The organism is Kitasatospora sp. NPDC001225 (genome assembly GCF_053597855.1).
The window spans coordinates 1-56,366 of the sequence record NZ_JBSFJC010000049.1; the positions used below are offsets into that span (position 1 = coordinate 1).

A 56,366-nucleotide genomic window follows, 5' to 3' on the forward strand; every position below is an offset into this window, starting at 1 on the left:
GCAAGGCGGAGGAGGGAGCCACTGCGGAGCATTGGCGACCGACGACAACGCGGCGAGGTGCGTGCCCCGGCGTCGCCCCGCAGACGCGAGTTTGAAGACACGCCCTAGGACGCGGCCCGGTACACCTCCGCCGCGACGGCCAGGTCCTGCCAGGCCATCCCGACGCTCTTGAAGAACCGCGGCCGCCCGTCGGGCACCAGCGCGTCGCCGCGCACCAGTTCGGCGAGGTTCCACAGCTGCCGCCCGGCCACGCCCGCCATCAGCAGGTCCCCGGCCTCGCGCTCCGCGACGGTACGCGCCTCGACGTACAACTCGGCGCGCTGGACGAGCAGTTCGTCCACCTCCCGGGCGTCCGGCTCGTGCGAGCCGACCGCCGCCACCGCCGCGTGGGCGGGCACCAGGGCGCCGTCGAACAGCGGGGTGCGCGCGGTGGTGCAGCAGACCACCAGGTCCGCCTCGCGGACCGCGCGCGGGTCGCCGACCTCGGCCGCCAGCCCGAGCTTCCGCCCGTAATCGGCCAGCGCCCCGGCCCGTTCGGCGTTGCGCGCCACCACGGTGAGCCGGCGCAGCGGCCGGACGGCGAGCAGGGCGTCCAGGTGCCCGTACGCCTGCGGCCCGGAGCCGAACAACACCAGGTGCTCGGCCTCCGGCACGGCCAGCCGCCGCAGCGCGGCCGCGGTGACGGCGGGCGTGCGCAGCGCGGTGAGCGCGGCGCCGTCCAGCAGGGCGAGCGGCTGGAGGGTGGGCCCGTCCAGCAGCAGGTAGCTGCCGGTGATCCGGGGCAGTCCGGCCGACGGGTTGGCGGGCGCGACCCCGGCGATCTTCACGCCGGCGTACGGCCCGGCGGCGGCCGGCATCATCAGCAGTTCGCCGGCGGGCACCGGTACGGCCGACCGGGCGGGTGCCGCCTCCGGGTCGAACCCGTCCAGCAGCACCCGCTCGATCGCCCCCACCGCCCCGGCGGGCCCGACCCCGCCGGTGCCCGGCACGGCGTACTGGAGCGGCACAACCGCCGCGCCGGGCACTTCGGTTGGCTTCACGGCTTCGGTCGCACGCACGGTGGTCACAGCAGGAACCCCGCTCCCAGGTCGTCGTCCGGCTCCAGCACGAAGCCGTGCTCGCCGGTGCGGAAGGCCGTCCCGCCGACCTCGGTGACCACGCCCTCGCCCTGCGGGTCGCCGCCCGGGAGGACCTGCCCGCTGAAGACCGTCCCGATGATCGACTCGTGCCGCAGCGGCTCGCCCGGGGCCAGCCGCCCCTCGGCGGCGAGCACCGCGAGCCGGGCGGAGGTGCCGGAGCCGCAGGGCGAACGGTCGATCTGGCCGTCCGCGAAGACGGTGACGTTGCGCTGGTTCAGCACCCCGTCCACCGGGGGGAGTTCGTCGTGGAGGATGACCCCGTAGACGCCCGACAGCCGGGCGTCCGTCGGGTGCGCGACCGCCTCCGAGCCGGCCAGCGCGGCCCTGATCTCCCGCCCCACGGCGGTGAGTTCGGGCAGCTGCTGCTTCTCCACGGCGAGCCCGAGGGCGGCCGCGGGCACCGAGGCGTAGCAGGCGCCGGAGTGCGCCACGGCGACCTCCACGGTGCCGCGCGAGGTCTCCACCGGGAGCTTCAGCGCGGTGACCCGGCTGGGCACGTTGCGGAAGGTCACCCCGGTGGTCCGCCCGCCGGAGCGGTGCACCAGGGCGGTGACCCGGCCGGACGGCACGTCGATCCGCACCCGCGCCACGCCGTCCGCGGGGGCGGCCACCAGTCCGGAGTCCACCGCCCAGGCGCCGAGCGCGATGGTGCCGTGTCCGCAGGCGGTGGAGTAGCCGTCCTTGTGCCAGAACAGCACACCCAGGTGCGCCTCGTCATCGTCCGGCGGGACCAGGAAGCCGCCGTACATCCCGGCGTGGCCGCGCGGTTCCCGGCTGAGCAGCTGCCGGACCTCGTCCAGCGCGCTGGGCCGGGGCGCGGTCGCGCTGCCGCCCGCGCCGAGCGCGATGGCCCGGCGCTCGGCGACGGTGTCGCCGGGGATCGGGGGCACGCCGTCCAGCACGATCCGGAACGGCTCGCCGGCCGTGTGGTAGTCGACCGTCCGTACGAACATCAGAGCGCACCTCCGCCCGGCAGCACGCTGACGGTCCGGCTGACGGTGTAGAAGTCCAGGGCGGCCTGGCCCTGTTCGCGGTCGCCGTGGCTCGCGCCCTTGGCCCCGCCGAAGGGCAGGTGGAAGTCGACGCCGCTGGACGGGGCGTTGACCCGGATCATGCCCGCGTCCAGCCGGTCGGCGGCGGCCAGCGCCACGTCCAGGCTGCGGGTGTGCACCGAGGTGGAGAGGCTGTGCGGGGTGTCGTTGGCGAGCGCGATGGCCTCGTCCAGGTCGGCCGCGGCGTGCAGCACCGCGATCGGGCCGAAGAACTCCTCGCGGGCCAGCGGGTGTTCGGCCGGCACCTCGGCGAGCAGGGTCGGCTCGACGTACCAGCCGGTCCGCTCGGGCACCCCGCCGCCGGTGAGCACGCTCGCCCCGGCCTCGACGGCCGAGGAGACGGCCCCGGTCAGCCGCTCCCGCGCACCGGCGTTGATCACCGGCCCGCAGACCGCGTCGTCGACCGCCGCCAGCGCCTTGACCAGCGCCTCGCGCAGCGGCTCGTACGCGGCGCCGACCGCGATCACCCGGCTGGTGGCGGTGCACTTCTGCCCGGCGTACCCGGCGATGGCCGCGGCGATGTGCCCGGCGGCCTGCGCGATGTCGGCGTCCGGCAGCACCAGCGCGGCGTTCAGCCCGCCGAGTTCGGCCTGCACCGGCACCCCGCGGTCGGTCGCGGCCCGCACCACGGCCCGGCCGACGCCGGTCGAGCCGGTGAAGGAGACCACGTCCGCGGCGTCGACCAGCGCCGCGCCCTCCTCCGCCCCGCCGGGCAGCACCGTGAACACGTCCTCGGGCAGCCCGGCCAGCTCCGCCAGCCGCAGCGCGCAGGCCGTCGCCTCGGGGGCCGGCTTGAGCACCACCGCGTTGCCGACGGCGAGGGCCGGCGCGGCCTTCCAGGTCGGGATCGCCAGCGGGAAGTTCCACGGCGCGATCAGCCCGGCGACCCCGTACGGGCGGCGGCGGGTGAACAGCAGCCCGGGGCCGGCGGCGGTCTCGTGCACCGCCCCGGAGGGCGTGTACGGCGCCTGCGCGTAGTAGCGCCAGATCGCCGCCGTGCGGGCGACCTCGCCGAGCGCCTCGGCCAGCGGCTTGCCGACCTCGCGCACGATCAGCGCGGCCAGCTCGTGGGCGTGCGCCTCCACGGCGTCCGCGATCCGGCCGAGCGCCGCCGACCGGGCGCCCGCCCCGGCGGCGAGCCAGTCGCCCTGCGCCGCCCGGGCCCGCCCGACGGCGGCCCGCACGGCCTCGGCGCCGGGCTCCTCGACGGCGACCACGAGGTCGTCGGGGTCGGCGGGGTTGTACGAGGTGATGGTCACGGCCAGCAGCCCTTCGGGGGGAGGTACGGGGACGAAGGAGGAAGGAGGGGTCAGAGCAGGAAGCCCGCCGGGAACGGGTCGCTCGGGTCGAGGAAGTACTGGGCGGTGCCGGTGACCCAGGCCCGCCCGGTGACGGTGGGCACCACCGCGGGCAGCCCGGCCACCTCGGTCTCCTCGACCAGCCGCCCGGTGAAGGTGGTCCCGATGAAGGAGTCGTTGCGGAAGTCCCGCCCGAGCGGCAGTTCGCCGCGCGCGTGCAGCTGGGCCATCCGCGCCGAGGTGCCGGTGCCGCAGGGCGAGCGGTCGAACCAGCCGGGGTGGATGGCCATCGCGTGCCGGGAGTGCTCGGCGGTGGAGCCGGGGGCGAGCAGCTGGACGTGGTGGCAGCTGTGGATGGACGGGTTCTCCGGGTGCACCGGCCGGTCCGGGCCCGCGTTGATCGCGTCCATCATGGCCAGGCCGGCGTCCAGGATCTCCTGCTTGCGCTCGCGCTCGAAGGGCAGCCCGAACTCGGCGAGCGGCAGGATGGCGTAGTAGTTGCCGCCGTACGCGAGGTCGTAGGTCACCGTGCCGTAGCCGGGCACCTCGACCTTGCGGTCCAGGGCGACGGAGTAGGAGGGCACGTTGCGGATGGTCACCGCCTTGGCGGCGCCGTCCTCGACCTTCACCTCGGCGACCACGAGTCCGGCCGGGGTGTCCAGCCGTACGGTGGTGACCGGCTCGACCACCGGGACCATCCCGGTCTCGACCAGTACGGTGGCGACCCCGATGGTGCCGTGCCCGCACATCGGCAGCAGTCCGGAGACCTCGATGTAGAGCACGCCGAAGTCGGCGTCCGGCCGGGTCGGCGGCTGGAGGATCGCGCCGCTCATCGCGGCGTGGCCGCGGGGCTCGTACATCAGCAGGGTGCGGAAGTGGTCCAGGTGCTCCTGGAAGTGCACCCGGCGCTCGGCCATGGTGGCGCCGGGGATGACGCCGAAGCCGCCGGTGATCACCCGGGTCGGCATGCCCTCGGTGTGCGAGTCGACGGCGTGGAACACGTGACGGCTGCGCATGGGTCACAACTCCCGTACAGGTTCGGATGGTTGGTGGGTAGGCCGGGCCGACTGCCGCCGCAGCCGGCCCGGAGGCCCGGGATCGCGCCGGTGTCAGACCAGGCCGTCGGCCAGCGCCTTCTCGGTGGCCGCGCGGACGGCCTCCTCGATCTCCGGGACGAGCGGCAGGCGCGGGGCGCGCACCGGGCCGCCGGGGCGCCCGGCGATGTCCATGGAGAGCTTGATGGCCTGGACGAACTCGGTCTTGGAGTCCCAGCGCAGCAGCGAGTGCAGCGACTTGTACAGCGGCAGCGCGTTCTCCAGGTCCTTGGAGACGGCGGCGTCGTAGAGCGCGACCGAGGCGGCCGGCAGGGCGTTCGGGTAGCCGGCGATCCAGCCGACCGCGCCCGCGAGCGCCAGCTCCAGCAGCACGTCGTCGGCGCCGATCAGCAGGTCCAGCCCGGGGGCCAGCTCGGCGATCTCGTACGCCCGGCGGACGTCGCCGCTGAACTCCTTGACCGCGACGATCGAGCCCTCGGCGTGCAGCTGGGCGAGCAGCGCGGGGACGAGGTCGACCTTGGTGTCGATGGGGTTGTTGTACGCCACGATCGGCAGCCCGGCCTTGGCGACCTCGGCGTAGTGGGCGCGCACCGAGGCGTGGTCGGCCCGGTAGGCGTTCGGCGGCAGCAGCAGGACGGAGCCGGCGCCGGCCTCGGCGGCCTGCTCGGCCCAGCGGCGGGACTCGGCGCTGCCGTAGGCGGCCACGCCGGGCATCACCCGGGAGCCGTCGCCGGCCGCCTCGATGGCGACCTCGACGACCTTGGCGCGCTCCTCGGCGGTGAGCGTCTGGTACTCGCCCAGCGAGCCGTTGGGGACGACGCCCTCGCAGCCCGAGTCGATCAGCCAGCGGACGTGCTCGGCGTAGGCGTCGTAGTCGACGGAGTGGTCCGGGCGCAGCGGAAGCGTGGTGGCGACCATGATGCCGCGCCAGGGACGGGTGCTGTCGTGCTGGGTGATGGACACATGAGCTCCTTGATGAGGTGTGACATTTTACTAGAGTGGACGGGCCGGAGACAAGGTCCCCGGCCCGTCCTTCGACGACGGACCCCGGGGGCGTGCCCGACCGTTCCCGCCCGACGCGAGCGGTCGGGCACGCCCTACGCCTCCGGGTTCGGCCCCGCCGCCAGCTGGGAGAGCGGCACCGGGCAGCCCAGCGGCCGCCGGTCCGGCCCCGGCTCACCCGGGCCGGCCAGGCAGGCCACGGCCGGACCGCACATCCGGCCCTGGCACCAGCCCATTCCGGCCCGGGTGAGCAGCTTCACGGTGCGCGGATCGCCCGCGCCCAGGTCCTCGACGGCCTCCCGGATCGCCGCCACCGGCACCTCCTCGCACCGGCAGACGTCGGTGTCCGGACGCAGCCAGCCGGTCCAGCCGGGGCCCGGCCGGTGCGCGGCGGCCATCAGGTCGGCGAAGGCCCGCAGCCGGGAGCGGCGGCGCAGCAGCGCGGCCGCGGGCCGCTCCCCGGCCACCGCGTGCGCGGCCAGCTCGCCCTCGGCGAGCGCGAGGTCCGCGCCGCCGACGCCGTTGGTCTCCCCCGCCGACCAGAGGCCGGGCACGCTGGTGCGCAGCCGGGCGTCGACCTCCAGCGCGACCGCGCCGTCCGGCCCGGTCACGGTCCGCGCGCCGAGCTCGGTGGCCAGGTCGATCTGCGGCAGCAGGCCGTGGCCGACGGCGAGCGCGTCGCAGTCGATCCGCCGCCCGGTGCCGGGCACCGGCCGCCAGTCGGCGTCCAGCCGGGCCACCGTGACGCCGGTGACCCGGTCCGTCCCGTGCGCCTCGACCACCGCGCTGCGCGGGCGCAGCCGTACGCCGTGCCGCAGCAGCGCACCGCCGTGCCCGGCGCCCTCGACCAGCTTGCCGGGGACGGCCGCCAGCACGCCGGGGCGCCGCGCGTACCCGAGGTAGGCGGTGGCCTCGACCACGGCGGGCACCTCGGCCCCGGCGGTGACCAGCGAGGAGGCCGCCGCGAGCAGCAGCGGGCCGCTGCCGGCCACCACGATCCGCTTCCCGGGCAGCACCAGGCCGGCCTTGAGCATGGCCTGGGCGCCGCCCGCGGTGACCACCCCGGGCAGGGTCCAGCCGGGGAACGGCAGCTGCCGCTCGTACGCGCCGGTGGCGAGCAGCACCGACCGGGTCCGGACGGTGGCCCGGTCGGTGCTCTCCGGTCCGCGGGTGACGTGCACCGCGAAGCCGTCCCCGGTGCGCTCCAGCGCCCAGACCTGGTGCCCGGCCAGGAAGGCTGCCCGCCCGGCGCGCCCGTGCGCGTCGAGCCGGTCGGCCAGCCCGGTGTAGGCGGACCAGTGGTGGTGCAGCCGGTCCGGCCGGGCCGCGCCGAGGCCGGGCGCCGGGTGGCGGTAGTACTGCCCGCCGGTGCTCTGCCCGCCGTCCAGCAGGGCGCAGCGCAGCCCGAGGTCGGCGGCGGTGACGGCGGCGGCCAGCCCGGCCGGGCCGGCGCCGACCACCACGAGGTCGTACGGCGGGGCGTCGAGGGGTTCAGACGGCGAGGTCGGCACGGCCGTGGCCCTCCTGGGTGGTGACGGTGGTGCCGGGCTCGGCGGGGAGCAGGCAGGTGCGCTGGTTGGGGCGGCCGTCCACGGTGGCCAGGCAGTCGAAGCAGGCGCCGATCCCGCAGAACGCCCCGCGCGGCTTCCCGCCGACCCGGGTGGTGCGCCAGGCGAGCACGCCGTCGGCCCAGAGCGCGGCGGCGATCGACTGCCCGGGCAGCGCGGGGACGGGCCGCCCGTCGAACTCGATGTGGTGGGCGGGCCCGGGCTCGGCCTCGACCAGCCCGGCGGGGGTGCGGCGGCGCATCGGCGGCCTCTCCAATCTCACGGGTCCAGGAAGGAATCTCACACAGGCCTCGGTCGCAGGCGTCCGGGCCGTCACGCCGTCACTCGGCCGGGAAGCGGTCCGCCCGGAACGGCGCGAGGTCCAGCTCCGGCTGCTTGCCGGTGAGCTGCTCGCTGATCAGCAGCCCGGTCGCCGGGGCCAGCCCGATGCCGGCCCCCTCGTGCCCGCAGGCGTGGTACAGCCCGGGCACCCGGGGGTCCGCGCCGATGGCCGGCAGGTGGTCCGGCAGGTACGGGCGGAAGCCCCGGTAGGCGCGCAGCACGGTGACGTCGGCGAGCACCGGGAAGAGGGCGGCGGCCTGGGCGGCGAGCCGGCTCAGCACCTCCTGGGAGAGCGTGCGGTCGAAGCCGACCCGCTCACGGCTGGCGCCGATCAGCACCGGCCCGCCCGGGGTGCCCTCGATCACGGCGGAGGTCTCCAGCCCGGCCGACCCGCTGGCCACGTTGGCCACGTAGTCGGCGGCGTAGACCTTGTGCCGCACGACCCGCGGCAGCGGCTCGGTGACCAGCACGAAGCCGCGCCGGGGCAGCACCGGCAGGTGCACCCCGGCCAGCGCGGCCACCTCGCCGCCCCAGGTGCCGGCCGCGTTCACCACGGCGGGGGCGGCCAGGTGCCGCCGGTCGGTCCGTACGCCGCGCACGGCGCCGTCCGGGCCCCGGTCGACGGCGGTGACGCTCTCCCCGGTGATCAGCTCGGCGCCCATCCGGCGGGCCTCGCGCAGCAGGTGGGCGGCGGCGAGGGCGGGCTGGACCTGGGCGTCCTGCGGGTAGTGGAAGCCGCCGGCCAGGCCCTCGGCCAGGTGCGGCTCCAGTTCGCGCAGCCGCTCGCCGGGCACCTCCTCGGCCTCGACCCCGACGGCCCGCTGCCCGTCGGCGAAGGCCCGCAGCGCGTCCTGCCCGGCGGCGGTGGAAGCCACCACCACGCCGCCCTTGGGCTCGTACTCGATCGCCGGGCCGAGCCGCTCGGCGAGGTCGCGCCAGAGCCGGGTGCTGAGCAGGGCGAGGTCGAGTTCGGGGCCGGGCTCCTTGTCGGAGACCAGCAGGTTGCCCTCGCCCGCGCCGGTGGTGCCGCCGGCCACGGGCCCGCGGTCCACGACGGCGACGGCGAGCCCGGCGCGGGCGGCGTAGTAGGCGCAGGCGGCGCCGACCACACCGGCGCCGACCACGACCACGTCCAGGGGAGGTGTCTCGGTCTTCAGCACGCCAGTAATATGTCACATGCCATGCGAGCTGCCAAGACCACCCGCCGAAACCCGGAACCGCCCCGACCAGCGGAAAGCCCCGGCCCACCGCTCGGCAGCGGCGGACCGGGGCTCCCTCAGGCCCTACCGACTCACGTGATGTCGTCCATCTCCTCGCGGCGGGACGCCGGCACCGAGGCACCGGCCGCCGGAGCCGCCGAGGCCTGGACGGACTCCGCACCGGCCACCGGCTGCACCGAGAGGTCCAGGTGCGAGGCCTCCTCGTCGTCCAGCCCGGAGTCCGGGTTGCGGCGCGCCTTGCGCTTGTCGTTGAAGATCGCGATCGCCACCGCGATGAAGTACAGCGCCCAGATCGGCGCGGCCAGCGCCAGCATGCTCAGCGGGTCGGCGCTCGGCGTGGCGAAGGCCGCGAACACCGTGATGCCCATGACCATGCCGCGCCACCAGCCCAGCAGCCGCTTGCCGCCGACCACGCCGACCATGTTCAGCATCACCAGCAGCAGCGGGAACTCGAAGGCCAGGCCGAAGACCAGCACCATCCGGGTGGCGATGTCGAAGTAGTCCTCGGGCGGCAGGATCGGCGTGGTGTCGTTCGGGGTGAACGAGAGCAGCACGTCGACCGTGGTCGGCAGCACCAGGATGGCCACGGCCACACCGGCCAGGAACAGCGGCGTCCCGCAGATCAGGAAGACGACCGTGTACTTCTTCTCGTGCCTGTGCAGGCCCGGCGCCACGAAGGCCCAGACCTGGTAGAGCCAGATCGGCACGGTCCCGACCACGCCCGCCGTCAGGGCCACCTTCAGCATCCAGGTGAAACCGGCGGTCAGACCGATGTTCGAGACCTGGGCGCACTTGCCGTGGTAGTGCTTGGCCAGCTCCAGGGTTTCGCACCGCGGCAGCGGCTGCAGCAGGAAGTCCTCGATCTGCTTGTGGTAGACCGCCGCCACGATGGTGATCAGCACGATCGCCAGGACCGACTTGACCACGCGGTTGCGCAGTTCCCTCAGGTGGTCGGCGAGGGCCATCCGCCCCTCAGGATCCTTTGACGCCTTCGGCGCCTTGGAGAGCTTGCTCAACCCCGGTCCTCAACTCGTGCGTCGGGGCCCGCCGGTCGGCGGGCCTCCGTGGTCGCGAACGCCGCGCACACGGTGTGCGCGGCGGGCGTCAGGTGCCTCACGTGCGCCGCGCTCAGTGCGGGCGGTCGCCGTCGGGCGCGGAGGCCCCGGCGGCGGGCCCGGTCACCGGACGGGCCGTGGCCGACGCGCCCGGAGCGGCCTGGACGGTCCCGACCGCGGCACCGTCGACCGGGGCCGGAGCGGGAGCGGGCCGGGCCGGCTGCTCGGACTCGCCGTCCGAGCGCATCGCCTGCGCCTCGCTCTTCAGGATCCGCATCGACTTGCCCAGCGAGCGCGCCAGGTCCGGCAGCCGCTTGGCTCCGAACAGCACGATGGCGAGGATCACGATCACCACGATCGCGGTCATCGAGATGCGCATGCGCGACCACCTTCAGTCATGGCGGCCCGACGGGCCGTCCGCTGCGGATGGTAACCGCTGCGGATGACGCCACGACGACGGCCGCCCGAACAGGACAGCGGCCCCCGGTACACGGTTCAGGAGCCAACTGAGAGCGTAACCCGCCCCCGCCCGCGCGCAGCAGCCCCCGTACCACCGCGGTCCCGACCGTGCTATGCGGCGGGGACGCTCCGCTCCCCCGCCGGGGCGCCCTGGGCGGGCACCGCGTCCGCCAGGTCCCCGGCCGCCGCGGCCAGCGCCCGCGAGGCCGCGTCCACGCCCTTGGCCAGCGCCCGCACGTCCAGCCAGAGCCGGATCGCGAGGACCCCGAGGACCAGCAGGCCCGCGGTGGCGAGCAGGACGGCGGCGACGAGCATCCAGGACATGCGCCCCAGCCTATACGCGTGCTACCCCTCGGCCGGGACGAGCCGCATGGTGCGCACCCCGGCCCCGGTGAGCGCCTCGACGATCTTCTCCCCGGCCGGCTTGCGCACCGCCGCCCCGCACCGCGGGCAGCCGAAGCTGTAGTGCGCCTGGGCCGGGGTGCGACCGAGGGTCAGGCGGAAGTCCTCGGCCGGGAGCTCCACCTTCTCCCGGCACTCGGAGCAGTACACCTTGAATCTGGTCCCGGGTTCCACCGCTCAGACCCGCCCCTCCCCGTAGGCGGCCAGCGCCTCCCGCGCGGCCGAGCGCGCCTGCTCGGCGAGCTCGGGCGGCGAGACGATCCGGCCGTCCCGGCCCAGCCGCAGCGCCAGCGGGCGCAGCTGGGAGGGGTCGGCGCTGCGCAGGGTGATCCGCAGCCCGCCGTCGGGCAGTTCCTCGGCCCGGTCGTGGGTGTAGTACTCGGCCACCCAGCGGCCGCCGGAGGAGACCTCGACGACCACCTCGGGGTCGTCCGCCGCCGGGTTGACCAGCCCGCCGCTCAGGTCCCGCGGCTCGCGCCGGGGCGGGTCGGCCGGGACGTCCAGGACGCGGATCTCGGCGACCCGGTCGAGCCGGAACATCCGGTGGTCCTCGGAGGTACGGCACCAGGCCTCGAGGTAGGTGTGGCCCTCGGTGAGCAGCCGGATCGGGTCGACCTCGCGCTCGGTCATCCCGCCGCGCCCGTGCGAGTAGTAGCGCAGCCAGAGCCGGCGGCCCTCGCTGAGCGCGCGGTCGATGTCGGCGAAGACGTGGCTCTCCGCCTCGAAGGTCACACCGACCCGGGCGCTGCCCTCGGCGCTCTCCCCCGCCGCGTTCTCGATCTTGGCGACGGCCCGGGTGAGCGCCTCCCGGTCCCCGGCCCGCAGGCCCGGCAGTCCGGCCACCGCGCGGGCGGCCACCAGCAGCGCGGTCGCCTCGTCGGCGGCCAGCCGCAGCGGCTGGGCGACGTCGTCGACGTTGTGCCACCAGATCCGCTCGCCGTCGGTGTCGATGTCGAGCAGGTCGCCGCCGCGGAAGCTGGTGCCGCACATCGGCAGCACGTTGAGGTCCGCGATCAGCTCGCGCTCGCTGATCCCGAACGCCCGGGCCACCTCGGCGACCTCGGCCCCGGGCCGCTCGCGCAGGTAGGTGACCAGCGACAGCATCCGTCGCGTCTGGTCGATGGCGTTGCTCACGCGCCCACTCCTTCGAAACCCGCGACCGCCCGCAGCCGGTCGACCACATCCGCCCGCAGCTCCTCCGGCCCGAGCACCAGCACGTCCGGCCCGAACTCGGCCAGGTCCGCGCCGAGCCCGTTGCCGTACGGGATCTCCAGCTCGTCCCACAGCTCGTCCACCCGGGTGCTGCCCAGCGCCTTGGTCCGCAGCGGGAAGCCGGCGCCCCGGCGGACCCGGACGGTCGCGGTGGCGGTCGCCCCCTCGCCCGCGAACTTCGCCACGGTGGCCCGGACGTCCACGTGCTCGGGCACGGCGCCGAGGAACGCCCCGGACTTCGCCTTCACCCGGCCGGTGATCCGGCTGAGCCGGAACACCCGGGCGTCGCCCCGGTCGCGGTCGTACCCGGCCAGGTACCAGTGCCCGCGCCAGCACTCCAGCGCCCACGGCTCGACGCTGCGCTGCTCGACGGCGGCGGCGCCGGCCTTGCGGTACTCGAAGGTGACCGGACGGCGGTCCCGGGCGGCGGTGAGCAGCGGCTCGAACGCGGCCTCCCGGGCGGGGATGCGCGGCTCCAGGGCGGTCCGGCCCTCGGCCTCGGCGAACGGCACCCCGGCCGCGCGCAGCTTCTGCAGGGCGCCACTGGCCGCACCGGACATCTTGGCCTGCTGCCAGACCCGGGCCGCCAGGGTCAGCGCGGCCGCCTCCTCGGCGTCCAGGGCGATCTCGGGCAGCCGGTTGCGGTCGGCGCGGGCCAGGTAGCCGAGCTCGCCGTCCAGGGTGCTCTCGTCCACGTCGATCACCAGGCCGAGCTCGCGCAGGTCGTCCTTGTCCCGCTCGAACATCCGGTTGAAGGCGTCCTCGCTGCTGTTCTGCCAGGCCTCGCGGTACGCCTCGATGGATTCCCGCAGCTCCTTCTTGGAGAGCGGACGTCTGGTGTTCATCAGGCACAGGGCGAGATTCATCAGCCGCTCTGCCTTCGCGATCGCCATCGCTGACCCTTCCGGTGTGCCGCGCCGCGCGCGGGGTGCGCCAACCGGGCGATCACCACCCGGCGGGACCGACCGTACCGGTAGCGGTACGCACGGCAAAAGCGGCCTCCCCGAACGCCCCCGGACACGCCCGTGGGCCGGGCCCCCGGAGGGGTCCGGCCCACGGCACGAGCGGGCTCAGACGGCCAGCAGGTCGACCACGAAGATCAGGGTCGAGTGCGGCGGGATCGCCGAGGTCGGCGACTGGGCGCCGTACGCCAGACGCGACGGGATGGTCAGCTCGCGGCGGCCGCCGACCTTCATGCCGACGACGCCCTGGTCCCAGCCCTTGATGACCCGGCCGCCGCCCAGCGGGAAGCGGAACTCGTTGGGGCTCCGGTTCCAGCTGGCGTCGAACTCCTCGCCGGTCTCGAAGGTCACACCGACGTACCGGACGCTGACGTTCTGGCCCGGCTTGGCCTCCGCGCCGTCGCCCACGACGATGTCGCGGATCTGCAGCTCCGTCGGGGCGTCGCCGATCGGGAAGTCGATCTCGGGCTTCTCGTTGAGGTTGACGCTCACAGTCCCTCTTCTCACATTCGCTCTGCTGTCACGACCAAGCGGCGGACGCCCGCACCCGGTCCGTTCGTCCCGGACCACGGTACGGGCGCCCGCCGCCCGTTGGGGACCGGCCACGCGGCCGGACCCGAAGGTCACACGTGCACCATTGTCACCCGAAAGTGGATCAGCCCTGACCGGCGTCCAGGATGTCCACCACGAAGACCAGCGTCGCACCGGGCGGGATGTCGCCCTGGCCCTTGTCGCCGTAGCCCAGCGAGGCGGGGATCACCAGCTCGACCCGGCTGCCGACGGTCTGGCCCTCCAGGCCCTGGTCCCAGCCCTGGATGACCTGGCCGCCGCCGACCGGGAAGGTGAACGCCTGGCCCTTGCTGAGCGAGGAGTCGAACACCTTGCCGCTGGAGAACAGCGCGCCGGTGTACTGGACGACGACCTTCTCGCCCTTCTCCACCTTCGGCCCGGTGCCCTTGATCAGGACGTGCGACTTCAGCTCGGTCGGGTCCTTCGCCCCGGCGACCGGGGTGATCTCGGCCGGCTTCTTGCCGTTGTCCTTGACCTGCGGGAAGTCCGCGGGCGGCGGGGTGACGGTACCGCTCACCACGGCGTCGGGCGCGTTGGCGTTGCGGATGTCGATCACGAAGACCAGGTCGTCCTTGGGCCCGATCGACATGTCGGCCTTGCCCTGGGCGCCGAACGCGGCGGCCGGCGGGGCCACCACCAGCAGCCGGCTGCCGGCCTTCTTGCCGATCACGGCCTGGTCCAGCGCCGGGATCAGCGAGTCGGTCCCGGCCTGGAAGATCTGCGGCTTCCCGTTGGCGTCGTACGAGCTCGGGATGTCCTTGCCGGTGTTCCAGTCCTTGGCGGTGTAGTCCACCGAGGCCCAGGAGTTCTTCTCCACCTTGGCGCCGGTGCCCTCGGTGAGCACCTTCACCACGAAGGAGCCGTCGGAGGCCTCGCCCGGGATCTGGATGTCGGCCTTCTTGCCGAAGTCGCCGGCGACCGTCGGCAGCACCTTGGCGCTGTCCTTGATCGGCGGCACCGGGTCGGCGGTCGGCGTGGGCGGCGCGCTCTTGGCCGCGTCCGGCTTGGCCGCGGCGCTGTCCTTGGAGCCGTCCTTGTTCACCATGTACAGCGTGACGCCGCTGCCGACCAGCAGCAGGGCGATCACCGTGCCGAGGATCACGCCCAGCTTGCCGACGCCGGGCGGGTTCTCGTCGTACCCGGCCTCCGACGTGTCGGACTTGCGCACGTTGGAGGCGAAGATCTGCGGGGCGTCGTCCGTCTTGGTCCCGCCCGCGGCGCGCGGCGCCTCGCCGGGCTGCGCCCAGCCCGCCTGCTGCGCCAGGATCGCCGGGGGGACGACGATCGACTCGCGGTCCCCGCCAACCGGACCGCCGGGACGAGAGGCGGCCGGGTCACCCGCGGAGCTGTCGTTCGCCGCGGTGCCGGCCCCGCCCGGGCTCGGCGTCTTCTCAGTCATGACTCCCCATCCATCTCGCCACGAGGTCTTCCAGGTCTGCGCCCGGCGTGGGCACGCCGGCCTGCCGTCGCACCGCCCGCCCCGGACCTCGGCGCCGGGCGGCGCCTGCCACAGTGCGTGGGCAGTATGACAGCTCAGGATGAGGGCGGACGCTTCGTTGTACGAGCGTCCGCCCAAGCGTACGGAATCCCCCCGGTGACTTCCTAGACCGCTTCGAGAATGTCGATCACGAAGACCAGGGTCGAGTTCGCCGGAACCGAGCCCTGCGCCTTGTCCTGGTAGCCGAGCGCCGGAGGCACCACCAGCAGGACCCGGCTGCCGACGTTCTGCCCGACCAGGCCCTTGTCCCAGCCCTCGATCACGCTGCCGGTGCCGATCTGCACCGCCTGCGCGCCGCCGTGCGTCCAGGAGGCGTCGAACTGCTGGCCGTTGGCCCAGAGCACCCCGGTGTACTGCACCACCAGGGTCTGCCCGCTCTTGACCTGCTTGCCCTCGCCCTTGATCAGCACCGCCTGCTGGAGGTCGGCGGGCGCGGCCTGCCCGGTCGGGATCGTGATCGTGGCCGGCGCCTTGCCGTTGTCCTTGACCTGCGGCATCGTCGCGGCCGGCTCGGCCATCGCCCCGGTCAGCGTGGAGTCCGGCGGCAGGCTCTCCATGATGTCCAGCACGAACACCACGGTGTCGCCCTTGTTGACGCCCAGCTGGGTGGAGCCCTGCTCGCCGAAGGCCGCCGCCGGCGGGGCGACCACCAGCAGCCGGCTGCCCACCTTCTTGCCGATCACGCTCTGGTCCAGCGCCGGCACCAGCTGCCCGCTGCCGGCCTGGTAGAGCTGCGGCTTGCCGTTGGCGTCGTACGAACTGGGCAGGTCCTTGGCGGTGGTCCAGTCCCTGGCGGTGTAGTTGACCGTCACCCAGTCGCCCTTGTTGACGGTCGCCCGGTCGCCCTCGCTGACCGTGTTCACCACGAACTGGCCGCCGGGCTGCTGGCCCTCGGGGATGGTGATGGTGGCCTTGCTGCCGAACCCGCCACCCGAAAGAGTGGGCATCGGTGACGCCTCGCCGACCGGCGCGGGCACCGTCGGGGCGGCGCTCGCCGCGGACGGCGTCACCGGGCCCGCCGCCTTGGGCGAGCTGCTGCAGGCGACCGCGAGCAGCAACGGCAGGGTGAGAAGCAAACCGGCGGTGCGGCGCACGGTGGTCCTAACTGTCGGTCGAAGTCGGCTCTCCTGACTCGACGGACAGCGTATGCCCGGCACGCGTCCGGCCCCGGTAGACACCACCGGGGCCGGTCGCCGCCTTGATCACACGGCCGGGGGCTACATCCCCGCGATCAGCTTCTCCACCCGCTCGTCCACCGAACGGAACGGGTCCTTGCACAGCACCGTGCGCTGCGCCTGGTCGTTCAGCTTCAGGTGCACCCAGTCGACCGTGAAGTCCCGGCGCTGCTCCTGGGCCCGCCGGATGAAGTCCCCGCGCAGCCGGGCCCGGGTGGTCTGCGGCGGGATCGACTTGGCCTCGAAGGTCTTGAGGTCGGTGGTCACCCGCTGCGCCTGGCCCTTGCCCTGGAGCAGGTAGAACAGGCCGCGGCGGCGGTGGATGTCGTGGTACGCGAGGTCGATCTGCGCCACCCGCGGGTTGGACATGCTCATCTGGTGCTTCTCGCGGTAGCGCTCGATGAGCTTGTACTTCATGATCCAGTCGATCTCCTGGGCGACCCCGTCCAGCCGCTCGCTGCGGACGGCCTCCAGGGTGCGGCCCCACAGGTCGAGGACCCGGGCGACGGTGCCGGTGTTGATGCCCTTGCGGTCCGCGAACTCCAGGGCCTTGGTGTAGTACTCCTCCTGGATGTCCAGCGCGCTGGCCTCCCGGCCGTTGGCGAGCCGCACCTGGTGGGTGCCGGTGAGGTCGTGGCTGACCTCGCGGATCGCCCGGATCGGGTTCTCCAGGGTGAGGTCGCGCATCACCACGCCGGCCTCGATCATCCGCAGCACCAGGTCGGTGGAGCCGACCTTGAGCAGCGTCGTGGTCTCCGACATGTTGGAGTCGCCGACGATCACGTGCAGCCGGCGGTAGCGCTCGGCGTCCGCGTGCGGCTCGTCCCGGGTGTTGATGATCGGGCGCGAGCGGGTGGTGGCGGAGCTGACGCCCTCCCAGATGTGCTCGGCCCGCTGGCTGACGCAGAACACCGCGCCACGCGGGGTCTGGAGCACCTTGCCCGCGCCGCAGATCAGCTGCCGGGTGACCAGGAACGGGATCAGCACGTCGGCCAGCCGGGAGAACTCCCCGTGCCGGGCCACGCAGTAGTTCTCGTGGCAGCCGTAGGAGTTCCCGGCCGAGTCGGTGTTGTTCTTGAAGAGGTAGACGTCCCCGGCGATGCCCTCCTCGTGCAGCCGGCGCTCGGCGTCCACCAGGAGCCCTTCGAGGATGCGCTCACCGGCCTTGTCGTGCGTCACCAGCTCGACGACGTCGTCGCACTCGGGGGTGGCGTACTCGGGGTGGGAGCCGACGTCGAGGTAGAGGCGGGCGCCGTTGCGCAGGAAGACGTTGCTGCTGCGGCCCCAGGAGACGACCCGGCGGAACAGGTACCGCGCCACCTCGTCCGGGGACAGCCGTCGCTGCCCGCGGAACGTGCAGGTCACGCCGTACTCGTTCTCCAGCCCGAAAATCCGGCGGTCCATGAGCACTCCATTCTCTGTCGGAGCTGTCCGAAACCGCCTCCACGACGACTGGGCCGCCGCAGGGGCACCGGAGTCCCGAACGACGGCGGCGGGGCCGCCGTCCGGGACTCCACAGGCACTGCTACACCGGCGTGCCGTCCGCCGGGTTGTCCTCGTCGTCCGCTTCCGCGGACTGGTCCCCGTCGAGCAGCCGGCCCAGCTGGTTGCCCAGGATCCGCTTGAACTTGCGCTGCTGGAACCGCTGGCGGTCGAGGACCGCCACCTCCAGCTGCTCCGGCGTGAGGCCGCGCGGGCTGCCGCCGTTGGGGTCGCGGGCGAGCGAGTCCACGGCGAGCTTCACCGCCTCGGTGAGGCCGATGCCGGCGCGGTGGCGCTGGCCCAGGTAGTTGCCGATCGAGTCGGCGTTGCCGCCGACCACCACGTAGTTCTTCTCGTCCACGACCGAACCGTCCGGCGTGAGCCGGTAGATCTGGTCGTTGTCGGGGGTGCGGCCGACCTCGGCCACGATCAGCTCGACCTCGTACGGCTTCTCGCCGACCGAGGAGAAGATGGTGCCCAGGGTCTGGGCGTACACGTTGGCCAGGCCGCGGGCCGTGACGTCGGCCCGGTCGTAGGAGTAGCCGCGCAGGTCGGCGTAGCGGACGCCGCCGATGCGCAGGTTCTCGAACTCGTTGTAGCGGCCGACCGCCGCGAAGGCGATCTTGTCGTAGATCTCGGAGACCTTGTGGAGCGCCCTGGAGGTGTTCTCCGCGACGAAGACGATGCCGTCGGCGTAGGTGAGCACGACCACGCTGCGGCCGCGCGCGATGCCCTTGCGGGCGTACTCCGCGCGGTCCGCCATGGCCTGCTGGGGCGAGACGTAGAACGGTGTCGACACCGGCGGTCGTCCCCTTTCTGTGAGGTGATGGCGTGGGGGTGTCTTGTGGAACTTAGCCGGGTCCGCGACGCCAGGGCACGCACCTCGCGGCGTTGTCGTCGGTCGCCAATGCTCCGCAGTGGCTCCCTCCTCCGCCTTGCGATGCACGCACCCTGACGCCGCGGCCTGATCCGACAAGATCCACAAGACACCCCCTAGATCAGCGGGGCCTGCGGGCCGTTGGGCCGGTCCAGGCGCTCGTCGGTGATGGCGACGACGATCTCCGTCACCTCCGCGTCGGTGAGCCGGCGGAAGCCGTCCTCGGTGATCAGCGAGACGATCGGGAAGATCTTCCGGGCGAGGTCCGGGCCGCCGGTGGCGGAGTCGTCGTCCGCCGCGTCGTACAGGGCCTGGACGACCAGGGTGGCGGCCTGGTCGGCCGTCAGGCCGTCGCGGTAGAGCTTCTTCAGCGAGCCGCGGGCGAAGACCGAGCCCGAGCCGGTGGCGGCGAAGCCGCGCTCCTCGGACCGCCCGCCGGTGACGTCGTAGTTGAAGATCCGGCCGCGGCCGAGGTCCAGGTCGTAGCCGGCGAACAGCGGCACCACCGCGAGGCCCTGCATCGCCATGCCCAGGTTGCCCCGGATCATGGTGGTGAGCCGGTTGGCCTTGCCCTCCAGGGAGAGGGTGGCGCCCTCGATCTTCTCGTAGTGCTCCAGCTCCAGCTGGAACAGCCGGACCATCTCGACCGCGAGGCCGGCGGTGCCGGCGATGCCGACCGCGCTGTACTCGTCGGCCGGGAAGACCTTCTCCATGTCCCGCTGGGCGATCACGTTGCCCATCGTCGCCCGGCGGTCACCCGCGATCACGACGCCGCCGTCGAAGATCGCGGCCACCAGCGTGGTCCCGTGCGGGGCCTCGACCACGACGCCCTCGGGGAGCCCCCGGAGCCCGGGGACCATCTCCGGCTTGTGCTCGGCGAGGAAGTCGAGGAACGAGGACGACCCCGGGGTCAGGAAGGCAGCCGGTAGACGCCCGGTGCCACGAGTGTTGGCTTCCACACGATTCCTTCCAGGTAGCTTGAAGCGCGCGCTGCCCGCACCCTACCCGCCCGACGATCACTGTCCACGGGTGGAGGGGCCGGTGCCGGACGGCCGGGCGGTGTTCGCCGCCCGGCCGCCCCGATCGGTCGCGACCGTGAATTCGGAATGCCCGGACCGGGCTATTGCCCGCCCTTCTGGACGAATCCGCGAACGAAATCCTCGGCATTCGACTCGAGGACCTCGTCGATTTCGTCCAGAACCGCGTCGACGTCGTCGCTCAGCTTTTCCTGGCGCTCCTTGAGGTCCTCGGAATTCTGGCTTTCCGCGGCCTGCTCCTCGACCTCCTCGGAGGAGCGGTTCGCCCGCTGCTGGCCGCCGCCGGTGTCCTTGCTCGCCATTTCCCTCACCCCGCTCGATTCGTCTGGCACGGTTGGGTCGTTGCTTGCTGCACCGACCCTATACACAAGGTGCGACTGCCGCTCCCGGTTTGCCGGTGGCGCTTCCTGTCCAACACCCGCTGCCACCCCGGATGATTCCCATTCGGCGGACGTTCACCCATGGTGATCGAAAAGTTACCCGCCGGACAGCACCCGGAGCAGGTCCTCGGCCGTGCGGCAGCGGTCCAGCAGCTCCTTGACGTGGTTGCGGGTCCCGCGCAGCGGTTCCAGGGTGGGCACGCGCTGCAGCGAGTCCCGGCCGGGCAGGTCGAAGATCACCGAGTCCCAGGAGGCCGCCGCGACGTGCTCCGCGTACTGCTCCAGGCAGCGCCCGCGGAAGTACGCCCGGGTGTCGTCCGGCGGCTTGGAGACGGCCCGCTCGACCTCGCCCTCGGTGAGCAGCCGCTCGAACCGCCCGCGGGCCACCAGGCGGTTGTAGAGGCCCTTCTCGGGCCGTACGTCGCTGTACTGGAGGTCGACCAGGTGCAGCCGCGGGTTGTCCCACTCCAGGGCGTCCCGGCTGCGGTAGCCCTCCAGGATCTCCCGCTTGGCGACCCAGTCCAGCTGCCGGGACAGCGACATCGGGTCGCGCTCCAGCCGGCCGAGGACGTCCTCCCAGCGGGTCAGCACGTCCACCGTCTGCTCGTCCGCGTCGGTGCCGAAGCGGTCCTCGACGTACTTGCGGGCCAGCTCGAAGTACTCGAGCTGGAGCTGGACGGCGGTGAGCTTGCGCCCGTTGCGCAGGGTGATCAGGTGCTTGAGCGTCGGGTCGTGGGAGACCCGGTGCAGGGTGCGCACCGGCTGGTCGACGGCGAGGTCGGCGGCGATGAACGAGTCCTCGATCATCGACAGCACCAGCGCGGTGGTGCCCAGCTTGAGGTAGGTGGAGATCTCGGAGAGGTTGGCGTCGCCGATGATCACGTGCAGCCGGCGGTACTTCTCGGCGTCGGCATGGGGTTCGTCCCGGGTGTTGATGATCGGGCGCTTGAGCGTCGTCTCCAGGCCCACCTCGACCTCGAAGTAGTCCGCCCGCTGGCTGAGCTGGAAGCCGTGCGCCGACCCGTCCTGGCCGATGCCGACCCGGCCGGCGCCGGCGACCACCTGGCGGGAGACGAAGAACGGGGTGAGGTGGCGGACGATGTCGGCGAACGGTGTCGCCCGCTTCATCAGGTAGTTCTCGTGGGTGCCGTAGGAGGCGCCCTTGTTGTCGGTGTTGTTCTTGTACAGGTGGATGGTCTGCCCGTTGGGCAGTTCCAGCGCGCGCTGCGCGGCGGCGGCCATGATCCGCTCGCCGGCCTTGTCCCAGAGCACGGCGTCGCGCGGGTTGGTCACCTCGGGCGAGCTGTACTCGGGGTGCGCGTGGTCCACGTAGAACCGGGCCCCGTTGGTGAGGATGACGTTGGCGAGGCCGATGTCCTCGTCGGTCAGCTGGCTGGCGTCCGCGACCTCGCGGGCCAGGTCGAACCCCCGTGCGTCGCGCAGCGGATTCTCCTCCTCGAAGTCCCAGCGGGCCCGCCGTGCCCGGTGCATCGCCGCCGCGTACGCGTTGACGATCTGGGACGAGGTGAGCATGGCGTTGGCGTTGGGGTGCCCGGGCACGGAGATCCCGTACTCCGTCTCGATGCCCATCACGCGCCGTACGGTCATGCGGCCCTCCTTGCCCGGTGCACCGCCCCCGACGGGCGGAGCACTCTGACGTACCGCCGAACAACACCGGCGCCGGGCCTCTGCCCGCGCACGGTGGGTCGAGCCTAGAACCCGGCGCCGAACGGCGGGCCCGGAGACGCGCCGTCCGGCTGCGGGGCCGCGAGGCGCCACAGCCGGACGGTGTGCGTACAGCTCCGGGGACCGCTGCCGGCCCGGACAACCGCGTGCTTACAGGTACTGCCCCGTGTTGGCGACAGTGTCGATCGAGCGGCCGGACTCGGCGCCCTGCTTGCCGGTGACCAGCGTGCGGATGAAGACGATCCGCTCGCCCTTCTTGCCGGAGATGCGGGCCCAGTCGTCCGGGTTGGTGGTGTTCGGGAGGTCCTCGTTCTCCTTGAACTCGTCGACGCAGGCGGCGAGCAGGTGGGAGACGCGCAGGCCCCGCTGACCGTGGTCGAGGAAGTCCTTGATGGCCATCTTCTTCGCGCGGTCGACGATGTTCTGGATCATCGCGCCGGAGTTGAAGTCCTTGAAGTACAGGACCTCCTTGTCACCGTTGGCGTAGGTGACCTCCAGGAAGCGGTTCTCCTCGGTCTCGGAGTACATCCGCTCCACCACCGACTGGATCATCGCGACCACCGTGGCCTCGACGGAGCCCTCGTGCTCCTTGAGGTCGTCCGGGTGGAACGGCAGCGAGTCCTTGAGGTACTTGGAGAAGATGTCCTTCGCGGCCTCGGCGTCCGGGCGCTCGATCTTGATCTTGACGTCCAGGCGGCCGGGCCGCAGGATCGCCGGGTCGATCATGTCCTCGCGGTTCGAGGCGCCGATGACGATGACGTTCTCCAGGCCCTCCACGCCGTCGATCTCGGCGAGCAGCTGCGGGACGATGGTGTTCTCCACGTCCGAGCTGACGCCGGAACCGCGGGTGCGGAACAGCGACTCCATCTCGTCGAAGAAGACGATGACGGGCGTGCCCTCGCCCGCCTTCTCCCGGGCCCGCTGGAACACCAGGCGGATCTGCCGCTCGGTCTCGCCCACGTACTTGTTGAGCAGCTCGGGGCCCTTGATGTTGAGGAAGTAGCTCTTCCCCTGGGGGCGTCCGGTGACCTCGGCCACCTTCTTCGCCAGCGAGTTGGCGACCGCCTTGGCGATCAGCGTCTTGCCGCAGCCGGGCGGGCCGTAGAGCAGCACGCCCTTGGGCGGGCGCAGCTCGTACTCCTTGAAGAGGTCGGCGTGCAGGTACGGCAGCTCGACCGCGTCGCGGATCAGCTCGATCTGGTTGCTCAGGCCGCCGATCTGGCGGTAGTCGATGTCCGGGACCTCCTCGAGGACCAACTCCTCGACCTCGGACTTCGGGACGACCTCGAAGACGTAGCCGGAGCGGGGCTCCAGCAGCAGGGCGTCCCCGGACCGGATGGTCAGCCCGCGCAGCGGTTCGGCGAGGCGCACCACCCGCTCCTCGTCGGTGTGCCCCAGCACCAGGGCGCGCTCGCCGTCCTCCAGGAGCTCCTTGAGGGTGACGATCTCGCCGATGTTCTCGAAGGCCATCGCGTCCACGATGTTGAGGGCCTCGTTGAGCATCACTTCCTGGCCGCGCCGCACCTCGTCGAGGGCGACGCTCGGGCTGACGTTCACGCGGAGCTTGCGCCCGCCGGTGAAGATGTCCGCGGTGCCGTCCTCGTTCGCGTCGAGGAAGGTGCCGAAGCCGGCCGGGGGCTGTGCCAGCCGGTCCACTTCCTCCTTGAGGGCCACGATCTGGTCGCGGGCCTCTCGCAGGGTGGAGGCGAGCCGTTCGTTCTGGGCGGTCACGCCCGCCAGGTTGGTCTGGAGCTCGACGATCCGCTCTTCGAGGATCCTCGAATTGCGCGGCGAGTCGGCGAGCTTGCGGCGCAGCACGGCGATTTCCTGCTCAAGGTACGAGACCTGAGCGGCCTCGTCGGAACCACGAGCGGGCCTGCCGGTGCTGCGGTTGTAGTCGTCATCGTGGGCTGCCACGGTCCTCACCTCCTCCGGGGAGCTGGACGCTTCCAGACCCTACCTGGGACCAGGGGTCCGTAAACCCCTAGATCAAGAAAGATGGAACGGGCGTGTCCGATCTTCGCCCCAGCGTGCTTCCCCTCTGCTAAGGGGGATACCCACCGCGCACCACCCAAAGCGGGCCAGATGTATCGTCGAGCGAAGTGATATCCGATCGCGACCACAAGTCGAGGTCCGATCGTTGTACGAATGGCGGGATTGCTCCAGGAATAGGGGCGACCCGGGACAGAAACGGCAGGGGACCATGTCGGTGACCGAGCAGACGGCGGCGGCCGAGGCGCTGGAGGTGTGGATCGACCAGGATCTGTGCACCGGTGACGGCATCTGCGTGCAGTACGCGCCCGAGGTCTTCGAGCTCGACATCGACGGGCTGGCCTACGTGAAGGGGCCGGACGACGAGCTGCGCCAGCAGCCCGGGGAGAGTGCCCCGGTGCCGCTGACGATCCTTCAGGACGTGGTGGACTCGGCGAAGGAGTGCCCCGGCGACTGCATCCACGTGCGCCGGGTCGCCGACCGGGTCGAGGTGTACGGGCCGGACGCGGAGTAGAACGGGCCGGGCTCAGGCCTGGTGGAGCGGGGCGGCGGTCTGGGAGCGTTCCCAGCCGCCGCTCCGCTGCGTCCAGGTGAGGTCGAGCGAGATGTCGGGCCGGAACCGCGGCACGTCCTCGCTCGAATACCCCTGCGCGTGGCCGGTGATGGCGCCGTCCGAACGCACCGCGATCCGGCTCACGGTGAGGTTCTCGCGCTCGGGGAGCAGGGTGGCCACCACCTCGGGGCGCCCGCCCGGGCCGAAGCCGAGCAGGTAGACGGCGTCCGGCGGGGTGCCGGTCTCGGTGGCGCAGTGCGCGGCGACCACCGTGCCGGGGCGCCCGTCGCCGAGCCGGGCCGGCACGCTGAGCGCCGTCTTGACCGGGAACGGGCCGCAGTCCAGCGGGAGTTGGGCCCGGGCCGGGTCGGGGGCGGCGCTCGCGACGAGGGCCTGGGGGGTGCCGTGCGCGGGCACCGGGGTGCCGGTCGCCGGGGAGGCCGCGAGCGCGGCCGCCACCACCGCGCCGCAGCCGGCCAGGGCGACGGCCCAGTGCCAGGGGACGGTGCGCGCGTGACCGGGCCCGGAACGGCCCCGCGGTGTCTGCTGTCCAACCGTCGCCGTCGTCCCGACCGCGGTCTCCACCAGGCGTCCCCTCCAGCGCTCCAAGAGCCAAGGCGTGAGCCAGCATCGTCCCACACCGTGATCGGCGGAATGCGAAAGGGGTGGTACGAGCGGTGTGCTCGTACCACCCCTTGTCGGTGGGTTCGGGGCTCAGCCCAGGTCGGGCTGGTCCGCCTCCGTGGCCTGGGCGGCCTTGCGGGCGGCGGCGCGCTCCTGGAGGGTGGGCTCGGGCGTCCCGTTGTCGTAGTCCTCGCCGTACGCGCCCTTGGCCGGACGGCGGCGGCGCAGCGGCGGCTCGACGCCGTCCGCCAGGCGGCGGGCGGTGAGCAGGAAGCCGGTGTGGCCGATCATCCGGTGGTCCGGGCGGACCGCCAGGCCCTCCAGGTGCCAGGTGCGGACCATGGTCTCCCAGGCCTGCGGCTCGGTGAAGGTACCGTGGTCGCGCAGCGCCTCGACGGTCTTCGACATCTGCGTGGTGGTGGCCACGTAGCAGCAGATGAGGCCGCCGGGGACGAGCGCCTTGGAGGCGACGTCCAGGCACTCCCAGGGGGCCAGCATGTCGAGGATGACGCGGTCGACGTCGGTCTCGACCAGGTTGTCCTGGAGGTCGCCGACGGTGAGCTTCCACGCCGGGTGCGGGCCGCCGAAGTAGCGCTCGACGTTGCCCTGGGCGATGTCGGCGAAGTCCTGCCGGCGCTCGTAGGAGGCCAGCATGCCGGTGTCGCCGACGGCGCGCAGCAGGTAGGTCGAGAGCGCGCCGGAGCCGACGCCGGCCTCGACGACGCGGGCGCCGGCGAAGATGTCGGCCATCGCCAGGATCTGCCCCGCGTCCTTGGGGTAGATCACGGCGGCGCCGCGCGGCATGGACAGGACGTAGTCGGGGAGCAGGGGGCGCAGCGCGAGGTACGGGACGTTCCCCGTGGTGCGCACGACCGTGCCTTCGGGGGCGCCGATCAGCTCGTCGTGCGGGAACGCACCCTTGTGGGTGTGGAACTGGTTCCCGGCCTGGAGCGTGAACGTGTAGTGGCGACCCTTGGGGTCGGTCAGCTGGACCTGGTCCCCGACCTGGAAGGGCCCGCGTCGGCGGGCGGCACCGGTCGGTTCGGACATGCGGACAATCCTAAGGGAAGCGGAGCCTTCCGCCTTACCACCATGATCAGCGGCCGGAGACGGCGGCGGTCAGCCGCTGCTCGATGTCGCTGAGCGCGGCCACGCCGTACACCCGGCCGTCCGGCTCGACCACCAGGTACTCCCCCGCCGGGGTGGCCTGGACGGCCCGCAGCAGGTCCTCGCCGCCGAGGTCGGCGTCCAGCCGCAGCCCGGGTTCGAGGTCGCGGGCGAGCGGGCCGACGGCCACCCAGGGGCGGCGGTGCTCGGGCACCGAGCGGACGGCGGACTCCCGGACGAGGGCGATCGGCTCGCCCCGGCCGTCCACCACGATCACCGCGCCGGCCCCGGCCTCGCGGGCGCGGCGCAGCGCCTCGCCGAGCGGGGTGTCGGCGGTGACCTCGACGGCCCGCCGGGCCAGCTCGCGCAGCCGCAGGGAGGGCAGCACCTCCTTGAGCCGGGCGTTGCGCAGGCTGCCGGTGGCGCCGTTCCAGATGATCGCGGCGAGCACCGCGGCCAGCACCGCGTCCACCAGGGTGTCGGTGGTGGTGCGCTCGACCCCGCGGGCGGCGCTCAGCAGCGGCAGGCCGATCAGCACGGCGACGGCCAGCCCGCGGCCGACCCAGGCGGCGGCCACCGTGCCGGTCATCGGCCGGCCGGTGATCGCCCAGACGACCGCGCGCAGCATCCGGCCGCCGTCCAGCGGCAGTCCGGGCAGCAGGTTGAAGGCGGCGACCACCAGGTTGGAGACCATCAGGCCGGTGAGCAGCACCCCGGGCACGGTGGACAGCTCCACCGCCCGCACCCCGAGGTAGAACACGCCGCCGAGCAGCAGCGAGAGCAGCGGGCCGACGAAGGCCAGCCAGAACTCCCGCCAGGGGCTCTCCGCCTCGTTCTCGATCTCGGAGACCCCGCCGAAGAACTGGAGCTGGATCCGCCGCACCCCGAGCTTGTACCGCAGTGCGACCAGGGTGTGGGCGAGCTCGTGCACCAGGACGGAGGCGTAGAAGGCGACCGCGAAGAAGAACGCGACCAGGTAGCGGGCGCCGCCGAGGTCGGGCAGCACGTCGCCCAGCTGCCCGCCGAACACCCAGGTGATCAGCGCGGCGATGACGAACCAGGAGGGGGTGACGTAGATGGGCACGCCGAAGGGCCGGCCCATCAGGATTCCGCCGCGGCGCTCGGGCGGCGGCGCGGCCGGGCGCCCGTCGCCCGCCTGCGGTGGCCGTTCGGAGGGCTGCTGCCCCCTGCTGTCGCTCACCGTGATCCCTTCGGTCGTCTCCCCCGTCGTGCCCGGTGCGCCCACGCTACGTGATCGCGGCCCCCCGGCGCTGCGCGGCCCTCCTTCTGCCTTCATACCCACTCACCGGCGGCTGTGGCAGCACCGTGGCAGCGGGATGACAGCAAAGGGCAATAGGGTCGTAGCCATGCAGCACACCCAGACCAGCAGTGCCGCCGGGCGCCCGGCGGCACCCCCGACCGGGCTCTCCCCGTCCCGAGCGGGGGACTTCCTCACCTGTCCCCTGCTGTACCGGCTGCGGGTGATCGACCGGCTGCCCGAGCCGCCGAGCTCGGCGGCGACCCGGGGCACGCTGGTGCACGCGGTGCTGGAGCGGCTGTTCGACAGCCCGGCGGCCGAGCGGACCCCGGACCGGGCGCTGGGCCTGCTGCGCCCGCAGTGGGAGCGGCTGCTGGGCGAGCGCCCGGAGCTGGGCTCGCTGTTCCCGGACGACCCGGACGGTGCGGCGCTCACCCGCTGGCTGGCGGACGCCGAGAAGCTGGTCGGCCAGTGGTTCCGGCTGGAGGACCCGACCCGGCTGCACCCGGTGGAGCGGGAGCTGTACGTGGAGACGGCCCTGGATTCGGGGCTGCTGCTGCGCGGCTACATCGACCGGGTGGACGTCGCCCCGACCGGCGAGGTCCGGCTGGTGGACTACAAGACCGGCCGGGCGCCCTCGCGGGACTTCGAGGGCAAGGCGATGTTCCAGATGAAGTTCTACGCCCTGGTGGTGTGGCGCTGGAAGGGCGTGCTCCCCAAGCGCCTCCAGCTGGTCTACCTCGGCGGGGGCGGGGACGTGGTCAGCTACGACCCGGACGAGGCGGACCTGCTCGCGGTGGAGCGCAAGCTCCGGGCGCTGTGGGAGCGGATCGGCCACGCGGTGGCCACCGGGGACTTCCCGGCGACCCGCAACCGCCTCTGCGACTGGTGCGACCACCAGGCCAGCTGCCCGGAGTTCGGCGGCACCCCGCCGCCGTACCCGCTGCCGCTGGCCCGTACGTCGGATGAAAGCGATCCCACGGGGGATCCGATGAGCAAGGAGTCCTAGGTGACGATCCGAGTGCTGCTGGTCGACGACCAGCCGCTGCTGCGCACCGGTTTCCGGATGATTCTGGAGGCCGAGTCCGACCTGGTGGTGGTCGGCGAGGCCGGCGACGGCCAGCAGGCGCTGGACCAGGTGCGGGCGCTGCAGCCCGACGTGGTGCTGATGGACATCCGGATGCCCAGGATGGACGGCGTCGAGGCGACCCGCCGGATCGCCGGCCCGGGGCGGGACGGCCCGGCCAAGGTGCTGGTGCTGACCACCTTCGACCTGGACGAGTACGTGGTGGAGGCGCTGCGCGCGGGCGCCAGCGGCTTCCTGCTGAAGGACGTCCCGGCCGAGGAGCTGGTGCAGGCGATCCGGGTGGTCGCGGACGGCGCGGCGATGCTGGCGCCGAGCATCACCCGCCGGCTGCTGGACATGTACGCCACCAAGCTGCCCTCGGGCGACGAGGCGCCGCCGCAGGCGCTGGGCGCGCTGACCGAGCGTGAGCTGGAGGTGCTGAAGCTGGTGGCGCGCGGGCTGTCGAACGCGGAGATCGCGGCCGAGCTGTTCGTCAGCGAGACCACCGTGAAGACCCACGTGGGCCATGTGCTGACCAAGCTCCAGCTGCGCGACCGGGTGCAGGCGGCGGTGTACGCCTACGAGAGCGGGCTGGTGCGCCCGGGCGCCCTGTAGCGGGCCGCTAGCGGCCCCAGGGCGGCGGAAACGTCACGGCGGCCCGCCTGCTCCCCCGTACCGACGGGGAAGCGGGCGGGCCGCCGTCCTGCGGGCGCTACTTGTTGGTCCGGCTGATCTCCCAGAAACGGAAGTAGCCGGTGGTGTCGACGGTGGACTCGACGCCGGTGACGTACGAGCGGGCCGCGAAGAAGGACTTGTTCTGGTACAGCGGGATCAGCGGCACGTTCTCGGCCTCGATCTGCTGTATCTGCGCGTAGGTGCCGGCCGCGGCGCTGCGGTCGGTCTGCTTGAGGCCCTCCGGCACCAGCCGGCCGCTGATCCGCGGGTCGTCCCAACCGTGGTGGTACGCACCGCCGTTGATCAGCAGCGGGGCGAGGTAGTTGTCCGGGTCCGGGTAGTCGGCGAACCAACCGATGATGTACGCCTGGTACTTGCTCTCGGCCCAGCCCTTGCGGTACGAGTCCCAGTCCGGCTCCTGGGCGAGCGTCACCTGGAACAGGCCGCCGGTCTCCAGCTGCTTCTTCAGCGTCTCGGCCTCGTTGCTGCCGGCCCGCGAACGGGACCAGGTCAGCGTGAACTTGACCGGGGTCTGGACCTTGGCGTCGGCCAGGATCTTCTTGGCCTTGTTCACGTCCTGGTCGCCGTAGCGGTCGAAGAAGGCCGTGGTGTGGCCGGGCAGGCCGGCCGGGACCATGGAGTAGAGCGCCTGGACGGTGCGGGCGAAGACGTCGCGGGCCAGCGCCTTGCGGTCCATCATCTGGGCGACGGCCTGGCGGACCGCGACGTTGCTCATCAGCGGGTCCTTGGTGTTGAGGACCAGCGAACGGGTGTCGTTGCTGTCGCCCTCGGTCACCTGGAGGTCGGCCTTGCCGCCCTGCTGGTCGGAGCGGACCTGGGCGGCGGTGTTCGGCTCCAGGCTGTTGTCGGTGAGGTCGATCTCGCTCTTGTCCAGCGCGGTCTTCAGGTCCTCGGCCTTGTCGAAGTACCGCACGGTGAACTTGCTGTTCCGGAGCTTGGCCTCGCCGCCGTACTTGTCGTTGGCCGACAGCACGACCTTGCCCAGCTGCTTGCCGCCGTTCAGGTTCTCGACCGAGTCGATGCGGTACGGGCCGGAGCCGATCAGCTTGTCGTTGGGGACGACCTTGTCGGCGGGGTAGACCTGGTGGTCCACGATGGCGCCGGCCGGACTCGCCAGCTTGGCCGGCAGGGTGGCGTCGGGCGCGGAGAGGTGGAAGAGCACCTCGTTGTCGCCCTTGGCCTCGACGGACTTGATCGAGTCCAGCAGTTCGACCGGGCCGTTCTGGTCGTTGATCTTCTTGGTGCGCTCGATCGAGAAGACCACGTCCTGGGCCGTCATCGGGTGCCCGTTGGAGAACTTCAGACCGGGCTTCAGGGTGCAGTGGTACTCGGTGGCCTCGGCGCTGGTGAACTCGCAGGACTGCGCGGCGTCCGGGGAGGGCGCGCTGGCGGCGGCCTGGAAGGTGAGCAGCGACTGGAAGGTGTTGCGCAGCAGCAGCCAGGAGCCGGAGTCGTAGGCGGCGGCCGGGTCCAGGACACCGGTCAGCTGGCTGGTGCCCATGGTGATGGACTTGCCGCTGTCCCCCTTGACCACGTCGGTCACCGATCCGCAGCCCGCCACCGACACGGCGACCAGGCCGGCGCAACCGAGTACTGCCAGGCGTTCAGCTGAAGTCTTCACGAGGCGCGTCCTTCTGGGTGGCACGAACTGGAGTAGCGTGCCATATCGAACACGCACGACCGGTACCCGTGCAGATGACGTTTGGGACACGGTCGTTGAGGGCATCACCGCGCGCCCGACGAGTTGTCAGCCAATGACCGTTTTCTCCCCCGGCAGCGCCGGTCCGGGGGCTCGCCGGACCTCGTACCGGCGAGTAGAGCCGTCTCGCAATGAGACGACAATCACACCCGCGAGGCGACCAGGGAGCGCAGCAGGTCGAGGTCGACCTGCTCCAGCGAGGACACCACCAGCCGCCCCGGAGCCGGCTCGACCGGCGCCACCGAGGGCACCGCGATCACCGGGCAGCCGGCCGCCTCGCCCGCCCGCACCCCGGTCGGGGTGTCCTCGACGACCACGCAGCGGGCCGGCTCCGCGCCCAGCCGCCGGGCCGCCTCCAGGTACGGGTCCGGGAACGGCTTGGTGCGCGGCACCTCGTCCCCGCCGATGCTGAAGGCGAAGTGGTGGGCGCCCAGCGAGCGCAGCACGATGTCGATCACGTGCCGGTGCGAGGCGGACACCAGGGCGGCCGGGATGCCGTGCGCGGCAAGGGTGTTGAGCAGCCGCTCGGCGCCCGGCATGAGCGGCACGCCGCCCGCCAGCAGGTCGACGAAGCGCTGGTTGACCAGCACGCCGAGGTCCGCCGGCGCGATGTCCGCCCCGGTCCGGGCGACCAGGTACTCCATCACCCTGGCCATCGGACCGCCGACCACGTGGGCGCGGTCCGCCTCGTCCAGCTCGTGGCCCAGCTCGGCGAAGAGCGAGGCCTCGGCCTGCCACCAGAAGTCCTCGGTGTCCACCAGCGTCCCGTCCATGTCCAGCAGCACCGCCTGGAGCCCGCGGTCGTCCCCGTGGTCGAGGATGCGCGTGGCAGTGGGGCTGGTGGTCATGGCGGGGGTCCTTCCGGCAGGCCCGGGCGGCCCCGGGGAAGGCACGGGCCGGCCCGCAGGTGAGCGGACCGGCCCGTTCAGGATCATCAAGGATACGCCCGCTTCGTCCGGAAAGAGCGAATGCGGCGGGAACCGGGGGTTACCGGGCGTTGAAGTACTTCGCCTCCGGGTGGTGGATCACGATCGCGTCGGTGGACTGCTCCGGGTGGAGCTGGAACTCCTCGGAGAGCACCACGCCGATCCGCTCCGGCTTCAGCAGCTCGGCGATCTTGGCCCGGTCCTCCAGCTCGGGGCAGGCCCCGTAGCCGAGCGAGAAGCGGGCGCCGCGGTACTTGAGCGCGAACATGTCCTTGACGTCCTGCGGGTCCTCGCCGGAGAAGCCCAGCTCGTAGCGGACCCGCGCGTGCCAGAACTCGGCCAGCGCCTCGGCCAGCTGCACCGAGAGGCCGTGCAGCTCCAGGTAGTCCCGGTAGGAGTTCTCGGCGAACAGCTCGTTGGCCGCCTCGGAGATCCGGTTGCCCATGGTGACCACCTGGAGGCCCACCACGTCCCGCACCCCGGACTCCTCCGGGCGGAAGAAGTCGGCCAGGCAGAGCCGGCGCCCGCGCCGCTGGCGCGGGAAGGTGAAGCGGGTGCGCTCGGTGCCGTCCTCGTGGAAGACGATCAGGTCGTCGCCCTTGGAATTGGCCGGGTAGTAGCCGTAGACCACGGCGGCCTCCAGCCAGCCCTCGGTCTGCAGGCGGTCCAGCCAGGCCCGCAGCCGCGGCCGGCCCTCGGTCTCCACCAGCTCCTCGTAGGACGGCCCGTCGCCGGCCCGGGAGGCCTTCAGGCCCCACTGGCCCTTGAACAGCGCGTCCTCGTCCAGCCAGGAGGCGTAGTCCGCGAACGGGATGCCCTTGACGATCCGGTCGCCCCAGAACGGCGGGACGGGCACGGCGTTGTCGACGGCGACGTCGGAGCGGATCTGGCCGAGGTTGACCTCGGGCTCCGGCTCCTCCACCTCGACCCGGGCGTGCCGGCGCTGCTTGAGCTCCGGCAGCGCCGCGCCGGGCACGCCGCGCTTGACCGCGATCAGCGCGTCCATCAGCCGCAGGCCCTCGAAGGCGTCCCGGGCGTAGCGGACCTCGCCCTCGTAGATCTCGTGCAGGTCCTGCTCGACGTAGGCCCGGGTGAGCGCGGCGCCGCCGAGGATCACCGGGAAGCTCGCGGCCAGCTTGCGCTGGTTCAGCTCCTCCAGGTTCTCCTTCATGATCACGGTGGACTTCACCAGCAGGCCGGACATCCCGATGACGTCCGCGTTGTGCTCCTGCGCGGCGTCCAGGATCGCCGAGACCGGCTGCTTGATGCCCAGGTTGACCACGTTGTAGCCGTTGTTGGACAGGATGATGTCGACCAGGTTCTTGCCGATGTCGTGGACGTCGCCCTTGACGGTGGCCAGCACGATGGTGCCCTTGCCCTCGCTGTCGGACTTCTCCATGTGCGGCTCCAGGTGGGCCACCGCGGTCTTCATCACCTCGGCGGACTGGAGCACGAACGGCAGCTGCATCTGGCCGGAGCCGAAGAGCTCGCCGACCACCTTCATGCCGGACAGCAGGGTGTCGTTGATGATCTCCAGCGCGGGCCGACCGGCCAGCGCCTCGTCCAGGTCGGCCTCCAGGCCCTTGCGCTCGCCGTCGATGATCCGGCGCTGGAGGCGCTCGTCCAGCGGCAGCGCGGCCAGCTCCTCCGCCTTGGACGCCTTGACCGAGGCCGAGGAGACGCCGTCGAACAGCTCCAACAGGTGCTGCAGCGGGTCGTAGCCGTCCCGGCGGCGGTCGTAGACCAGGTCGAGGGCGGCCTCGCGCTGGTCCTCGGGGATCCGGGAGATCGGCAGGATCTTGGAGGCGTGCACGATCGCCGAGTCCAGGCCGGCCTCCACGCACTCGTGCAGGAAGACCGAGTTCAGCACCACCCGGGCGGCCGGGTTGAGGCCGAAGGAGATGTTGGACAGGCCCAGCGTGGTCTGCACGGCCGGGCGGCGACGCTTGAGCTCGCGGATCGCCTCGATGGTCTCGATGCCGTCCCGGCGGGACTCCTCCTGGCCGGTGGCCAGGGTGAAGGTGAGGCAGTCGACCAGGATCGAGCCCTCGTCGACGCCGTAGTCGGCGGTGAGCTCGGCGATCAGCCGCTCGGCGATCTCGACCTTCTTGTCCGCGGTGCGGGCCTGGCCCTCCTCGTCGATGGTCAGCGCGATCAGGCCGGCGCCGTGCTCGCGGGCCAGCGAGGCGATCCGGCCGAAGCGCGAGTCCGGGGCGTTGCCGTCCTCGTAGTTGACCGAGTTGAGCACCGCGCGGCCGCCGAGCGCCTCCAGGCCGGCCCGCAGCACCTGCGGCTCGGTGGAGTCCAGCACGATCGGCAGGGTGGAGGCGGTGGCCAGCCGGCCGGCGATCTCCTTCATGTCGGCGACGCCGTCGCGGCCGACGTAGTCCACGCAGAGGTCCAGCAGGTGGGAGCCGTCCCGGATCTGGTCGCGGGCGATCTCCACGCAGGCCTGCCAGTCGCCGGCCAGCATCGACTCGCGGAACTTCTTCGAGCCGTTGGCGTTGGTGCGCTCGCCGATCGCCAGGTACGAGGTGTCCTGGCGGAACGGCACGGCCTGGTACAGCGAGGCCGCCGAGGGCTCGGGGCGGGGGTCGCGCGGGGCGATCGGGCGGCCCTGGACCCGCTCGACCACCTGGCGCAGGTGCTCGGGGGTGGTGCCGCAGCAGCCGCCGACCAGCGAGAGGCCGTACTCGCGGGTGAACACGTCGTGGGCGTCGGCCAGTTCGGCCGGGGAGAGCGGGTAGTGGGCGCCGTCCTTGCCGAGCACCGGCAGGCCCGCGTTCGGCATGCAGGACAGGCCGATCCGGGCGTTCTTGGCCAGGTAGCGCAGGTGCTCGCTCATCTCGGCCGGGCCGGTGGCGCAGTTGAGGCCGATGTAGTCGACGCCCAGCGGCTCCAGCGCGGTGAGCGCGGCGCCGATCTCCGAGCCGAGCAGCATGGTGCCGGTGGTCTCCACCGTCACCTGCACCAGCACCGGCAGGTCCAGGCCGGCCTCGGCCAGGGCCCGCTTGGAGCCCAGAATGGCGGCCTTGGTCTGCAGCAGGTCCTGGCTGGTCTCGACCAGCAGCGCGTCGGCGCCGCCGGCGATCAGGCCGGCCGCGTTCTGCTGGAACCCGTCGCGCAGCGTCTCGTACGAGGCGTGGCCGAGCGTCGGCAGCTTGGTGCCGGGGCCGATCGAGCCGAGCACCCAGCGGGTGCGGCCGTCGGCGGCGGCGTGGGCGTCGGCCGCCTCGCGGGCGATCCGGGCGCCGGACTCGGACAGCTCGAAGATCCGCTCGGCGATCTCGTACTCGCCGAGGGCGCTGAAGTTGGCGCCGAAGGTGTTGGTCTCCACGCAGTCCACGCCGACCCCGAAGTAGGCCTCGTGGACGGACCGGACGATGTCCGGGCGGGTGATGTTGAGGACCTCGTTGCAGCCTTCGAGGTTCTGGAAGTCCTCCAGCGTCGGGTCCTGCGCCTGGAGCATGGTGCCCATGGCACCGTCGGCGACCACCACCCGGGTGGCGAGCGCTTCACGCAGCGCGTTCGCACGGTTCTGCTGAGTGATGGACGGGGTGGCTGCTGTGGCCATGGGCTTCTCCCTGGTGCGACGGCTGTCGGCTTTGCGGACCCGCTTGCTCGGGCCCGCACGTGGCCAGGGTATCCGGCCCACGGGTCGGCCCGCCGTTCCATTCCGTATCCTGAGCGTTCGACCGCAAGGGGGGAGCAAGCGCGTGGCCCGATTCGGGACCTCCGCGCAGCGAGCCGGTCGGGCCCTGACGGCCCCGTTCCGCGTGCTGCGCGACCGCTGGCGGGCGTGGTCGTGGTGGCGCCGGTCACTGCTGGCCCTGGTGCTGGTGGCGGCCGTGCCGGCCACCGCGCTGGGCTCGGTGTTCGTGCTGTTCCGGCTGCACTACACCGGCGAGCCCGCCGCCGACGCCCGTACCCGGGGCCGGGACGCGCTCTGGCTCGGCCACGCCTGGGTGGACGGCCGCAGGACCGAGGCCGACGTGGCCGCGCTGGGCCGGCTACTGGCCGGCACCGGCATCCGGGACCTCTACGTGCACACCGGCCCGCTGGAGCACGACGGCTCGCTGCCGCCCGCCGTCCACCCCCGGGGCCGCTGGTTCACCGACACCGTGCACCGGGAGCTGCCCGGCGTACGGCTGCAGGGCTGGCTGGGCGACGAGGTCAAGCCGGAGAAGGACGCCCTGGACCTGGAGGACGGCCCGACCCGGGACCGGGTCACCGCCTCCGCCCGCCAGGTGCTGGACCTCGGCTTCGACGGGGTGCACTTCGACATGGAGCCGATCCGCCCCGGTTCGGCGGGCTGGCTGGCCCTGCTCGACCAGGTCCGCCCGGTCACCGCGGGGCGCGGCGCCAAACTGTCGGTGGCGGCCCCGCAGATCGACCCGGTCCCGGGCCTGCACACGGCCGGGATCCTGCTCACCGACCACGGCAAGTGGTGGGACCAGGCGTACTTCACCGAGACCGCCCGCCGGGTCGACCAGATCGCGGTGATGAGCTACGACACCTCGATGCCCACCGAGCCGCTGTACGGCGGCTACGTCGCCCGGCAGACCGAACTCGCCCTGCGGGCCACCCCGGCCGACGTGGACCTGCTGATGGGCCTGCCGTTCTTCTGGGACGACAAGTGGGGGCACTGGGGCGACGCCGAGACCGTCCGGGCCGCCGTCCGGGGCGTCCGGCTGGGCCTGGGCCGGGAGGACCGGCGGCGGGCCGGCTTCGGCGTCGCGCTGTACGTGGACTTCGCCGCGCTGCCCGAGCACTGGACGGCGTACCGCGACGGCTGGGTGGACCCGGAGTAGCGCGCCCGGCGGGCCCGTGCGCCGGGCGGCGGCGGGCACAGCGCGTCGCCGGTCGAACACGCTCCGCCCCTGGTGAACGCCTGACGGACCGTCAGCTCCGGCGCCGCCGATATCCGGTGGATCCCGGCGGTCCGCTCCCCCAGACTGTCCCGGTGCCCGGCCGCGGTGCGCATCAAAGCCCGTAGGCTGGGCAGGTAGGGACCATGGAGCGAGGCGTTCCATGGGAGACGAGAGGTTCGACAGTCGGCAGCCGGCCCGTCGGCGCCCCGGCAGGCCAGCCGGGGCGGCGCAGGTCCGACCGCCGACCGGAGGGAGACGCTGGGTGATCGAGCTGGAAGATGTTCCCGAGTTGATCGACCCGGTGATGGTCTGCGCCTTCGAGGGCTGGAACGACGCGGGCGACGCCGCCTCCGCGGCTCTGGCACACCTCGACGAGACCTGGAACGGCAAGGTGTTCGCCGCGCTGGACGCGGAGGACTACTACGACTTCCAGGTCAACCGGCCCACGGTCTGGCTGGACGGCGGCATCCGCCGGATCACCTGGCCGACCACCCGGCTCTCGGTGATCCGGGTGACGGAGCCGACGACCAGGGACGTCGTGCTGGTCCGCGGCATCGAGCCGAGCATGCGCTGGCGCTCGTTCTGCAACGAGCTGCTGGGCTTCGCCCACGAGCTGGGCGTCGAACTGGTGGTGATCCTGGGCGCCCTGCTCGGGGACACCCCGCACAGCCGCCCGGTGCCCGTCAGCGGGGTCACCTCCGACCCGGACCTGGCCCGCCGGCTGGACCTGGAGGAGAGCCGCTACGAGGGCCCCACCGGCATCGTCGGGGTGCTCCAGGAGGCCTGCACCCACGCCGGGGTGCCGGCCGTGACGCTCTGGGCCGCGGTGCCGCACTACGTCTCGCAGCCGCCGAACCCGAAGGCCACCCTGGCCCTGGTCAACAAGCTCGAGGACCTGCTGGACCTGCGCATCCCGCCGGGCGAGCTCGCCGAGGACGCCCGGGCCTGGCAGCTCGGCGTGGACCAGCTGGCCGCCGAGGACAGCGAGGTGGCCGAGTACGTCCAGCAGCTGGAGGAGGCGCAGGACACCGCGGAGCTGCCGGAGGCCTCCGGCGACGCCATCGCCCGCGAGTTCGAGCGCTACCTGCGCCGCCGGGAGAACGTCGGGCCGACCGGCGAGAAGCCGGTGGCCGGGCACGCCACGGCAGAGCGGCCGGCCGATCCGGAGGCGCCGGGCGGCGCCCGGGAGAGCCAGGACGGCGCCGAGGACGAGTAGCCCGTACCGCACACGCCGAAGGGGCGTCGGGACCGCGTGGTCCTGACGCCCCTTCGGCGTGTGGTGCTGGGTCGCTTCGGCGGGGTTACGACACCGGGGTCACAGCGCGACGCCGAGCAGGGCGTCCACGGTGCGGGTCACCAGGCCGGGAGCGCCGATGTCGGTGCCGCCCTCGGTCTCCTGCCGGTCCGCCCAGCGGTCGACCGCGGCCAGCGCGGCGGGCGCGTCCAGGTCGTTCGCGAGCGCCTCGCGCACCTCGGCGAGCAGCTGCTCGGCCGAGGGGCCGTCCGGGCGGGAGACCGCGGCGCGCCAGCGGGCGAGGCGCTCGACGGCCTCGTCCAGGGTGCTCTTGGTCCACTCCCAGTCGGCCCGGTAGTGGTGCGAGAGCAGCGCCAGGCGGATCGCCGCCGGGTCGACGCCCTCGCGGCGCAGCGCCGAGACGAAGACCAGGTTGCCGCGGGACTTGGACATCTTGTGCCCGTCCAGGGCGACCATGCCGGCGTGCACGTACGCCTGGGCGTACGGGTGGGCGCCGGTGGCGACCTGGGCGTGCGCGGCGCCCATCTCGTGGTGCGGGAAGGAGAGGTCGCTGCCGCCGCCCTGGATGTCGAAGGACATCCCGAGGTACCGGAGGGCGATGGCGACGCACTCGATGTGCCAGCCGGGGCGGCCGTGGCCGAGCTCGGTGTCCCAGGCGGGCTCGCCCGGGCGGGCGGCCAGCCAGAGCAGGGCGTCCAGCGGGTTGCGCTTGCCGGGGCGGTCCGGGTCGCCGCCGCGCTCGGCGAAGACCGGGCGCATGGCCTCGCGGGTGAGGCCGGAGACCTCGCCGAAGCGCGGGTCGGCGTCGACCGAGAAGTAGATGTCGCCGTCGACGTGGTAGGCGGCGCCGGAGGCCAGCAGCTTCTGCACGATCGGGACGATCCACGGGATCGACTCGACGGCGCCGATGTAGTGGGCCGGCGGGAGCATCCGCAGCGCGGTCATGTCCTCGCGGAACAGGGCCGTCTCGCGCTCGGCGAGGGCGGTCCAGTCCTGGCCGGTCTCGACCGCGCGGGCGAGCAGCGGGTCGTCGACGTCGGTGACGTTCTGGATGTACAGGACGTCGTGACCGGCGTCCCGCCAGACGCGCTGCACCAGGTCGAACGCGTTGTAGGTGGCGGCGTGGCCCATGTGGGTCGCGTCGTAGGGCGTGATGCCGCAGACGTAGATCCGGGCGGTGCCGTCCTGCGGCACGACCTCCCGGACTGTGCCCGCTGCGGTGTCGTGGATACGGAGGGGGAGCCCCTGACCAGGCAGGGCGGGAACCTCGGAGGCGGGCCAGGCATGCATGGAAACAACTTTAACCTTGCGAACATTTGAAAGCCTAACCAGTACGAAAGATCGACTGGATTCGTTTCCTACCGTTGCCCGACAGTTTCCCGACTGGTATTGCACGGATCCGGCGCTGTCGGAACGCGTGGTGTACGCCCCCCGCACCCGGCTCCGGGCATGGGTGAGCGCCCGGTCGGCCCTGCCGCCGACCGGGCGCCCGGCTCCTCGGGTGGAGCGGCCGGAGCCGCTACGACCGCTGCCAGAGGGCCGGCACGTTCGGCGGCTCCCAGCCGGCCATGGCGGTGTGCGCCTGGAGGCAGGTGTAGGAGACGCCGGAGTAGGTCACGCGGTCGCCCGCGTTGTACGAGGTGCCCGCGGCCCAGCTGCCGCCGGGCGGCGTGGTCGGGCCACCGGTGGAGGTGGAGGTCGGGGTGGGCGTGGGGCTCGGCGTGCCCGGGGTCTGCGCCACGTTCAGCACGAAGTCGTAGCTGCCCTCGCGGGTCGACCCGTTCTGCCGGACGTTCATCAGCAGCCGGGCGTCGTAGATGGTGTCCGTGTTGTTGCGCGGCTCGCCCGGGAAGTACAGCTGGGTGGTGACGATCGAGCGGCCGGGGGCCTGGAGCTTGACGTGGATGTGCCGGGTGCGGCCCGGGTAGAGGCCGGGCACGATGGTGTCCAGCTTGTAGGCGCCGTTGGCGTCGGTGAACTGGTGGCCGCGGAAGGTGTATCCGCTGTTGTCGTAGTTGCCGCCGTCGTCGGCCTGCCAGAAGTCCAGCAGCACACCGGAGATGGGCCGGCAGGCCCGGCCGAAGACGTAGCCGCTGACCACCAGGCGGGTGCCGGGGCCGTCGTTGACCATCGAGCTGCGCAGCGGGGAGTTGGGCTTGAAGTACGGGCCCTCGGTCTGCTCGATGGTGGGGGCGTCGCCGTCGTGGCACTCGGGGGTGAGGGCGAGCGGCTCGCCGGTGCCGATCTGGTCCCGGGCCAGTGCGACCCCGCCGCCGACGAGCAGCGGGGCGGCCCCGAGCGCGGCGGCGGCCTTGAGGACGGTCTTGCGGCTGATCATGCCGTCGGGCGTGGGCATGCGCCGTCTCCTTATCGTGAGGCGGGGGGGTGGGGGCGGCCCTTGCCATGGTGGGGGCATGACAAGGGCCGGACCGGCCGCCCGTCCGTGCGCGCCGGACCGGCCACCGGTGGCCACCAGCAAACTTACGGGCCGTCCGGTGCGACCGCGATGGACATGATCCGGGGATCGTGGTGATTTCCGTCGACCCTGGACCGGAACTCCCCCGGGGTCATCCCGGTCTCCCGACGGAAGAACCGGCAGAAGTACGCCGGGTCGACGAAGCCCGCCTCCTTGGCGACCTGACGGATCGTCAAATCCGTGCAGGCGAGCAGCCGTTTGGCCTCCAGGGTCTGCTGGCGGCGGATCAGCCCGCCGGGCGTCCGGCCGGTGGCCTGCTTCACCAGGGTCTGCAAGTGCCCCGGGGAGACGCCGAGTTCCTGCGCGGTGGAGGCCACCGAGTGCCGCACCCCGCCCGGCCGGGCGATCAACCGGGTGAAGGCGGCGGCCACTTCGGCCGGGCGGCCGGGCACCGACGGGCGGTCGGCCGGGGCGCAGGCGCGCAGCGCCCGGACGATCAGGATGTGCAGGCTGGCCCGCAGCACGCCCTGGTAGCCGGGCCCCCTGGTCCGGTACTCGTACTCCATGTCGGCGAGCAGCGCGGCGACCGCGTCGGCCTGGTCGCCGAGCGCGAGGGCCGGGCGGGTGGCCAGCGCCCGCAGGGCGGCGAGGTCCTGGGGGTGGCCGAGCAGGAAGTCCTCGTTGAACAGGACGACCCGGCCGACCAGTTCCTCGGCGTCCGCCCAGTAGTGCACCTGGCCGGGCGTGATCACGCACAACTGCGGTGGCGCCAGCGGCCGGTGGACGAGGTCCAGGACGTGGGCGCCGTGGCCGCCGGTGACGTGGACTATTTCGTAGAACGAGTGCCGGTGGGGGAAGCCGGCCCGGGAGAGCGGGCCGATCGCGTCGAAACTGCCGATGGCGAAGGGGAGCAGCTGGGGCAGCGGGACCTGTAACCGGTGCAACGGCAGGTCCGGCGTGGTTCGGGGGGTGGGGGTCGTCCGTCGCACATCCATCGGAGCAGTGTGCGACCTGTTCCGGGGACAGGTCCAGACCATCTGCCGCCGTTTTCGACGAGCGGTCCGGACCACCGGCGCTCCGGGGCACCGGTTCGGGCACCGGTTCGGACCCGTCGGACCCGGCCTAGACCGGCGGCCAGGGGATCGCGGGCCAGTCCTCGGGCGGCAGCGGGTGCCGGCCGGAGCCGCACAGCGCGGCCACCCGGGCCCGGGTGGCGTCCAGTTCGGCCGCAGTCAGATGCGGGGCGAGCCGCTCGGCGAGCTCGCCGTCCAGCTGTTCGGCCAGCCGGGCCAGCACCTCCAGCGCCTCGGCGGGCAGCGGGTCGCCGGCCCAGCCCCAGAGCAGGGTGCGCAGCTTGTCCTCGGTGTTGAAGGTGACGCCGTGGTCGATGCCGTACACCCGGCCGTCGGCGGCCGGGATCAGGTGACCGCCCTTGCGGTCGGCGTTGTTGAGCACCGCGTCCAGGACGGCGAGCCGGCGCAGCCGCCGGTCGTCGTGGTGCACCAGCAGGGCCGTCCGCCCGCCCTCGACCTCGGCCCGGACGATCGGCAGCCAGCCCGCCTCCGGGCCGCGCGGGTCCTGGAGCGCGAGCAGCGGCTCGGCCGTCGGGTCCGGCTCGACCCACAGCTGCAGCATGCCGGGCCCGTGCGGGCCGTCGCGCAGCACGGTGGGCGGGATCAGCGCCCAGCCGGTCGCGGCGGACAGCTCGTACGCGGCGACCTCGCGGCCGGCCAGCGTGCCGTCCGGGAAGTCCCACAGCGGGCGCTCCCCGGCGACCGGCTTGTAGACGGCCTGCGCGCTCAGCGAGCCGTGCGCCACCGTGCAGTACAGCGCGGCGTTGGAGGCGTCGGTGAGCCGCCCGTGCACCGTCAGCCCGCCCTGGCGCAGCAGCGCGAGGGCGGTGGGCACGTCGGCGGCCAGCGCGGCGGCGGCCGACGGGTCGGCCTGCGGCGGGGTGTCGGTGTTCAGCGCCGGTAGCCGTTCGCGCGCGGGCACAGGTGGCCCTCCGGGTCGAGCGGCAGGTTGCAGAACGGGCAGGGCTTGCGGCCGGCCGCGACCAGGTCCAGCGCGCGCTTGGCGAAGACCCGGGCCATCGCGCCGGACAGCCGCACCCGCAGCATGTCCGGGCCGTTCTCGTCGTCGGTGAAGGCCGCCTCGGCGGCGTCCTCCTCCTCTTCCTCCTCGACCAGCGCCTGCGCCTCGACCACCAGGCAGGCGTCCACGCTGTCCCAGGCCAGGGCCATGGTGCCGACCCGGAACTCCTGCTCCAGCGGGAGGTCCAGCGGCGCGGTGTCGAGCAGGTCGTTCGGGGCGGCGGCCGGGATGGACGTGTCGCCGCCGCTGCGCCGCAGCGCCTCGTCCAGGACCTCCTCGATGCGCTCGGCGAGCGCCGCGACCTGGGTCTTCTCCAGCAGCACGCTGGTGATCCGGCCCCGGGCGCTGGCCTGAAGGTAGAACGCCCGGGCGCCGGGCTGGCCGACGGTGCCGGCCACGAACCGTTCGGGCTGGTCGTAGAAGAAGACCTGACGGGGCACGCTCTCGCTCCGGATCGTGTCGGTCGGCGCGGTTCCGCCGGGGGCGGGCCGCGGCCGGATGGACTCGCTAGTCACCCTACGACCTTCGGGCTCCGGCCGGGGAGCCGAGCCGACGGCCGCGGGCGGGGTGGCACCCGGGGAAGCGAACGGTGCCGCCGCGGACGGCGCCTCCCCGGACGGCCCGTCGGCGGCGCGGCCTAGACGGTGCCGCCGACCACCGCGTCGCCGGCCGGGGTGGCCGCCGCCGGGCCGGGCCGGGGGGCGAGCGAGGCGAGGTCGCCGGTGTCGCCCATCCGCAAGACGAAGGGCCGCTGCGGGGTGTAGCGGATCGCGGTGACCGAACAGGGCTCGACGCTGATCCGCTGGAAGTGGTCCAGGTGCAGCCCGAGCGCGTCCGCCACCACGGCCTTGATCACGTCCCCGTGCGAGCAGGCGATCCAGACCGCGTCCTCGCCGTGCTCGTCCGCGATCCTCCGGTTCCACTCGCGCACCGCGTCCACCGTGCGGTGGCTCAGCTCGCGCAGCGACTCCCCGCCGGGGAAGGCGGCCCCGGCGGCGTGGTCCTGCACGGTGCGCCAGAGCGGCTCCTTGGCCAGCTCGGCCAGCGGACGGCCGGTCCACTCGCCGTAGTGGCACTCCCCCAGCCGCTCGTCCTCGGCCGGCGGCCCGAGCTCGGGCCGGACCGCCAGCAGCGGCTCCAGCGTCTGCCGGCAGCGCTCCAGCGGGCTGCTGACCGCCCGCACCAGCGGGATGCCGGCCAGTCGGCCGGCCAGCGCGGCGGCCTGGTCCCGGCCGGTGTCGTCGAGGTCCACGCCGGGGGTCCAACCGGCCAGGATTCCGGCGGTGTTCGCGGTGGAGCGGCCGTGACGGACGAGCAGCAGGGTGGGCATGGGGTCAGCCTACGGCCTCCGGGCCCGGCCGTGGAGACCGGATTTCCCGCCCGTCCGGCCCGCGGCGGCCGGGTCCGCCACCGCCCCGGCCGCCGGGGGCCGGTGGACCGGAATCCCCCGGATCCGTGCCGGACGGCCCCGCTCGGGTGACAATGGCCCGCATGATCGTCCACTGCGCCGCCTACCACGACGGCCGCCGCATCGAGGCCCCCGAGGACCTGGCCGGCGCGCTCGCCGCCGCCCGCGCGGCCGGTCCGGACGGCTTCGTCTGGATAGGCCTGTTCGAGCCCACCGCCGAGGAACTCGACCGCGTCGGCCAGGAGTTCGCGCTGCACCCGCTGGCCGTCGAGGACGCCGTCAGCGCCCACCAGCGCCCCAAGGTGGAGGCGTACAAGGGCTCGCTGTTCGTCGCGCTGAAGACCCTCGGCTACCACCCCGGCGGGCACGTCGTCACGGTCGGCGAGGTGATGGTCTTCCTCGGCCCGGACTTCGTGATGACCGTCCGGCACGGCGAGGACAGCCCGCTCAGCGGACTGCGGGCCGCCCTGGAGCAGGACCCCGAACAGCTGCGGTACGGGCCCAGCTCGGTGCTGCACTCGGTCTGCGACACGATCGTCGACGGCTACATGGACGTGGCCGCCGGGCTCCAGACCGACCTGGACGAACTGGAGGCGGACATCTTCTCCCCCTCCCGGGTCGACCGCGACACCGCCGGACGGATCTACGGCTACAAGCGCCAGGTGATGTCCGTGCGCCGGGCCACCGGCCCGCTGCTGGAGCCGATGCTGGCCCTGGAGCGCGGCGCCCGCTTCGTCCGCCCCGAGGCCGCGCCCTACCTGCGGGACGTCGCCGACCACGTGGCCCGGGTGAACGACCAGGTGGACGGCATGGACCGGCTGCTGTCCGACATCCTGAACGCCAACCTGGCGCAGGTCAGCGTCCAGCAGAACAACGACATGCGGAAGATCTCGGCCTGGGCGGCGCTGGCCGCCGTACCGACCATGATCGCGGGCATCTACGGGATGAACTTCGAGCACATGCCGGAGCTGCACCAGATCTGGGGGTACCCGGCGGTGCTGGTGCTGATGACGGTGGTCTGCCTGGTGCTGCACCGGGTGTTCAAGCGGCACGACTGGCTGTAGCGCCGCCGGTCGGACCACAGGCGGTCGGGCCGCTCGGACACCCGGCCCCGGTCAGGCCAGTCCGGCGCGCTCCAGCGCCTCGACACCGGTGCGCAGCGCCAGGATCCGCTCGTCCAGGGTGAACCCGGCCGGGGCCAGGGTGAGCGTGGTGACGCCCGCCTCGGCATAGGCCTGCATCCGGTCGGCGATCCGGGCGGTGTCGCCGATCAGCGAGGTGGCGTCGATCAGGTCGTGCGGGACGGCGGCCGCGGCGCCCGCGTGGTCCCGGGCGAGGTACTTCTCCTGGACCTCGTCGGCGGCCTGCTCGTAGCCCATCCGCCGGGCGAGCTGGTTGTAGAAGTTCTTCTCCTTGCTGCCCATGCCGCCGATGTAGAGCGCGGCGTACGAGCGCAGGGCGTCGACCCCGGCCTTGATGTCCTCGCCGACCGCGAGGTTCACGGTCGGGCAGAGGTCGAAGCCCTCCAGCGTCCTCCCGGCCTTGGCGCGGCCGGCCGTCAGCGGGTCGAGGGAGAGCGCGGCGTGCTCGGGCGAGAAGAAGATGCCGAGCCAGCCGTCGGCGATCTCGCCGGTCAGTTCCAGGTTCCTGGGCCCGATCGCGGCGATGTACAGCGGGATGTGCTCGCGCACCGGGTGCACGGTGAGCTTGATCGGCTTGCCGGGGCCGCCGGGCAGCGGGAGCGTCCAGTGCTCGCCCTCGTGCACCAGGCGCTCGCGGGACATCGCCTTGCGGATGATCTCCACGTACTCGCGGGTGCGGGCGAGCGGCTTGTCGAACTTCACCCCGTACCAGCCCTCGGACACCTGCGGGCCGGAGACGCCGAGGCCGAGCCGGAACCGGCCGCCGGACAGGGTGTCCAGGGTCGCGGCGGTCATCGCGGTCATCGCCGGGGTGCGCGCCGGGATCTGGAAGATGGCCGAGCCGACGTCGATCCGCTCGGTCTTCGCGGCGACGAAGCTGAGCACCGTCGCGGCGTCCGAGCCGTACGCCTCCGCCGCCCAGCAGACGGAGTAGCCGAGGCGGTCCGCCTCCTGGGCCACGGCGATGTTGTCGGCGTCCATGCCGAGTCCCCAGTAGCCGAGGTTGATCCCGAGTCGCATCTGCCGCACCTTCCAGTGGGTTGGGGTTGGTCGCGAGGGTAACCGTGCCCGCACCGAACACGCTACTGACGGGTAGGGGTGGATCCGGTCACACCGGTGCTGTTGATCGTTCTGCGGGTCTGCACCTCTCTCCGCGCACCGGCCGCTACGCTCAGCCGACGTGGGGAGCGCTCTCCCCACCTGCGCGTTCACAGGGCCGCCGGGGCTCCCGGGGCCACCGGCCAGTGGAAGGCCCGTCCGATGGAAAAGCGTCACCTCGGCCGTACCGGCCTCCAGGTCTCCCGGCTCGGCCTCGGCACCATGACCTGGGGCCGCGACACCGACGAGCAGGAGGCCGCCGAGCAGCTCAAGGAGTTCGTCGACGCCGGCGGCAACCTGGTCGACACCGCCGACGTGTACGCGGACGGCGGCGCCGAGTACCTGATCTCCCGGCTCACCGACAGCCTGGTCCCCCGCTCCGAGCTCGTCATCGCCACCAAGGCCGGCAGCGTCCCCGAGTCCGCCCGCCGCTTCGACGGCTCGCGCGGCCACCTGCTCGCCGCCCTGGACGCCTCGCTGCGCCGGCTCGGCACCGACTACGTCGACCTGTGGCAGGTGCACTCCTTCGATCCGGTGACCCCGGTCGAGGAGACGCTCAGCGCCCTCGACATCGCCGTCTCCTCCGGGCGCGCCCGCTACGTCGGGGTCTGCGACTTCAGCGGCTGGCAGCTCGCCAAGTCCGCCGCCTGGCAGCACGCCCACCACGGGCGGGTGCCGCTGGCCGGGGCGCAGCTGGAGTACTCGCTGCTCCAGCGCGGCATCGAGCGGGAGGCGCTGCCCGCCGCGCTGGACGCCGGGGTCGGGGTGCTGGCCGGCTCGCCGCTCGGGCGCGGGGTGCTCACCGGCAAGTACCGGCACGGCGTCCCGCAGGACTCGCGCGGCGCCTCGCCGTACCTGTCCGGGTTCGTCCAGCCGTACCTCGGGGAGCGCTCGCGACGGATCGTGGACGCCCTCGCCACCGCCGCCGACGGGCTCGCCAGCACCCCGCTGGCCGTCGCGCTGGCCTGGGTCCGGGACCGGCCCGGGGTGGCGAGCGCCCTGGTCGGGGCCCGGACGGTGGCCCAGCTGCAGTCGGCGCTGTCGGTGGAGGCGCTTACGCTTCCGGATGAGATCCGTGGTGCGCTGGACGACATCTCGTCGCCGGTGCACCACTACCCGGACCAGGGGTGGACGGAGCTGTGACCACCGGCCCGGGTCGTCGAGCAGAACCTGCAGTGGAGTGACCTTTGGAGCGGACGACGATGACTGACACGGGGAACGGCGCTCCGGAGGTGACCGCCGGGGCCAAGCTGACCCCGGAGGCGAAGGCCGCGAAGTTCGCGGAGCTGGCCCAGCGGATCCGCGGCATGCAGCCGGAGGACGCCGCGGACCGTGCCGCACGGGCGGGTGCCGCCCGTGCGGAGGCCTCGATGGCGGAAGCCCCGGCTGAGGAGGATCCGACGGAGGAGGCCCCGGAGCCCGGAGGGTCGGAGCCCGGGGAGCCGGAGCCGGCCGCTGCGGCCCCGGTCCCGGCCGCCCCCGTTCCGGCCCGGATTCCCGCCCCGGCCGCCCCCGCTCCGGTGGTGTCCGACCGGCAGCGCGAAGAGGTGCTCCGCGCCACCGTCGAGGTGCTGACCGCCGGCGGCGCCCCGGCCGACCTGGCGGCCGCCGCCGTGGCCGCGCTCGGCGAGGAGGCGCCCGCACGGCTGCGCGAGGACCCGTGGGCGGTGCTGGGCCTGCCCGGCGTCCGGCCCGAGCACGCGGACGGCTTCGCCCGGGAGCTGCTCGGCGCCGGTGCCGGCCCGGGCGACGAGCGCCGCGCCCGGGCGCTGGTGCCGTGGCTGCTGGAGCAGGCGGCGCTGCGCGGGCACTCCGCCCTGGAGCTGGCCGAGGTGGCGGTCGGGCTCGACCGGCTCCGGATGCCCGAGCCGGCCACCGCGATCCAGGCCGCCGTCGAGGACGGGCGGGTGCTCTCCTTCCAGGAGGAGCTGGCCGGCCCCGAGGCGCACGCGGCGGGCGGCGACGAGGAGGACGAGGCGCCGACCCGGACGCTGCTCGCCCTGGCGGGGCTGGCGATGGCCGAGGATAGCCTCGCCGAGAAGCTGCTCCAGCTGATGGCCACCTTCGTGCCGGGCGAGGACGCCGAGGAGACCGGGGACGCCGAGGAGCCCGGGGACGCGGAGGCCGGGGCGGAGGCCGCCGAGGGCTCCGCCCAGCAGCCCCCCGCCGCCCCCGGCCCGGCCGCTTGGGCGGCCGCCGCCGAGGCCGCGTCGTCCTCCTCCGCGACCGCCCTGATCAAGGCCGTCGCCGAGCACGCCCTGGTGCTGCACACCGGCGGCGAGGCGGCCCGCGGCGAGCCGGCCGCGCTGGTCGCCGCCGCCCGCGGCCTCGGGCTGCGGGCCTGGGCCGCCACCTGGACGGACCAGGGGCGGGACTCCCTCGCCGCGCTCGCCGAGGCGGGCGCCGGGGCCCCCGTGGTCACCCTCGCCGAGCTGCTCTCCGGCGCCGCCGGCCCTGGCCGCGCCCCGGACGGCACGCTCGCCCTGGACCTGCTGGTCGTGCTGGACGCCCCGCTGCTGGACGTCGACCTGGCCGCCGTCGTCCTGGAGTCGCTGGCCGACGGCACCCGGCTGGTGCTCAGCGGGGACCCGGGGCAGCTCTGGTCGGCCGGCCCCGGGCGGGTCTTCGCCGACCTGCTGGCCGCCAAGGCCTGCCCGGCGGTCGCCTCCCGCACCCCGGACTTCGGCCCGATCGGCGAGCTGGTCTCCGGTGTCGGCATCGGCGAGCTCCAGCCCGTCGAGGCGCCGGACAAGGAGGTGGTCATCCTGACCGCCAAGGACGCCGGCGAGGCCGTCCACCGCGCCGTCCAGCTGCTCACCGACTCCATCCCGCGCGCGCTGGGCATCCCCGCCGAGCAGGTGGTGCTGCTCACCCCGGGCCACGGCGGCCCGGCCGGCACCCGCGCGCTGAACGCCGCCGCCAAGGCCCGGCTCAACCCCGGCCCCGGCCGGTTCGGCGGCTTCGACCCGGGCGACCGGGTGGTCGACTCCCCCACCCCCGGCGTCACCCGCCCGGCCCGGGTGCTGGACGGCGACGCCACCGGTCTGCACCTGGAGTACGCGGACGGCTCGCACCGGACCGTCCCGCCGGCCGAGGCCGCCCGGCTGCGGCACGGCTGGGCGCTGACCGTCCACCAGGCGGTCGGCCGGCGCTGGTCGGGCGCGGTCGTGGTGGTCCCGGAGGACGCCGCCCAGGCGCTCACCCGGCAGTGGGTCTACACCGCCTTCGGCCGCGGCGAGCGGCACCTGTCCGTGGTGCACGCGGCGGGCCCGGCGCTCGTCCAGGCCGTCGCCGAGCGCCAGGCGCAGTCGCGCACCACCCGGCTGCGGGCGGTCCTCGCCGAGAACGCCGCCTCGGCGTACTGACCGGCGTTCCGGCCGGCCCCGCTCCGACGGGCCGCCGGCCGGAACGCACGACGGGCGGGCCCCGGTGTTCCCGGGCCCGCCCGTCGGCCGTCCTGCACGGCGTCGGTCGTCCTGTCCGCGTCAGTCGTCCGGGTCCTCGTCGTCGTAGACCTCGCTCACGTCGAACCGGCAGATCAGCAGCTGCGGGTCGGCGTGCTCGAAGGGCTCGGGCAGCCACTCGCCCGGCTCGGTCGGCTCGGTGGCCGCGACCCAGAGCGTCGAGTCGGCCTCCTCCAGGCCGAACTCCTCACTGCGGGCGGCGATCTCGTCGGGCTCGTACTCGCCGAACAGCACGCCGATCGCGGCGTTCACCCCGCCCGCGCCGGCGCCGCCCGGGGTCAGCGACTCGTCCAGCCGCTCGGCCTGGGCACGCAGCCGCTCGGGGTCGACGACGTGGTAGTCACGGCGGATCAACACGCTGATCGCCTCGGGCTGTTCGGGGCCGTGGTACCCGCCGGGGCCCTCGTCCCCGGGGATCTCGAAGGGCGTGACCTCGTCGTAGGCCTCGTACAGGAGCTGGTCGTAGGCGATGGCCGCCGTCGCGAGCTGCTCGTAGGCGGCGGTGACGGCGGGATCATCGGCTGCGTTGGGGCTTGACACCGCTTCCAGATGACGGTCGATGGCGGCCTTGACCGCCTCAGCGGCGGCGCGTACCTCGGCAATGGTGGGCTGCGCGGCATCAGACATGGTGCAGACGCTATCTCCCCGCGGTGTCGCCACGCACAGCGGTTGTCACCTACACCCGCGATTTCACCGCAACTTCCCCCCTGATGTCCGATCCGTCCCGCTTCGTCCCCACGCGCCACCGGCGCGAAGCGGGCGCGGAGGGCGCACGCCGGACCCACCGAGGCCGTCCGGCTGCCGCTTCGCGCGCCGGGATCGGGGTATCCCCTCCACAGTGGCAACAGGACTGATGCACTGTCAGTCGGCGGCCGGGGCCGCACCCGTTCCGACCGTCGCCCGCGCACGGGAGGACGGCCGGAAATACCCGGGCCGACTGTCCGGGGCAGGCCGTAGGCTTGCCTGAAGGTGATCCCCAGGAGGAGCGTTTTGACCCCACGGAAGCCGGTCCGGCAGCCGGAGTACGAGTACCAGTCCCTGCGCATGCCGCGCGGCACCACGCGCAACGCGGCGCGCCAACTGCTCACCGAGCACGCCGAGTACGGGCACTGGGAGCTCGACCGGCTGCGGTTGTTCCCCGACGGCAGCCGGACGGTCCGGCTGAAGCGGCGGATCATCCGGCAGGTCCGGAACTGGTGACGGGCGGGGCACCGCGGCCCCGGGCGGCAGCGAGCCCTCACGCGTCCGCGGCCGCCCGTTCGCTCGGCGGCCGCGGATGCGTCGTTCCTCAGGTACGTCCGGGGGCGGGCGCGCACCGGTCCCGCTCAGCGCGCGCCCTGGTTCCCCTCCCGCCGTGTCAGCGGGCGCCGGCCCGGGCCCGGCGGTAGAGCACGCCGCCGCCGAGCAGCATCGCGAGGCCGGCGGCCCCGAGCAGCTCGACGTTGCCGGCACCGGTGGTGGCCAGCTGGGCGGACGGCGCCGGCTTGGCGGCGGGCGCCACGGCGGCGGACGCGGAGGTGGCCGGAGCCACGCCGGTGCGCGCGACGCTCGTCACCTCCTCGGAGGAGGTCTGCGGCGGGGTCGGGCAGGTCTCCACGCAGCCCTCGGCCGGCGGCGTCGGGGTGACCTTCTCGACCTTCTCCACATTGGCGCAGTCGTTGCCGAAGGCCGGGTTGCCGACGCCGGCCACGTTCACCGAGTTGCCGCAGGCGTTGACCGGAACGTCCACCGGCGCCTGGACGCTGTTGCCCGAGAGCACGCCCGCCGAGTTGGCGGCGACACCGGAGGCGCCGGCACCCGGGACGTCGACACCCGTGCCATCGGCACCCGGAACCTTGGTGGCCGGACCCGCGGCGTCCGGGACGGCACTCGCCGGGAGGGCACTGGCCGGCAGAGTACTGGCCGGGAGGGTGCCGGCCGGAGCCGTGGCACCCTGGCTCCCGCTGGCACTGGAGCTGTCGGTACGGCCGGCGCCGGTGGCGCCGGACTGGCCGCCATGGGCGGGCTTGGACGCCTGATGGCCGCCGCCGCTGACGTTGGCACAGCGGTTGCCGAAGGACGGGTTCAGCAAGCCGATCACATCGATCGTGTTGCCGCAGGCATTGATCGGCACCTCGATCGGCACCTGGACCGAGTTGCCCGAGACGACACCGGGTGAACCGGTGGCCACCCCCTGCGCGTCGGCGCCCCCCGCGTAGGCGTAGCCGGCGGTCGAGGCCAGCACACTGCCGGTGGCCACGGCCGTGAGGATCCCCTTCTTGGCTACTTTCCTCATGTTTTCCCCTGACATTTCGAGACGACGTGTCGACCTTGGCATGAACCTTGCAAAAAAGTCGGAATTTCCGTATATCCGTAAATCACGCAAGGGCTTCGGCTGCACACGGGTTAACGAGAGGCCAACGGGGAGGTTGAGCAACGAAACCCCGCTTCACTCGATCGAGTGATCGTGTCGGATCCCGTGTATCCGGTATCCCAGCGGGGACGCGAACGCCCCCGGCGCGGCGCGTCCGCCGCCCGGGGGCTCGCGTGAGTCGGCTCAACAGGCCCCGACGGCCCGGAGGTCGACTCAGAAGTTGGCGCAGTGGTTGGCGAACGCCGGGTTCAGCACGCCCACGACGCTCACGGTGTTGCCGCAGAGGTTGACCGGGATGTGCACCGGAACCTGGATCTGGTTGCCCGAGACGACACCCGGGGAACCGGCGGCCACACCCTCGGCGGCGGCGCCGCCCTGAGCGGACGCGACACCGGCGGCGGCGAGCACCAGGCCACCGGTGGCGGCGGCGACAGCGGCGATCTTCTTGACCTTCATCATTCCTCCTGTATGGACAACGCAACCCGTTCGGCGGGCTGCACAGGGATGAACGACGCTGCGGCAAACGGGGTACGGAGTGGATCTCCCATTCACCCGCAACGGTGAGATCTCGCACACATGATCGGCCTGGAATTCCGAGCAGAATCGCTTCTGTCGATCTCTTTCTTCCTGTCCCACAATCATCAGCTCGGACAATGCGGTCGGCCCGCCCCCGGAACTCCGGGAGCGGGCCGACCCAGTCACCTGATCAGCGCGGGCACCGCCGCGCGGAACGGCTCAGCAGGCGTCGATGAAACGGTCCAGCACCCGGGCGCCGAACTTCAGCCCGTCCACCGGCACCCGCTCGTCCACGCCGTGGAACATCCCGGCGAAGTCCAGCTCCGGCGGCAGCTGGAGCGGCGCGAAGCCGAAGCAGCGGATGCCCAGGTCCTGGAAGGACTTGGCGTCCGTCCCGCCCGACAGGCAGTACGGCACCGCGCGGGCGATCGGGTCCTCGGCCCGCAGCGCGGTCTGCATCGCCTCGACCAGGGCCCCGTCGAAGCCGGTCTCGATCGCCTTGTCCGAGTGCAGGCTCTCGCGCTTCACGCGCGGGCCGAGCACACTGTCCAGCTCGGCCAGGAACTCCTCCTCGTAGCCGGGCAGGAAGCGGCCGTCCACGTGCGCGGTGGCCTGACCGGGGATCACGTTGACCTTGTAGCCGGCGCCGAGCATGGTCGGCTGGGCGGTGTTCCGCAGCGTGGTGCCGATCATCTTGGCGATGCCGCCGAGCACGCGCAGCGTCTCGTCCATGTTCTCCGGGTCCAGCTCGACCCCGAGCGCGTCCGACAGCTCGTCCAGGAAGGCCCGGACGGTCTTGGTGATCCGCAGCGGGAACTGGTGCCGGCCGAGCCGGGCGACCGCCTCGCACAGCTCGGTGATCGCGTTGTCGTCGTTCTCCATCGAGCCGTGGCCGGCCCGGCCCTCGACCGTCAGGCGCATCCAGTGCATGCCCTTCTCGGCCGTCTCCACCAGGTAGAGGCGGACCTGGTCGTTGACCGTGAAGGAGAAGCCGCCGACCTCGCCGATCGCCTCGGTCACGCCCTCGAACAGCCCGGGGTGCTTGTCCACCAGGAAGCGCGCCCCGTAGGTGCCGCCGGCCTCCTCGTCGGCGAGGAAGGCCAGCACGATGTCGCGCGGGGGCTTGCGCCCGGTGCGCAGCCGGTCGCGGATGACCGCCAGGGTCATCGCGTCCATGTCCTTCATGTCCACCGCGCCACGCCCCCAGACGCAGCCGTCCGCGATCTCACCGCCGAACGGGTCGTGGGTCCAGTCCGCCGCGTTGGCCGGCACCACGTCGGTGTGGCCGTGGATCAGCAGGCCCGGACGGGAACGGTCCTCGCCCTCGATCCGGACCACGGTCGAGGCCCGCCCCTTGGCCGACTCGAAGATCTTCGGCTCCAGCCCGAACTCGGCGAGCTGCTCGGCCACGTACTCGGCCGCCTTCCGCTCCCCCGGGCCGGATCCGTCCCCGTAGTTGCTGGTGTCGATCCGGATCAGATCGCGACAGATCTCGGCGACCTCCGACTCAGCCGTCACCTTCGGCGCCGCCGACTCGCTCCGCTCGCTCACGGTCACTCCTCGCGTCTTGGGCCCGCACCGACGCACCAGCGCGCCACCCCCAGGACCTGCACCCGGGCCGTACGAGCACGTCCGCCCATCCTCCCCCAGCCCCCGATCCCGATCCAGCCCCCGCACGTTCCCGAAACCCGCTGGTCACGCCCCCGCCACACGCCGCCCCTTGCCCCCGCCACCCGTCGGACCCGCCCGCCGGGAGCCCGCCGGAAACCGTTTTGGGACCCCAAGCCGATCTTTGCTACAGTTACATCTGTCAGCGCGACGGACGAGAGATCGGAAGCCGCGAGGACGACACCTAGTCCGGGTGGCGGAATGGCAGACGCGCTAGCTTGAGGTGCTAGTGCCCTTTATCGGGCGTGGGGGTTCAAGTCCCCCCTCGGACACCGAAAGAAAGGCCCCAGTTGATCTGGGGCCTTTCTGCTTTTCCGGTGCGGATCGCCCCTGTGGCGCGGGTCACCGCTGTGGTGCGACCGCCACGGGCGGATGCCCGGCCGGTGGGAACCGGCCGGGCATCCGGGTGGGCCTGGCCCGACGGGACGGTGCGGGTCACGCCCGAGGTGGCAGGGCTCGGTCAGCCCTCGTTGGCAGCGGCCGGAGCGGCGGCCTCGGCCGGAACCGCGGCCTCGGCCGGGGCGGCAGCGGGGGCGGCAGCCTCGACCGGAGCGGCGGCAGGAGCCGCAGCCGGGGCGGCGGCGGGCGCGGCGACCGCGGCGGCCGGGGCGTCGGCGGGGGCCGCGGCCGGGTCGACGAAGGTGGCACCCGAACCCGTGAAGGAACCGGTGACGCCGCTGTCGTCCGCCCAGATCCAGAAGTCCTCGTGCGAGACGCCATCGGGGCCGACGTGGGATTCGAGGGCCGCGAGACCGGCGCCGTTCTCGTTGGCGGTGAAGTAGCCCTTGCCGTAGTTCGCGTCGATGCCTCCAGTGCCGGCCGAGGCGAGGCCGGCGCAGCCGAGGACCAGCGGAACGGTGAGGGCGCCGACAGCCACGACTCGCTTGAGAGCACGCATGAAAATCTCCTCCACGGAGTTTCTGGATCGAGTGGCGGCGCCGGTCGGCCCCGCCGCGATTCAGACAGCCACGGCCCGCACCCCGCCGCAACCGGCGCCGCGACCCGTCCGGCCTCACGCCCCGTCAGAATCGCCGATCCCACCAGCGGAAACACAGTTCGTATGCCTATCTCGCAGGATCAGTCGGCTGGAGCACTCCCCCGTCACCCCTCGTCCCGATCGGCCCCCCGCCACGGACCGCCGCCGCACCGCCCGTCCCGCCCCGTCCCTCGGCAGCGTCATTCGAACGGGCCGATACGCGGCTCCGGCGTACGGGAACGGTTGGCTGGCGGCTCGGGCGGCCGACGCACCCTCGCGGATCGCACGTCCGGCTCCCATCGAAGTCCCGCCCTCGGCGGGCGGGTTGACGGACCACCCCCTTGACAGGCGCGCCGCACAATGCAGAATGACTTCATTATGAAGCAGGTACATACATCGGAGGAAGCGGCGGCCGGCCCATTGGGGCGGGATGCCGAGGGCCGGCTGTACGACAGCAGGGTGCGGACGGCCATGGGCGTGTTCACCAAGGGCGGGGACACCCTGGCGCTGGAGGCGGCGGCCGCCGCACGCTCGGCGTTCCACGCGGTGGAGAAGCTGCGGGCGCACGGATCACGAGGACGGGGGCTGAGCGCGGGGGCGCTGGACGTGCTGGTGCGGCTCGGTGCGGCGAGCAGGACGGGTGGAGCGGACGGAGGGGGTGAACCAGGCCTGACGGTGGGCGAGTTGGCCCGGGCCGGCGGGGTGAGCCCGCGCAATGCGACCGGCCTGGTGGACACCCTGGAGCGGGAGGGTCTGGCCCGCCGCTCCCCCGACCCGAACGACCGGCGGGCGGTGCTGGTCACCGCGACGGCCGAGGGGCTGGCCTGGCTGGAGGAGTTCCGGGCGCCCACCGAGCGCGCGATGGCCGCCGTCTTCCGCGGCTTCAGCGCCGAGGAGCTGGCCCAACTGCGGCACCTGTGCCTGCGGTTGGTGGAGAACCAGCAGCAGATCGAGCAGTACCTGACCGCGGTCCCGGACGGCCCGGGTGCGGAGGTCAGCTGACCCCGGATTCCTCCGTGCGGCCGGCCGGGGCGGCCTCCCGCTTCGGCCGGCCGCGCAGCGCCTCCGCGGTGATGAAGGCCGCCACCGTGGACACGATCAGCAGCGGCATCGAGTTCGCCGCCTCGCCGCCGAGCAGGGCCGCCGCCAGGACGGTACTGGTGACGGGCAGGCCGGTGACGGCGGCACCGGACGCCGCGAGGCCGACGGCCAGGGCGGGCGCGGCACCGAAGCCCGGCAGCGGCGCGCAGGCCGTACCGAGGGCCGCGCCGAGCAGGATCGCCGGGAAGATCGGGCCGCCGCGCAGGCTGCCGAGGGCGATCGACCAGCCCAGCCCCTTGCAGAGCACCAGGGCGAGCAGCGCGCCGACCGGCCAGGCGGCCGGGTCGGCGGCGAGCGTGCCCAGGGTGGCCTGCCCGGAGAGCGCGGCCTCCTCCGGGGAGCGGCCGGTGAGCAGGGCGTACGCGGCGAGGCAGCCGCCGACGGCGACCGCGCACAGCACGGTGCGCAGAGCCGTCTGCCGGGCGGTGCCGCTTGTGGTGAGGGTCTTCACCCGGCGGCCGACGGTCTGCCCGGCCACGCAGACCACGGCGATCGCGACGGCCAGCGGGACGCCCCAGAGGAAGTCACCCGCGTCCGGGACCCCGCTCCTCGGCACCTGCGGCAGCGAGAGCGCGCCGATCGCCAGGCCGGTCCAGTGGCCGAAGCCGGTGAAGACCAGCGCGCCGACCCCGC

The 56,366-nt window shown here is 73.1% G+C and carries 52 protein-coding genes, 1 tRNA gene and 1 pseudogene (1 of these 54 running past the window's edge); 11 read left to right on the forward strand and 43 right to left on the reverse strand.

Features of this window, described 5'->3' with window-relative positions:
* Nucleotides 1-104 precede the first annotated feature (104 nt).
* From ACWDCZ_RS18855 to arc, 24 genes and pseudogenes are all read right to left on the reverse strand, one after another.
* Complete coding sequence (locus tag ACWDCZ_RS18855; RefSeq protein ID WP_338016276.1) at nt 105-1,040, reverse strand: ornithine cyclodeaminase family protein; 936 nt, start codon at nt 1,038-1,040, stop codon at nt 105-107.
* A 23-nt stretch (nt 1,041-1,063) separates the two neighbouring features.
* Nucleotides 1,064-2,092 (reverse strand): proline racemase family protein, encoded by a 1,029-nt coding sequence (locus tag ACWDCZ_RS18860; RefSeq protein ID WP_375876044.1) that lies wholly within the window; start codon nt 2,090-2,092, stop codon nt 1,064-1,066.
* Nucleotides 2,092-3,450 (reverse strand): aldehyde dehydrogenase family protein, encoded by a 1,359-nt coding sequence (locus tag ACWDCZ_RS18865; protein ID WP_449816445.1) that lies wholly within the window; start codon nt 3,448-3,450, stop codon nt 2,092-2,094. Before ACWDCZ_RS18865 ends, ACWDCZ_RS18860 begins: the two co-directional genes overlap by 1 nt.
* A 50-nt stretch (nt 3,451-3,500) precedes the next feature.
* Nucleotides 3,501-4,505: a proline racemase family protein gene (locus tag ACWDCZ_RS18870; protein WP_049660310.1), complete on the reverse strand. Its 1,005-nt coding sequence runs from the start codon at nt 4,503-4,505 to the stop codon at nt 3,501-3,503.
* Between the two features lie 93 nt (nt 4,506-4,598).
* The gene (locus tag ACWDCZ_RS18875) at nt 4,599-5,462 is read right to left on the reverse strand and encodes a dihydrodipicolinate synthase family protein (RefSeq protein WP_181970794.1); all 864 of its coding nucleotides are present in this window, start codon (nt 5,460-5,462) and stop codon (nt 4,599-4,601) included.
* 179 nt (nt 5,463-5,641) lie between these two features.
* Nucleotides 5,642-7,057, reverse strand: coding sequence for an FAD/NAD(P)-dependent oxidoreductase (locus ACWDCZ_RS18880; RefSeq protein WP_449816446.1), 1,416 nt, complete (start codon nt 7,055-7,057; stop codon nt 5,642-5,644).
* A complete protein-coding gene (locus ACWDCZ_RS18885; RefSeq protein ID WP_049652011.1) occupies nt 7,038-7,355 on the reverse strand; it encodes a (2Fe-2S)-binding protein in 318 nt (105 codons plus the stop codon). The genes ACWDCZ_RS18880 and ACWDCZ_RS18885 overlap by 20 nt, the downstream gene beginning before the upstream one ends.
* A 79-nt stretch (nt 7,356-7,434) precedes the next feature.
* A complete protein-coding gene (locus ACWDCZ_RS18890; RefSeq protein ID WP_049652010.1) occupies nt 7,435-8,595 on the reverse strand; it encodes an NAD(P)/FAD-dependent oxidoreductase in 1,161 nt (386 codons plus the stop codon).
* A gap of 131 nt (nt 8,596-8,726) precedes the next feature.
* On the reverse strand, nt 8,727-9,620 hold the full coding sequence (gene tatC / locus ACWDCZ_RS18895; protein WP_049652009.1) for a twin-arginine translocase subunit TatC: 894 nt from the start codon (nt 9,618-9,620) through the stop codon (nt 8,727-8,729).
* Between the two features lie 163 nt (nt 9,621-9,783).
* Entirely contained in the window at nt 9,784-10,089 is a 306-nt protein-coding gene (gene tatA, locus ACWDCZ_RS18900) for a Sec-independent protein translocase subunit TatA (protein WP_449816447.1), read from the reverse strand.
* A gap of 191 nt (nt 10,090-10,280) precedes the next feature.
* Nucleotides 10,281-10,493, reverse strand: coding sequence for a hypothetical protein (locus ACWDCZ_RS18905; RefSeq protein ID WP_049652007.1), 213 nt, complete (start codon nt 10,491-10,493; stop codon nt 10,281-10,283).
* A gap of 21 nt (nt 10,494-10,514) precedes the next feature.
* Complete coding sequence (locus ACWDCZ_RS18910) at nt 10,515-10,721, reverse strand: hypothetical protein (protein WP_375876040.1); 207 nt, start codon at nt 10,719-10,721, stop codon at nt 10,515-10,517.
* 27 nt (nt 10,722-10,748) lie between these two features.
* Nucleotides 10,749-11,675: a helix-turn-helix transcriptional regulator gene (locus tag ACWDCZ_RS18915; protein ID WP_181970795.1), complete on the reverse strand. Its 927-nt coding sequence runs from the start codon at nt 11,673-11,675 to the stop codon at nt 10,749-10,751.
* A gap of 26 nt (nt 11,676-11,701) precedes the next feature.
* Nucleotides 11,702-12,676 (reverse strand): helix-turn-helix transcriptional regulator, encoded by a 975-nt coding sequence (locus ACWDCZ_RS18920; RefSeq protein ID WP_049652004.1) that lies wholly within the window; start codon nt 12,674-12,676, stop codon nt 11,702-11,704.
* A gap of 177 nt (nt 12,677-12,853) precedes the next feature.
* Nucleotides 12,854-13,237: an FKBP-type peptidyl-prolyl cis-trans isomerase gene (locus tag ACWDCZ_RS18925; protein ID WP_049652003.1), complete on the reverse strand. Its 384-nt coding sequence runs from the start codon at nt 13,235-13,237 to the stop codon at nt 12,854-12,856.
* A 163-nt stretch (nt 13,238-13,400) separates the two neighbouring features.
* Nucleotides 13,401-14,714, reverse strand: a complete 1,314-nt coding sequence (locus ACWDCZ_RS18930) for an FKBP-type peptidyl-prolyl cis-trans isomerase (protein ID WP_049652002.1) — start codon at nt 14,712-14,714, stop codon at nt 13,401-13,403.
* Nucleotides 14,715-14,917: 203 nt separating this feature from the next.
* Complete coding sequence (locus ACWDCZ_RS18935; protein WP_449816448.1) at nt 14,918-15,907, reverse strand: FKBP-type peptidyl-prolyl cis-trans isomerase; 990 nt, start codon at nt 15,905-15,907, stop codon at nt 14,918-14,920.
* 123 nt (nt 15,908-16,030) lie between these two features.
* Nucleotides 16,031-17,392 carry a Pup--protein ligase gene (gene pafA / locus ACWDCZ_RS18940; protein WP_049652001.1) on the reverse strand — a complete coding sequence of 454 codons (1,362 nt, stop codon included), beginning with the start codon at nt 17,390-17,392 and terminating at the stop codon, nt 16,031-16,033.
* Between the two features lie 121 nt (nt 17,393-17,513).
* On the reverse strand, nt 17,514-18,269 hold the full coding sequence (gene prcA, locus ACWDCZ_RS18945; protein WP_049652000.1) for a proteasome subunit alpha: 756 nt from the start codon (nt 18,267-18,269) through the stop codon (nt 17,514-17,516).
* A gap of 194 nt (nt 18,270-18,463) precedes the next feature.
* A complete protein-coding gene (gene prcB / locus ACWDCZ_RS18950) occupies nt 18,464-19,261 on the reverse strand; it encodes a proteasome subunit beta (protein ID WP_369808298.1) in 798 nt (265 codons plus the stop codon).
* Nucleotides 19,258-19,335, reverse strand: a pseudogene (locus ACWDCZ_RS18955) (endonuclease VII domain-containing protein); the annotation flags it as partial. The gene prcB and the pseudogene ACWDCZ_RS18955, both read right to left, overlap by 4 nt.
* A gap of 132 nt (nt 19,336-19,467) precedes the next feature.
* The gene (locus ACWDCZ_RS18960; RefSeq protein ID WP_049652012.1) at nt 19,468-19,686 is read right to left on the reverse strand and encodes a ubiquitin-like protein Pup; all 219 of its coding nucleotides are present in this window, start codon (nt 19,684-19,686) and stop codon (nt 19,468-19,470) included.
* A gap of 174 nt (nt 19,687-19,860) precedes the next feature.
* Nucleotides 19,861-21,372, reverse strand: coding sequence for a depupylase/deamidase Dop (dop, locus tag ACWDCZ_RS18965; protein ID WP_049651998.1), 1,512 nt, complete (start codon nt 21,370-21,372; stop codon nt 19,861-19,863).
* Between the two features lie 228 nt (nt 21,373-21,600).
* Nucleotides 21,601-23,367, reverse strand: a complete 1,767-nt coding sequence (gene arc, locus ACWDCZ_RS18970; protein ID WP_049651997.1) for a proteasome ATPase — start codon at nt 23,365-23,367, stop codon at nt 21,601-21,603.
* A gap of 286 nt (nt 23,368-23,653) precedes the next feature.
* Here arc and ACWDCZ_RS18975 point away from each other — a divergent pair, with 286 nt between their 5' ends.
* Nucleotides 23,654-23,956 carry a ferredoxin gene (locus ACWDCZ_RS18975; protein ID WP_049651996.1) on the forward strand — a complete coding sequence of 101 codons (303 nt, stop codon included), beginning with the start codon at nt 23,654-23,656 and terminating at the stop codon, nt 23,954-23,956.
* A gap of 12 nt (nt 23,957-23,968) precedes the next feature.
* Here the strand turns inward: ACWDCZ_RS18975 and ACWDCZ_RS18980 are convergent, their stop codons facing one another.
* The 3 genes from ACWDCZ_RS18980 to ACWDCZ_RS18990 form a co-directional block, all read right to left on the reverse strand.
* Nucleotides 23,969-24,580 (reverse strand): hypothetical protein, encoded by a 612-nt coding sequence (locus ACWDCZ_RS18980; RefSeq protein ID WP_380741655.1) that lies wholly within the window; start codon nt 24,578-24,580, stop codon nt 23,969-23,971.
* A gap of 129 nt (nt 24,581-24,709) precedes the next feature.
* Nucleotides 24,710-25,669 (reverse strand): tRNA (adenine-N1)-methyltransferase, encoded by a 960-nt coding sequence (locus ACWDCZ_RS18985; protein ID WP_049650977.1) that lies wholly within the window; start codon nt 25,667-25,669, stop codon nt 24,710-24,712.
* Between the two features lie 46 nt (nt 25,670-25,715).
* Nucleotides 25,716-26,927, reverse strand: a complete 1,212-nt coding sequence (locus ACWDCZ_RS18990) for a site-2 protease family protein (protein WP_074002318.1) — start codon at nt 26,925-26,927, stop codon at nt 25,716-25,718.
* 166 nt (nt 26,928-27,093) lie between these two features.
* Here ACWDCZ_RS18990 and ACWDCZ_RS18995 point away from each other — a divergent pair, with 166 nt between their 5' ends.
* Nucleotides 27,094-27,993: a RecB family exonuclease gene (locus ACWDCZ_RS18995; RefSeq protein ID WP_049650979.1), complete on the forward strand. Its 900-nt coding sequence runs from the start codon at nt 27,094-27,096 to the stop codon at nt 27,991-27,993.
* A complete protein-coding gene (locus ACWDCZ_RS19000) occupies nt 27,994-28,665 on the forward strand; it encodes a response regulator (protein ID WP_049650980.1) in 672 nt (223 codons plus the stop codon).
* Nucleotides 28,666-28,762: 97 nt separating this feature from the next.
* Here ACWDCZ_RS19000 and ACWDCZ_RS19005 read toward each other — a convergent pair whose 3' ends face one another.
* The 3 genes from ACWDCZ_RS19005 to metH form a co-directional block, all read right to left on the reverse strand.
* Complete coding sequence (locus ACWDCZ_RS19005; protein WP_158077697.1) at nt 28,763-30,367, reverse strand: ABC transporter substrate-binding protein; 1,605 nt, start codon at nt 30,365-30,367, stop codon at nt 28,763-28,765.
* 221 nt (nt 30,368-30,588) lie between these two features.
* Nucleotides 30,589-31,293 (reverse strand): HAD family hydrolase, encoded by a 705-nt coding sequence (locus ACWDCZ_RS19010; protein WP_049650982.1) that lies wholly within the window; start codon nt 31,291-31,293, stop codon nt 30,589-30,591.
* Nucleotides 31,294-31,432: 139 nt separating this feature from the next.
* Nucleotides 31,433-34,945 (reverse strand): methionine synthase, encoded by a 3,513-nt coding sequence (gene metH / locus ACWDCZ_RS19015; RefSeq protein WP_449816449.1) that lies wholly within the window; start codon nt 34,943-34,945, stop codon nt 31,433-31,435.
* A gap of 142 nt (nt 34,946-35,087) precedes the next feature.
* Between metH and ACWDCZ_RS19020 the strand changes: the two genes are divergently transcribed.
* Nucleotides 35,088-36,182: a glycoside hydrolase family 18 protein gene (locus ACWDCZ_RS19020; protein ID WP_198959341.1), complete on the forward strand. Its 1,095-nt coding sequence runs from the start codon at nt 35,088-35,090 to the stop codon at nt 36,180-36,182.
* A 322-nt stretch (nt 36,183-36,504) separates the two neighbouring features.
* On the forward strand, nt 36,505-37,458 hold the full coding sequence (locus ACWDCZ_RS19025; protein WP_049650984.1) for a PAC2 family protein: 954 nt from the start codon (nt 36,505-36,507) through the stop codon (nt 37,456-37,458).
* A gap of 99 nt (nt 37,459-37,557) precedes the next feature.
* Here the strand turns inward: ACWDCZ_RS19025 and mshC are convergent, their stop codons facing one another.
* The 6 genes from mshC to ACWDCZ_RS19055 all read right to left on the reverse strand — a co-directional run bounded on the left by mshC (nt 37,558) and on the right by ACWDCZ_RS19055 (nt 43,337).
* Nucleotides 37,558-38,787 carry a cysteine--1-D-myo-inosityl 2-amino-2-deoxy-alpha-D-glucopyranoside ligase gene (mshC, locus tag ACWDCZ_RS19030; RefSeq protein WP_049650985.1) on the reverse strand — a complete coding sequence of 410 codons (1,230 nt, stop codon included), beginning with the start codon at nt 38,785-38,787 and terminating at the stop codon, nt 37,558-37,560.
* Nucleotides 38,788-39,016: 229 nt separating this feature from the next.
* A complete protein-coding gene (locus ACWDCZ_RS19035) occupies nt 39,017-39,853 on the reverse strand; it encodes a dioxygenase family protein (RefSeq protein WP_049650986.1) in 837 nt (278 codons plus the stop codon).
* Nucleotides 39,854-39,978: 125 nt separating this feature from the next.
* Nucleotides 39,979-40,857 (reverse strand): helix-turn-helix transcriptional regulator, encoded by an 879-nt coding sequence (locus tag ACWDCZ_RS19040; RefSeq protein WP_049650987.1) that lies wholly within the window; start codon nt 40,855-40,857, stop codon nt 39,979-39,981.
* A gap of 178 nt (nt 40,858-41,035) precedes the next feature.
* Nucleotides 41,036-41,833, reverse strand: a complete 798-nt coding sequence (locus ACWDCZ_RS19045) for an SCO1664 family protein (protein WP_449816456.1) — start codon at nt 41,831-41,833, stop codon at nt 41,036-41,038.
* A 44-nt stretch (nt 41,834-41,877) separates the two neighbouring features.
* The gene (locus ACWDCZ_RS19050) at nt 41,878-42,447 is read right to left on the reverse strand and encodes a DUF3090 family protein (protein WP_049650988.1); all 570 of its coding nucleotides are present in this window, start codon (nt 42,445-42,447) and stop codon (nt 41,878-41,880) included.
* A gap of 197 nt (nt 42,448-42,644) precedes the next feature.
* The gene (locus ACWDCZ_RS19055) at nt 42,645-43,337 is read right to left on the reverse strand and encodes a histidine phosphatase family protein (RefSeq protein WP_049650989.1); all 693 of its coding nucleotides are present in this window, start codon (nt 43,335-43,337) and stop codon (nt 42,645-42,647) included.
* Between the two features lie 161 nt (nt 43,338-43,498).
* On the opposite strand from ACWDCZ_RS19055, the gene ACWDCZ_RS19060 reads away from it, so the two are divergent.
* Complete coding sequence (locus tag ACWDCZ_RS19060) at nt 43,499-44,479, forward strand: magnesium and cobalt transport protein CorA (protein ID WP_449816450.1); 981 nt, start codon at nt 43,499-43,501, stop codon at nt 44,477-44,479.
* Nucleotides 44,480-44,530: 51 nt separating this feature from the next.
* Here ACWDCZ_RS19060 and ACWDCZ_RS19065 read toward each other — a convergent pair whose 3' ends face one another.
* Nucleotides 44,531-45,577, reverse strand: a complete 1,047-nt coding sequence (locus tag ACWDCZ_RS19065; protein ID WP_117487218.1) for an LLM class F420-dependent oxidoreductase — start codon at nt 45,575-45,577, stop codon at nt 44,531-44,533.
* 240 nt (nt 45,578-45,817) lie between these two features.
* Here ACWDCZ_RS19065 and ACWDCZ_RS19070 point away from each other — a divergent pair, with 240 nt between their 5' ends.
* Together ACWDCZ_RS19070 and ACWDCZ_RS19075 are read left to right on the forward strand one after the other, a co-directional pair.
* Nucleotides 45,818-46,798 carry an aldo/keto reductase gene (locus ACWDCZ_RS19070; RefSeq protein WP_074002315.1) on the forward strand — a complete coding sequence of 327 codons (981 nt, stop codon included), beginning with the start codon at nt 45,818-45,820 and terminating at the stop codon, nt 46,796-46,798.
* Nucleotides 46,799-46,857: 59 nt separating this feature from the next.
* Entirely contained in the window at nt 46,858-49,020 is a 2,163-nt protein-coding gene (locus ACWDCZ_RS19075) for a helix-hairpin-helix domain-containing protein (RefSeq protein ID WP_449816451.1), read from the forward strand.
* Between the two features lie 120 nt (nt 49,021-49,140).
* Here the strand turns inward: ACWDCZ_RS19075 and ACWDCZ_RS19080 are convergent, their stop codons facing one another.
* Nucleotides 49,141-49,746 carry a hypothetical protein gene (locus ACWDCZ_RS19080; RefSeq protein WP_049660402.1) on the reverse strand — a complete coding sequence of 202 codons (606 nt, stop codon included), beginning with the start codon at nt 49,744-49,746 and terminating at the stop codon, nt 49,141-49,143.
* A gap of 363 nt (nt 49,747-50,109) precedes the next feature.
* On the opposite strand from ACWDCZ_RS19080, the gene ACWDCZ_RS19085 reads away from it, so the two are divergent.
* Nucleotides 50,110-50,319: a DUF5703 family protein gene (locus ACWDCZ_RS19085; protein ID WP_037901221.1), complete on the forward strand. Its 210-nt coding sequence runs from the start codon at nt 50,110-50,112 to the stop codon at nt 50,317-50,319.
* A 157-nt stretch (nt 50,320-50,476) separates the two neighbouring features.
* Here ACWDCZ_RS19085 and ACWDCZ_RS19090 read toward each other — a convergent pair whose 3' ends face one another.
* From ACWDCZ_RS19090 to ACWDCZ_RS19100, 3 genes are all read right to left on the reverse strand, one after another.
* Nucleotides 50,477-51,358: a chaplin gene (locus tag ACWDCZ_RS19090; protein ID WP_449816452.1), complete on the reverse strand. Its 882-nt coding sequence runs from the start codon at nt 51,356-51,358 to the stop codon at nt 50,477-50,479.
* A 327-nt stretch (nt 51,359-51,685) separates the two neighbouring features.
* On the reverse strand, nt 51,686-51,928 hold the full coding sequence (locus ACWDCZ_RS19095) for a chaplin (protein ID WP_074002312.1): 243 nt from the start codon (nt 51,926-51,928) through the stop codon (nt 51,686-51,688).
* Between the two features lie 279 nt (nt 51,929-52,207).
* The gene (locus ACWDCZ_RS19100; protein WP_049659731.1) at nt 52,208-53,539 is read right to left on the reverse strand and encodes a M20/M25/M40 family metallo-hydrolase; all 1,332 of its coding nucleotides are present in this window, start codon (nt 53,537-53,539) and stop codon (nt 52,208-52,210) included.
* Nucleotides 53,540-53,843: 304 nt separating this feature from the next.
* Here ACWDCZ_RS19100 and ACWDCZ_RS19105 point away from each other — a divergent pair.
* A tRNA-Leu gene (locus ACWDCZ_RS19105) sits at nt 53,844-53,928 on the forward strand.
* Between the two features lie 188 nt (nt 53,929-54,116).
* On the opposite strand, the gene ACWDCZ_RS19110 is transcribed toward ACWDCZ_RS19105, so the two are convergent.
* On the reverse strand, nt 54,117-54,554 hold the full coding sequence (locus tag ACWDCZ_RS19110; RefSeq protein WP_181970532.1) for a hypothetical protein: 438 nt from the start codon (nt 54,552-54,554) through the stop codon (nt 54,117-54,119).
* A 456-nt stretch (nt 54,555-55,010) separates the two neighbouring features.
* Here ACWDCZ_RS19110 and ACWDCZ_RS19115 point away from each other — a divergent pair, with 456 nt between their 5' ends.
* Nucleotides 55,011-55,634, forward strand: coding sequence for a MarR family winged helix-turn-helix transcriptional regulator (locus ACWDCZ_RS19115; protein ID WP_449816453.1), 624 nt, complete (start codon nt 55,011-55,013; stop codon nt 55,632-55,634).
* On the opposite strand, the gene ACWDCZ_RS19120 is transcribed toward ACWDCZ_RS19115, so the two are convergent.
* Nucleotides 55,627-56,366: the 3' portion of a chloride channel protein gene (locus tag ACWDCZ_RS19120; RefSeq protein ID WP_449816454.1), read on the reverse strand. Its footprint extends 622 nt past the window's final position; only the last 740 of its 1,362 coding nucleotides appear in the window; its start codon lies beyond the right edge, outside the window — the gene reads right to left on this strand; the stop codon is at nt 55,627-55,629. The two genes, ACWDCZ_RS19115 and ACWDCZ_RS19120, sit on opposite strands and share 8 nt — an antisense overlap.

Coding starts and splice junctions, on each gene's coding strand:
- ACWDCZ_RS18930 (WP_049652002.1), bottom strand. CDS start 14,714: ATGACTGAGAAGACGCCGAGCCCGGGCGGGGCCGGCACCGCGGCGAAC.
- ACWDCZ_RS18920 (WP_049652004.1), bottom strand. CDS start 12,676: ATGGCGATCGCGAAGGCAGAGCGGCTGATGAATCTCGCCCTGTGCCTG.
- tatC (WP_049652009.1), bottom strand. CDS start 9,620: ATGGCCCTCGCCGACCACCTGAGGGAACTGCGCAACCGCGTGGTCAAG.
- ACWDCZ_RS19110 (WP_181970532.1), bottom strand. CDS start 54,554: ATGCGTGCTCTCAAGCGAGTCGTGGCTGTCGGCGCCCTCACCGTTCCG.
- ACWDCZ_RS19080 (WP_049660402.1), bottom strand. CDS start 49,746: ATGTCTGATGCCGCGCAGCCCACCATTGCCGAGGTACGCGCCGCCGCT.
- ACWDCZ_RS19095 (WP_074002312.1), bottom strand. CDS start 51,928: ATGAAGGTCAAGAAGATCGCCGCTGTCGCCGCCGCCACCGGTGGCCTG.
- ACWDCZ_RS18875 (WP_181970794.1), bottom strand. CDS start 5,462: ATGGTCGCCACCACGCTTCCGCTGCGCCCGGACCACTCCGTCGACTAC.
- dop (WP_049651998.1), bottom strand. CDS start 21,372: ATGACCGTACGGCGCGTGATGGGCATCGAGACGGAGTACGGGATCTCC.
- ACWDCZ_RS18885 (WP_049652011.1), bottom strand. CDS start 7,355: ATGCGCCGCCGCACCCCCGCCGGGCTGGTCGAGGCCGAGCCCGGGCCC.
- ACWDCZ_RS19055 (WP_049650989.1), bottom strand. CDS start 43,337: ATGCCCACCCTGCTGCTCGTCCGTCACGGCCGCTCCACCGCGAACACC.
- ACWDCZ_RS19070 (WP_074002315.1), top strand. CDS start 45,818: ATGGAAAAGCGTCACCTCGGCCGTACCGGCCTCCAGGTCTCCCGGCTC.
- ACWDCZ_RS18975 (WP_049651996.1), top strand. CDS start 23,654: ATGTCGGTGACCGAGCAGACGGCGGCGGCCGAGGCGCTGGAGGTGTGG.
- ACWDCZ_RS18905 (WP_049652007.1), bottom strand. CDS start 10,493: ATGTCCTGGATGCTCGTCGCCGCCGTCCTGCTCGCCACCGCGGGCCTG.
- metH (WP_449816449.1), bottom strand. CDS start 34,945: ATGGCCACAGCAGCCACCCCGTCCATCACTCAGCAGAACCGTGCGAAC.
- tatA (WP_449816447.1), bottom strand. CDS start 10,089: ATGCGCATCTCGATGACCGCGATCGTGGTGATCGTGATCCTCGCCATC.
- ACWDCZ_RS18960 (WP_049652012.1), bottom strand. CDS start 19,686: ATGGCGAGCAAGGACACCGGCGGCGGCCAGCAGCGGGCGAACCGCTCC.
- ACWDCZ_RS18985 (WP_049650977.1), bottom strand. CDS start 25,669: ATGTCCGAACCGACCGGTGCCGCCCGCCGACGCGGGCCCTTCCAGGTC.
- ACWDCZ_RS18860 (WP_375876044.1), bottom strand. CDS start 2,092: ATGTTCGTACGGACGGTCGACTACCACACGGCCGGCGAGCCGTTCCGG.
- ACWDCZ_RS19075 (WP_449816451.1), top strand. CDS start 46,858: ATGACTGACACGGGGAACGGCGCTCCGGAGGTGACCGCCGGGGCCAAG.
- ACWDCZ_RS18915 (WP_181970795.1), bottom strand. CDS start 11,675: ATGCTGTCGCTGGTCACCTACCTGCGCGAGCGGCCCGGGGCCGAGGTC.
- ACWDCZ_RS18995 (WP_049650979.1), top strand. CDS start 27,094: ATGCAGCACACCCAGACCAGCAGTGCCGCCGGGCGCCCGGCGGCACCC.
- ACWDCZ_RS19065 (WP_117487218.1), bottom strand. CDS start 45,577: ATGCGACTCGGGATCAACCTCGGCTACTGGGGACTCGGCATGGACGCC.
- ACWDCZ_RS19035 (WP_049650986.1), bottom strand. CDS start 39,853: ATGCCCACGCCCGACGGCATGATCAGCCGCAAGACCGTCCTCAAGGCC.
- ACWDCZ_RS18870 (WP_049660310.1), bottom strand. CDS start 4,505: ATGCGCAGCCGTCACGTGTTCCACGCCGTCGACTCGCACACCGAGGGC.
- ACWDCZ_RS19010 (WP_049650982.1), bottom strand. CDS start 31,293: ATGACCACCAGCCCCACTGCCACGCGCATCCTCGACCACGGGGACGAC.
- ACWDCZ_RS19060 (WP_449816450.1), top strand. CDS start 43,499: ATGATCGTCCACTGCGCCGCCTACCACGACGGCCGCCGCATCGAGGCC.
- mshC (WP_049650985.1), bottom strand. CDS start 38,787: ATGCATGCCTGGCCCGCCTCCGAGGTTCCCGCCCTGCCTGGTCAGGGG.
- pafA (WP_049652001.1), bottom strand. CDS start 17,392: ATGGACCGCCGGATTTTCGGGCTGGAGAACGAGTACGGCGTGACCTGC.
- ACWDCZ_RS19115 (WP_449816453.1), top strand. CDS start 55,011: ATGAAGCAGGTACATACATCGGAGGAAGCGGCGGCCGGCCCATTGGGG.